Annotated in this window: 44 protein-coding genes; 26 read left to right on the top strand and 18 right to left on the bottom strand. The window is 67.1% G+C overall.

Features of this window, described 5'->3' with window-relative positions; translation table 11 throughout:
• Both queF and ilvA read right to left on the bottom strand, forming a co-directional pair.
• A partial coding sequence (gene queF, locus ACYP33_RS29325; RefSeq protein WP_459624854.1) for an NADPH-dependent 7-cyano-7-deazaguanine reductase QueF occupies positions 1 to 783 on the bottom strand: 783 nt, incomplete at its 3' end.
• 17 nt (positions 784 to 800) lie between these two features.
• Positions 801 to 2,324 carry a threonine ammonia-lyase, biosynthetic gene (ilvA, locus tag ACYP33_RS29330; RefSeq protein ID WP_459624855.1) on the bottom strand — a complete coding sequence of 508 codons (1,524 nt, stop codon included), beginning with the start codon at positions 2,322 to 2,324 and terminating at the stop codon, positions 801 to 803.
• 484 nt (positions 2,325 to 2,808) lie between these two features.
• Between ilvA and ACYP33_RS29335 the strand changes: the two genes are divergently transcribed.
• The 10 genes from ACYP33_RS29335 (at position 2,809) to aspS (ending at position 14,973) form a co-directional block, all read left to right on the top strand.
• Complete coding sequence (locus ACYP33_RS29335; protein WP_459624856.1) at positions 2,809 to 6,843, top strand: DUF3683 domain-containing protein; 4,035 nt, start codon at positions 2,809 to 2,811, stop codon at positions 6,841 to 6,843.
• A gap of 32 nt (positions 6,844 to 6,875) precedes the next feature.
• Positions 6,876 to 7,319, top strand: coding sequence for an HIT family protein (locus ACYP33_RS29340; RefSeq protein ID WP_414443075.1), 444 nt, complete (start codon positions 6,876 to 6,878; stop codon positions 7,317 to 7,319).
• The gene (locus tag ACYP33_RS29345) at positions 7,316 to 7,729 is read left to right on the top strand and encodes a gamma-butyrobetaine hydroxylase family protein (protein ID WP_414450995.1); all 414 of its coding nucleotides are present in this window, start codon (positions 7,316 to 7,318) and stop codon (positions 7,727 to 7,729) included. Before ACYP33_RS29340 ends, ACYP33_RS29345 begins: the two co-directional genes overlap by 4 nt.
• 66 nt (positions 7,730 to 7,795) lie before the next feature.
• The gene (gene ubiE / locus ACYP33_RS29350) at positions 7,796 to 8,527 is read left to right on the top strand and encodes a bifunctional demethylmenaquinone methyltransferase/2-methoxy-6-polyprenyl-1,4-benzoquinol methylase UbiE (protein WP_459624857.1); all 732 of its coding nucleotides are present in this window, start codon (positions 7,796 to 7,798) and stop codon (positions 8,525 to 8,527) included.
• A 42-nt stretch (positions 8,528 to 8,569) separates the two neighbouring features.
• Positions 8,570 to 9,601, top strand: a complete 1,032-nt coding sequence (locus tag ACYP33_RS29355) for a Tim44 domain-containing protein (protein WP_459624858.1) — start codon at positions 8,570 to 8,572, stop codon at positions 9,599 to 9,601.
• Between the two features lie 122 nt (positions 9,602 to 9,723).
• The gene (locus tag ACYP33_RS29360; protein WP_459624859.1) at positions 9,724 to 10,368 is read left to right on the top strand and encodes a ubiquinone biosynthesis accessory factor UbiJ; all 645 of its coding nucleotides are present in this window, start codon (positions 9,724 to 9,726) and stop codon (positions 10,366 to 10,368) included.
• 13 nt (positions 10,369 to 10,381) lie between these two features.
• A complete protein-coding gene (gene ubiB / locus ACYP33_RS29365; protein ID WP_414443070.1) occupies positions 10,382 to 11,959 on the top strand; it encodes a ubiquinone biosynthesis regulatory protein kinase UbiB in 1,578 nt (525 codons plus the stop codon).
• A 99-nt stretch (positions 11,960 to 12,058) separates the two neighbouring features.
• Positions 12,059 to 12,400: an FmdB family zinc ribbon protein gene (locus ACYP33_RS29370; RefSeq protein ID WP_459624860.1), complete on the top strand. Its 342-nt coding sequence runs from the start codon at positions 12,059 to 12,061 to the stop codon at positions 12,398 to 12,400.
• A gap of 67 nt (positions 12,401 to 12,467) precedes the next feature.
• Complete coding sequence (locus tag ACYP33_RS29375) at positions 12,468 to 13,118, top strand: DUF502 domain-containing protein (protein ID WP_414450999.1); 651 nt, start codon at positions 12,468 to 12,470, stop codon at positions 13,116 to 13,118.
• A 52-nt stretch (positions 13,119 to 13,170) separates the two neighbouring features.
• Complete coding sequence (aspS, locus tag ACYP33_RS29380) at positions 13,171 to 14,973, top strand: aspartate--tRNA ligase (protein ID WP_414451000.1); 1,803 nt, start codon at positions 13,171 to 13,173, stop codon at positions 14,971 to 14,973.
• Between the two features lie 124 nt (positions 14,974 to 15,097).
• On the opposite strand, the gene ACYP33_RS29385 is transcribed toward aspS, so the two are convergent.
• Complete coding sequence (locus ACYP33_RS29385) at positions 15,098 to 15,967, bottom strand: LysR family transcriptional regulator (RefSeq protein ID WP_459624861.1); 870 nt, start codon at positions 15,965 to 15,967, stop codon at positions 15,098 to 15,100.
• Positions 15,968 to 16,121: 154 nt separating this feature from the next.
• On the opposite strand from ACYP33_RS29385, the gene ACYP33_RS29390 reads away from it, so the two are divergent.
• From ACYP33_RS29390 to ACYP33_RS29425, 8 genes are all read left to right on the top strand, one after another.
• On the top strand, positions 16,122 to 17,060 hold the full coding sequence (locus ACYP33_RS29390) for an AEC family transporter (RefSeq protein WP_459624862.1): 939 nt from the start codon (positions 16,122 to 16,124) through the stop codon (positions 17,058 to 17,060).
• Positions 17,061 to 17,320: 260 nt separating this feature from the next.
• Complete coding sequence (gene nudB, locus ACYP33_RS29395; RefSeq protein WP_414443064.1) at positions 17,321 to 17,797, top strand: dihydroneopterin triphosphate diphosphatase; 477 nt, start codon at positions 17,321 to 17,323, stop codon at positions 17,795 to 17,797.
• Positions 17,794 to 19,068, top strand: coding sequence for a cardiolipin synthase ClsB (clsB, locus tag ACYP33_RS29400; RefSeq protein WP_414443063.1), 1,275 nt, complete (start codon positions 17,794 to 17,796; stop codon positions 19,066 to 19,068). The genes nudB and clsB overlap by 4 nt, the downstream gene beginning before the upstream one ends.
• Positions 19,069 to 19,319: 251 nt before the next feature.
• On the top strand, positions 19,320 to 19,919 hold the full coding sequence (locus ACYP33_RS29405) for a TetR/AcrR family transcriptional regulator (RefSeq protein ID WP_013699351.1): 600 nt from the start codon (positions 19,320 to 19,322) through the stop codon (positions 19,917 to 19,919).
• 55 nt (positions 19,920 to 19,974) lie between these two features.
• Positions 19,975 to 21,762, top strand: coding sequence for an acyl-CoA dehydrogenase C-terminal domain-containing protein (locus tag ACYP33_RS29410; RefSeq protein WP_414443061.1), 1,788 nt, complete (start codon positions 19,975 to 19,977; stop codon positions 21,760 to 21,762).
• Between the two features lie 127 nt (positions 21,763 to 21,889).
• A complete protein-coding gene (locus ACYP33_RS29415) occupies positions 21,890 to 24,325 on the top strand; it encodes a 3-hydroxyacyl-CoA dehydrogenase/enoyl-CoA hydratase family protein (RefSeq protein ID WP_459624863.1) in 2,436 nt (811 codons plus the stop codon).
• Between the two features lie 19 nt (positions 24,326 to 24,344).
• A complete protein-coding gene (locus tag ACYP33_RS29420; protein WP_414443059.1) occupies positions 24,345 to 25,544 on the top strand; it encodes an acetyl-CoA C-acyltransferase in 1,200 nt (399 codons plus the stop codon).
• Positions 25,545 to 25,644: 100 nt separating this feature from the next.
• Entirely contained in the window at positions 25,645 to 26,412 is a 768-nt protein-coding gene (locus ACYP33_RS29425) for an enoyl-CoA hydratase (RefSeq protein WP_459624864.1), read from the top strand.
• Positions 26,413 to 26,483: 71 nt separating this feature from the next.
• Here the strand turns inward: ACYP33_RS29425 and fdhD are convergent, their stop codons facing one another.
• A complete protein-coding gene (gene fdhD, locus ACYP33_RS29430; RefSeq protein WP_459624865.1) occupies positions 26,484 to 27,311 on the bottom strand; it encodes a formate dehydrogenase accessory sulfurtransferase FdhD in 828 nt (275 codons plus the stop codon).
• A 155-nt stretch (positions 27,312 to 27,466) separates the two neighbouring features.
• Between fdhD and ACYP33_RS29435 the strand changes: the two genes are divergently transcribed.
• Positions 27,467 to 27,979: a nitrate reductase associated protein gene (locus tag ACYP33_RS29435; RefSeq protein WP_459624866.1), complete on the top strand. Its 513-nt coding sequence runs from the start codon at positions 27,467 to 27,469 to the stop codon at positions 27,977 to 27,979.
• Between the two features lie 27 nt (positions 27,980 to 28,006).
• Here ACYP33_RS29435 and ACYP33_RS29440 read toward each other — a convergent pair whose 3' ends face one another.
• Positions 28,007 to 28,405 (bottom strand): acyl-CoA thioesterase, encoded by a 399-nt coding sequence (locus tag ACYP33_RS29440; RefSeq protein ID WP_414443055.1) that lies wholly within the window; start codon positions 28,403 to 28,405, stop codon positions 28,007 to 28,009.
• Positions 28,406 to 28,550: 145 nt separating this feature from the next.
• On the opposite strand from ACYP33_RS29440, the gene ACYP33_RS29445 reads away from it, so the two are divergent.
• Positions 28,551 to 30,419 carry an ABCB family ABC transporter ATP-binding protein/permease gene (locus ACYP33_RS29445; RefSeq protein ID WP_459624867.1) on the top strand — a complete coding sequence of 623 codons (1,869 nt, stop codon included), beginning with the start codon at positions 28,551 to 28,553 and terminating at the stop codon, positions 30,417 to 30,419.
• 4 nt (positions 30,420 to 30,423) lie between these two features.
• Here the strand turns inward: ACYP33_RS29445 and murU are convergent, their stop codons facing one another.
• The gene (gene murU, locus ACYP33_RS29450) at positions 30,424 to 31,170 is read right to left on the bottom strand and encodes an N-acetylmuramate alpha-1-phosphate uridylyltransferase MurU (protein ID WP_459624868.1); all 747 of its coding nucleotides are present in this window, start codon (positions 31,168 to 31,170) and stop codon (positions 30,424 to 30,426) included.
• Between the two features lie 65 nt (positions 31,171 to 31,235).
• Positions 31,236 to 32,303, bottom strand: coding sequence for an aminoglycoside phosphotransferase family protein (locus ACYP33_RS29455; protein WP_459624869.1), 1,068 nt, complete (start codon positions 32,301 to 32,303; stop codon positions 31,236 to 31,238).
• Between the two features lie 237 nt (positions 32,304 to 32,540).
• Here ACYP33_RS29455 and ACYP33_RS29460 point away from each other — a divergent pair, with 237 nt between their 5' ends.
• From ACYP33_RS29460 to gloA, 5 genes are all read left to right on the top strand, one after another.
• Positions 32,541 to 34,901 carry an LPS-assembly protein LptD gene (locus ACYP33_RS29460; protein WP_414451010.1) on the top strand — a complete coding sequence of 787 codons (2,361 nt, stop codon included), beginning with the start codon at positions 32,541 to 32,543 and terminating at the stop codon, positions 34,899 to 34,901.
• Between the two features lie 58 nt (positions 34,902 to 34,959).
• Positions 34,960 to 36,315: a peptidylprolyl isomerase gene (locus ACYP33_RS29465; protein WP_459624870.1), complete on the top strand. Its 1,356-nt coding sequence runs from the start codon at positions 34,960 to 34,962 to the stop codon at positions 36,313 to 36,315.
• A gap of 11 nt (positions 36,316 to 36,326) precedes the next feature.
• A complete protein-coding gene (gene pdxA / locus ACYP33_RS29470) occupies positions 36,327 to 37,316 on the top strand; it encodes a 4-hydroxythreonine-4-phosphate dehydrogenase PdxA (protein ID WP_459624871.1) in 990 nt (329 codons plus the stop codon).
• A gap of 37 nt (positions 37,317 to 37,353) precedes the next feature.
• A complete protein-coding gene (gene rsmA, locus ACYP33_RS29475; RefSeq protein WP_414443048.1) occupies positions 37,354 to 38,175 on the top strand; it encodes a 16S rRNA (adenine(1518)-N(6)/adenine(1519)-N(6))-dimethyltransferase RsmA in 822 nt (273 codons plus the stop codon).
• Between the two features lie 86 nt (positions 38,176 to 38,261).
• Positions 38,262 to 38,663: a lactoylglutathione lyase gene (gloA, locus tag ACYP33_RS29480; RefSeq protein WP_414443047.1), complete on the top strand. Its 402-nt coding sequence runs from the start codon at positions 38,262 to 38,264 to the stop codon at positions 38,661 to 38,663.
• 75 nt (positions 38,664 to 38,738) lie between these two features.
• Here the strand turns inward: gloA and ACYP33_RS29485 are convergent, their stop codons facing one another.
• The 5 genes from ACYP33_RS29485 to glyQ form a co-directional block, all read right to left on the bottom strand.
• Positions 38,739 to 39,581 (bottom strand): M48 family metallopeptidase, encoded by an 843-nt coding sequence (locus tag ACYP33_RS29485; RefSeq protein WP_414451013.1) that lies wholly within the window; start codon positions 39,579 to 39,581, stop codon positions 38,739 to 38,741.
• A 45-nt stretch (positions 39,582 to 39,626) separates the two neighbouring features.
• On the bottom strand, positions 39,627 to 40,406 hold the full coding sequence (locus tag ACYP33_RS29490; RefSeq protein WP_459624872.1) for a lysophospholipid acyltransferase family protein: 780 nt from the start codon (positions 40,404 to 40,406) through the stop codon (positions 39,627 to 39,629).
• Positions 40,407 to 40,476: 70 nt separating this feature from the next.
• Positions 40,477 to 41,031, bottom strand: coding sequence for a D-glycero-beta-D-manno-heptose 1,7-bisphosphate 7-phosphatase (gene gmhB, locus ACYP33_RS29495; RefSeq protein WP_414443044.1), 555 nt, complete (start codon positions 41,029 to 41,031; stop codon positions 40,477 to 40,479).
• A 37-nt stretch (positions 41,032 to 41,068) separates the two neighbouring features.
• The gene (gene glyS / locus ACYP33_RS29500) at positions 41,069 to 43,168 is read right to left on the bottom strand and encodes a glycine--tRNA ligase subunit beta (protein ID WP_459624873.1); all 2,100 of its coding nucleotides are present in this window, start codon (positions 43,166 to 43,168) and stop codon (positions 41,069 to 41,071) included.
• A gap of 16 nt (positions 43,169 to 43,184) precedes the next feature.
• Positions 43,185 to 44,189 carry a glycine--tRNA ligase subunit alpha gene (gene glyQ, locus ACYP33_RS29505; RefSeq protein WP_414443042.1) on the bottom strand — a complete coding sequence of 335 codons (1,005 nt, stop codon included), beginning with the start codon at positions 44,187 to 44,189 and terminating at the stop codon, positions 43,185 to 43,187.
• 363 nt (positions 44,190 to 44,552) lie between these two features.
• On the opposite strand from glyQ, the gene ACYP33_RS29510 reads away from it, so the two are divergent.
• Positions 44,553 to 46,229: a tetratricopeptide repeat protein gene (locus ACYP33_RS29510; RefSeq protein WP_459624874.1), complete on the top strand. Its 1,677-nt coding sequence runs from the start codon at positions 44,553 to 44,555 to the stop codon at positions 46,227 to 46,229.
• A gap of 40 nt (positions 46,230 to 46,269) precedes the next feature.
• Here ACYP33_RS29510 and lnt read toward each other — a convergent pair whose 3' ends face one another.
• The 6 genes from lnt to miaB form a co-directional block, all read right to left on the bottom strand.
• Positions 46,270 to 47,898, bottom strand: coding sequence for an apolipoprotein N-acyltransferase (gene lnt / locus ACYP33_RS29515; protein WP_459624875.1), 1,629 nt, complete (start codon positions 47,896 to 47,898; stop codon positions 46,270 to 46,272).
• Positions 47,899 to 47,935: 37 nt separating this feature from the next.
• Positions 47,936 to 48,820: an HlyC/CorC family transporter gene (locus tag ACYP33_RS29520; protein WP_414451018.1), complete on the bottom strand. Its 885-nt coding sequence runs from the start codon at positions 48,818 to 48,820 to the stop codon at positions 47,936 to 47,938.
• 190 nt (positions 48,821 to 49,010) lie between these two features.
• Positions 49,011 to 49,643, bottom strand: a complete 633-nt coding sequence (locus ACYP33_RS29525; protein WP_414451019.1) for a gamma-glutamylcyclotransferase — start codon at positions 49,641 to 49,643, stop codon at positions 49,011 to 49,013.
• Positions 49,644 to 49,676: 33 nt separating this feature from the next.
• Positions 49,677 to 50,462, bottom strand: coding sequence for an rRNA maturation RNase YbeY (ybeY, locus tag ACYP33_RS29530; RefSeq protein ID WP_459624876.1), 786 nt, complete (start codon positions 50,460 to 50,462; stop codon positions 49,677 to 49,679).
• Positions 50,463 to 50,713: 251 nt separating this feature from the next.
• Positions 50,714 to 51,763 (bottom strand): PhoH family protein, encoded by a 1,050-nt coding sequence (locus ACYP33_RS29535; protein WP_414443037.1) that lies wholly within the window; start codon positions 51,761 to 51,763, stop codon positions 50,714 to 50,716.
• A 34-nt stretch (positions 51,764 to 51,797) separates the two neighbouring features.
• The coding region (miaB, locus tag ACYP33_RS29540) for a tRNA (N6-isopentenyl adenosine(37)-C2)-methylthiotransferase MiaB (protein ID WP_459624877.1) at positions 51,798 to 52,826 on the bottom strand (1,029 nt) is incomplete at its 5' end.

A 52,826-nucleotide genomic window follows, 5' to 3' on the forward strand; every position in this document is an offset into this window, starting at 1 on the left:
GAAGTTGGTGCGGAACGGGTTGATGTCCAGGCCGCCGCGGCGCGTGTAGCGCGCGTACACGGCCAGCTTCACCGGGCGGCATTCGCGCAGGATGTCGACGAAGATCCGCTCGACGCACTGCTCGTGAAAGCCGGTGTGATTGCGGAACGAGATCAGGTAGCGAAGCAGCCCGGCCTGGTCGATCGGCGCGCCCACGTAATGCACCTGCACGCTGCCCCAGTCGGGTTGGCCCGTGACCGGGCAGTTCGACTTGAGCAGGTCCGACACCAGCGTTTCCTCCACTGGCGATTCGTCGTGCGAGGCCGACAGCAGCGACGGGTCGGGATGGTAGATGTCGGTATCGAGATCGAGGCGGTCGAGCGACTGGCCGTCGAGCTCCTCGAGCTTCAGCTTGGCGAACGCCGACGGCGAGGCCAGTTGCACCGACACCGTCGCGCCGCAGGCGGCCGATACGTCGCGCTTGAGCGTGTCGCGCACGGCGTCGACCGAGTCGAACGCCGTTTGCGCGAACGAGCCGAGGTAGAGCTTGAACGATTTCGATTCGACGATGTTCGGCGATTCGGCCGGCACGAAGAACGTGGCCACGGCGATCTGCGGCTTGCCGCGTGGGTTGACCCACGACAGTTCGTAGGCGTTCCAGATGTCGGTGCCGAAGAACGGCAGCGCCGCGCCGATGCCGATCTGCTCGCGCGCGCCGGCGCGCGGGATCGGGAACAGCAGCGAGGCGTCGTAGGCGGTGGTGTAGGCCGAAGCCTTGCCGAGAGGGGAGTGTTCGGGAGTCATCGATCGTCTCGTGGCGGTCAGGCCAGGAACAGCCGGTAGGCCGGGTTCGCGGTTTCTTCGTGGGCGGGGTAGCCGAGCGTGGCCAGGAAGCGGTCGAACGCCTCGTGATCGGCGGCCGGCACCTGCAGGCCGACCAGGATCGAGCTGGTGTCGGCGCCCTGGTTGCGGTAATGGAACAGGCTGATGTTCCAGTTCGGCGCCATCGCCGACAGGAACTTCATCAGCGCGCCCGGCCGCTCGGGGAATTCGAAGCGGAACAGCCGCTCGTCGTGCGACAGCGGTGAGCGGCCGCCGACCATGTAGCGGATGTGGTCCTTCGACAGTTCGTCGCCGGTCAGGTCGGCGGTCACGAAGCCGTGCGCGTCGAAGGTGGCGGCGATCTCGGCCGATTCGCCGCGGCGGCGCGTCTGCACGCCCACGAAAATGTGCGCCGAGCGTGCGTCGGCGATCCGGTAATTGAATTCGGTCACGCTGCGCTCGCCCACCAGTTCGCAGAAGCGCCGGAAGCTGCCGCGTTCCTCGGGAATCGTCACCGCGAACACCGCTTCGCGCGCCTCGCCCACCTCGGCGCGTTCGGCCACGAAGCGCATGCGGTCGAAGTTCATGTTCGCGCCCGAGGTGATCGCCACCAGCGTTTCGCCCTCGATGCCGGCTTGCTCGGCGTAGCGCTTGGCGCCCGCCACGGCCAGTGCGCCGGCCGGCTCCAGCACGCTGCGGGTGTCCTGGAACACGTCCTTGATCGCGGCGCACAGCGCGTCGGTATCCACGGTGATCACGTCGTCGAGCAGTTCGCGGCACAGCCGGAACGTTTCCTCGCCGACCAGCTTGACCGCCGTGCCGTCCGAGAACAGGCCGACTTCGGCCAGCGTCACGCGCTCGCCGGCGCGGATCGACTGCGCCATCGCGCAGGAATCGTCGGTCTGCACGCCGATCACGCGGATTTCGGGCCGGATCGCCTTCACGTAAGCGGCCACGCCGGCAGCCAGGCCGCCGCCGCCGATCGGCACGAAGATCGCGTGGATCGGCCCCTGATGCTGGCGCAGCACTTCCATCGCCACCGTGCCCTGGCCGGCGATCACATAGGGATCGTCGAACGGGTGCACGAAGGTCAGGCCGCGTTCGTTCTGCACCTGCACGGCGTGCGCGTAGGCGTCGCTGTACGATTCGCCGAACTGGATCACCTCGACGGTCGCGCCGCCGTGGGCGCGCACCGCATCGACCTTGACCTGCGGGGTGGTGACCGGCACCACGATCACCGCCTTCACGCCGAGCCGGGCCGCCGAGAACGCCACGCCCTGCGCATGATTGCCGGCCGAGGCCGTGATCACGCCGCGCTCGCGGGCTTCGGTCGACAGGTGTGCCATGCGGTTGTAGGCGCCGCGCAGCTTGAACGAGAACACCGGCTGGTTGTCCTCGCGCTTGAGGAGCACGCGGTTGTGCACGCGGGCGGACAGGTTGCGGGCCGGTTCGAGGGCGGTTTCGACCGCCACGTCGTAGACGCGGGCGGTAAGGATTTTCTTCAGGTAGTCGTGAGCAGCCATGACGGTCGCGCGGGTATCGGCCGGCGCGGCAAAAGCGGGGAAAGCCGGGATTTTAGCCCCAACCCCGCTCGGGCGGGCCTGTGAGCCTCACGACCGACCGGACGGGTGGGCAATTCCCGGCCCGCGCCGCCGGGCCGGGAATTGCGGCCGATTCAGGCGTCCACGCTCGCGCCGATCATGGGTTAGAATTCCGTTTTGAATCAAGGATCGGAAGATGAAAAGGCAGTATCGGACCGCCCATTTGAAGCCGTCTCCGCGGGCAGCCTGTCCCTCGGCGGCTCGGCACGCGCATTGCGCGCGATCGTGCTGATGGCTCCGAGTGCCGCCAGGTATCGGCCGGCCGGGGCCTAGCGTACAGACGCTTGGCACGGGCCCCGCGCATAGTTGCTAGCCTGGTAACAGAAGATTTTCCCCAGATCCGCGCTCCACGCGCATGCCTCAGCCGTGCCCAGACCGCACGGCCGGCCCTCCGACTCGTCCGAACATGAACGCACCACAAGTTTTCGATCCGCATGGCGCGGCAATCGCCGTCGCAGCCGACCTGACGCCGCGCCTGCGCGAAATCCCGTACAACTACACGTCGTTCTCCGACCGTGAGATCGTCATCCGCCTGCTCGGCGAGGACGCCTGGTCGGCGCTTGCCGACCTGCGCGGCGAGCGCCGCACCGGCCGCTCGGCGCGGATGCTGTACGAAGTGCTCGGCGACATCTGGGTGGTGCGCCGCAATCCTTACCTGCAGGACGACCTGCTCGACAACCCGAAGCGCCGCCAGATGCTGATCGACGCGCTCGGCCACCGCCTGGCCGAGATCGACAAGCGCCGTCAGGCCGACCTGTCCGAGCACGGCGACGAAGCGGCCCGCGAGCGTGCCTCGCGCGTCGCGATGCTGACGGTCGCCGCACGTGGCGCGGTCGACGCGTTCGCGCGCGAGTTCGAGCAGATGGCCGACCTGCGCCGCCGCGCCACCAAGGCGCTGGGCCGCTGCACGCAGAAGGACAACATCCGCTTCGACGGCCTCGCGCGCGTTTCGCACGTGACCGACGCCACCGATTGGCGCGTCGAATATCCGTTCGTGATCCTCACGCCCGACACCGAAGCCGAAATCGCCGGGATGGTGAAGGCCTGCTTCGAACTCGGCCTGACCGTGATCCCGCGCGGGGGCGGCACCGGCTACACGGGCGGCGCCGTGCCGCTCACGCCGTTTTCGGCCGTGATCAACACCGAAAAGCTCGAACAACTGGGCGCGGTCGAGCAGACCGAACTGCCGGGCGTCGCGCACAAGGTGGCCACCATCTTCTCGGGCGCCGGTGTCGTCACGCGCCGCGTGACCGAGGCGGCCGAAGCGGCCGGCTACGTGTTCGCGGTCGATCCGACCTCGCTCGATGCATCCTGCGTCGGCGGCAACGTCGCGATGAACGCCGGCGGCAAGAAGGCGGTGCTGTGGGGCACCGCGCTCGACAACCTGGCCTGGTGGCGGATGGTCGACCCGGACGGCAACTGGCTCGAAGTCACGCGCCACGATCACAACCAGGGCAAGATCCACGACATCGCCGTGGCCCGCTTCGAACTGAAGTGGTTCGACGGCGCGTATGCGCCGGGCGAGAAGCTGCTGCGCAGCGAAATGCTCGACATCGAAGGCAAGCGCTTCCGCAAGGAAGGCCTCGGCAAGGACGTCACCGACAAATTCCTGGCCGGCCTGCCGGGCGTGCAGAAGGAAGGGTGCGACGGCCTGATCACGTCGGCGCGCTGGATACTGCACAAGATGCCGGCCCATACGCGCACGGTCTGCCTCGAATTTTTCGGCCAGGCGCGCGAAGCGATCCCGAGCATCGTCGAAATCAAGGATTACCTGTTCGAAACGTCGAAGCAGGGCGGCGCGATCCTGGCCGGCCTGGAGCATCTCGACGAACGCTACCTGCGCGCGGTCGGCTACGCCACCAAGAGCAAGCGCAACGCGTTCCCGAAGATGGTGCTGATCGGCGACATCGTCGGCGACGACGCCGACGCGGTGGCGGCCGCCACCTCGGAAGTGGTCCGCATGGCCAACGGCAAGAGCGGCGAGGGCTTCGTGGCCGTCAGCGCCGAGGCGCGCAAGCGCTTCTGGCTCGACCGCAGCCGTACCGCCGCGATCGCGAAGCACACCAACGCGTTCAAGATCAACGAAGACGTGGTGATCCCGCTCAACCGCATGGGCGAGTACACCGATGCGATCGAGCGCATCAACATCGAGCTGTCGCTGAAGAACAAGCTGCAGATTCTCGACGCGCTCGAAGCGTTCTTCCGTACCGGCGACCTGCCGCTCGGCAAGAGCGACGACGCCAACGAGATCCCCAGCGCCGAACTGCTCGAAGATCGCGTGCAACAGGCGCTCGACCTGTTCAAGCAGGTGCGCTCGCGCTGGGAATTCCTGCGCGACCGGCTCGACATGCCGCTGCGCGAGGCCCAGCACTACCTCGTGCAACTGGGTTATGAAAAGCTTGGCAGCACGTTCGCCGCGCGCGCCGATGCCCAGCCCGACGCCAACGTGTTTCACGTCACGCAGGACCGCACCGTGCGCGTGTCGTGGAAGCAGGAGCTGCGCGCCGAACTGCGCAACATCTTCAACGGCGGCGCGTTCAAGCCGATCCTCGACGAGGCGCAGGCGATCCACAAGCGCGTGCTGCGCGGGCGCGTGTTCGTCGCGCTGCACATGCACGCGGGCGACGGCAACGTCCACACCAACCTGCCGGTCAACTCGGATAATTACGAGATGCTGCAGGACGCCCATGCGGCGGTCGCGCGCATCATGGACATCGCGCGCTCGCTCGACGGCGTGATTTCCGGCGAGCACGGCATCGGCATCACCAAGCTCGAATTCCTGACCGACGACGAGCTGAAGGATTTCCGCGCCTACAAGCAGCGCGTCGATCCGCACGACCGCTTCAACAAGGGCAAGCTGATGCAGGGCGCGGATCTGCGCAACGCGTATACGCCGAGCTTCGGGCTGATGGGCTATGAATCGCTGATCATGCAGCAGTCCGACATCGGCGCGATCGCCGAATCGGTCAAGGATTGCCTGCGCTGCGGCAAGTGCAAGCCGGTGTGCGCAACCCACGTGCCGCGCGCGAACCTGCTCTACAGCCCGCGCAACAAGATCCTCGCCACCTCGCTGCTGGTCGAGGCATTCCTGTACGAAGAGCAGACGCGCCGCGGCGTGTCGATCAAGCACTGGGACGAGTTCAACGACGTGGCCGACCACTGCACGGTCTGCCACAAGTGCGTCACGCCGTGCCCGGTCAAGATCGACTTCGGCGACGTGACGATGAACATGCGCAACCTGCTGCGCAAGATGGGCAAGAAGAAGTTCAATCCGGGCCAGGCCGCCGGCATGTTCTTCCTGAACGCCACCAATCCGCAAACCATCAACGCCGCGCGCGGCGTGATGATGGGCGTCGGCTACAAGGCGCAGCGCTTCGCCAACGACGTGCTCAAGAAGGTCACGAAGAAGCAGACGGCGCGCCCGCCCGCCACCACCGGCAAGCCGCCGATGGTGGAGCAGGTGATCCACTTCGTGAACAAGAAGATGCCGGGCAACCTGCCGAAGAAGACGGCGCGCGCGTTGCTCGACATCGAGGACAACAAGATCGTGCCGATCATCCGCAACCCCAAGACCACCACGGTCGATTCGGAAGCGGTGTTCTACTTCCCGGGCTGCGGTTCCGAGCGGCTGTTCTCGCAGGTCGGCCTGGCCACCCAGGCGATGCTGTGGGAAACCGGCGTGCAGACCGTGTTGCCGCCGGGCTACCTGTGCTGCGGCTATCCGCAGCGCGGTTCGGGCCAGTACGACAAGGCCGAGCAGATCGTCACCGACAACCGCGTGCTGTTCCACCGCATGGCCAACACGCTGAACTACCTCGACATCAAGACGGTGGTGGTGTCGTGCGGCACCTGCTACGACCAGTTGGCCGGCTATGAATTCGAGAAGATCTTCCCGGGCTGCCGGATCATCGACATCCACGAATTCCTGCTCGAAAAGGGCATGAAGCTCGAAGGCGTGGCCGGCACGCGCTACATGTATCACGACCCGTGCCATACGCCGATCAAGACGATGGACCCGGTCAAGCTCGTCAACGAATTGATGGGCGCCGAGAAAGACGGCTACACGATCACCAAGAACGATCGCTGCTGTGGCGAATCGGGCACGCTGGCCGTGACGCGGCCGGACATCTCCACGCAGATCCGCTTCCGCAAGGAAGAAGAGATCCGCAAGGGTGCGGCGCGCCTGCGCAACATCCCGGTGGTGTCGGGCGACGGCGTGAGCGCCGCTGCCGCGGCGCCTGCGCCGGCCGGCGAGACGCAGGTCAAGATCCTGACCAGCTGCCCGTCGTGCCTGCAAGGCCTGTCGCGCTACAACGAGGACGCCAACATCGAATCCGATTACATCGTGGTTGAAATCGCCCGCAACGTGCTCGGCGAGAACTGGATGGCCGACTACGTGAGCCACGCGAACAACGGCGGCATCGAGCGGGTCCTGGTGTAAAGTCGGGGCGTCCGATCAGCAAGGAACTGACGATGGATTGCGTATTCTGCCGGGAAGACGGCGGCGAGCTGTTGTGGAAGGACGATGCGCTGCGCGTCGTGCTGGCGTCCGGCGAAACCGATTACCCCGGTTTTTGCCGCGTGATCTGGCACGCGCATGTCGCCGAGTTCTCCGATCTCACCGCGGCCGAGCGCGCACACCTGATGCTGGTGGTCGCGGCGGTCGAGCGCGCGGTGCGGCGCGTGATGCAGCCCACCAAGGTCAATCTGGCGAGCCTCGGCAATCAGGTGCCGCATCAGCACTGGCACGTGATTCCGCGCTTCTCGAACGATGCGCACTTTCCGCAGCCGGTGTGGGCGCCGCGCCAGCGCTCGGTGTCGGACGCGCTGCTGCGCTTGCGCACGGCACAGGCCACGCTGCTGCACAATGCGGTGCACGAGGAAATCGAACAGGTTTTGAACGCGAGGGATTCATGAGCGGCTTGACGCCGACCACGCCGGTACCGTCCGGCGTCGTCGTGCACGCGGTATCGCGCGTGCTCGAATTGCAGTATCCGAATGGCGACAGCTACCGCATCCCGTTCGAATTGATGCGCGTGTTTTCGCCGTCGGCGGAAGTGCGCGGGCACGGCCCCGGCCAGGAAACGCTGCAAACCGGCAAGCGCACCGTGACGATCACGGCGCTCGAAGGCGTCGGCAACTACGCGTTGCAGCCGACCTTCTCGGACGGCCATTCCACCGGCATCTATTCTTGGGATCTGCTGTACGAGCTGGCCACGCGCCAGGACGCGCTCTGGCGCGAGTATTTCGACAAGTTGCAGGCGGCGGGCGTCGAACGCGATGCCCCGATGCCGCAGGCAGGCGCCTCGCGCGGCCACTGCCACTGACCATCACCGACTGAACCGACGGCGCCGCATCCGGCGCCGTCTTGCCATTTCCAGAGGATTCACGCGATGAGCAAAACCCATTTCGGCTTCGAAACCGTCGACGAGGGCGACAAGGCGAAAAAGGTGGCGGGGGTGTTCCACTCGGTCGCGAGCAACTACGACCTGATGAACGACCTGATGTCGGCCGGCATGCACCGCGTCTGGAAGGCGTTCACGATCGCGCAGGCGAACGTGCGCCCCGGCCACAAGGTGCTCGATATCGCCGCCGGCACGGGTGACCTGACCAAGGCGTTTGCGAAGGCGGCCGGCCCGACCGGCGAAGTCTGGCATACCGACATCAACGAATCGATGCTGCGCGTGGGCCGTGACCGCCTGCTCGACAAGGGCGTGGTGACGCCGTCGCTGTTGTGTGACGCCGAGAAAATTCCGTTTCCTGACAACCACTTCGATCTGGTGACCGTGGCCTTCGGGTTGCGCAACATGACGCACAAGGACGCCGCGCTGGCCGAGATGCGCCGTGTGGCGAAGCCGGGCGGCCGCGTGATGGTGCTGGAATTCTCGAAAGTCTGGGAGCCGTTGAAAAAAGCCTACGACGTGTATTCTTTCAAAGTATTACCGTGGCTTGGCGACAAGTTCGCGAAAGATGCTGAGAGTTACCGGTACCTTGCTGAATCTATCCGGATGCACCCGGATCAAGACACCCTGAAGACGATGATGGAACAGGCCGGCCTCGATGCTGTCAAATATTACAATTTGTCAGGTGGCGTGGTAGCGTTACACCTGGGAACCAAGTATTAAGGGGTTCCATCCATACAATTGTCTTTCAATCTGGAGATGGTGATGTCTGATTCCCGTTCGTTCAACAACCGCAGCAAGCAGCCGGGGCCGTGGGCACGACGGATCGGCACGCTGTTCATGGTCGGCCTGCTGATGGCCGGCACATTCGCGTCGCTCGATGCCGAAGCCCGGCGGATGGGCGGCGGGCGCAGCATGGGTCGCCAATCCCAGATGGTCCAGCAACGTCAGGCCACGCCGCCGGCGCAGCAGCCGATGCAACAGGCCGCGCCGGCCCAGCGCGGCGCGCAGCCGACTCCGGCCGCGCAGCCGAACCGCTCGCGCTGGCTCGGGCCGATCGCCGGCCTGGCCGCCGGCCTCGGCATCGCGGCGCTGCTGTCGCACTTCGGCCTGGGCGGCGCGTTCGCCAGCATGATGGCGAACGTGATTATCATCGCTCTGCTTGCCTTCATCGGTATCTGGATCGTGCGCAAGATCATGAATCGCAACCGCAAGCCGGAACCGGCCTACGCGGGCGCGGGTTCGTCGATGAACCGTGGCGGCTACGGCACCGGTTCCTCGAGCGCGAACGGCGGCCAAGCCAGCCCGAGCTACTCGGCGCAGCCCCAACCGGCCTCGTCGAGCAGCTATGCGAACGAGGCGGCCGGCGTGTTCGGCGGTGCGTCGGCAGGCGCGGCAGCGGGCGCGATGGCGGCACCGTCGGTGCCGGCCGGTTTCGACACCGAAGCGTTCGTGCGCAATGCCAAGGTCTACTTCATTCGCCTGCAGGCGGCCTGGGACGAAGGCAACATGGCCGATATCCGCGAATTCACCACGCCGGAAATGTTCGCCGAGGTGAAGGTCGATCTGTCCTCGCGTGGTGCGGGCAAGAACCAGACGGATGTGGTGCAGCTCGATGCCGAATTGCTCAATGCCGAGCAGAACGGCAGCCAGTCCGAAGCCAGCGTGCGCTTCCACGGCCTGATTCGCGAATCGGCCAACGCCGGTCCGGAGCCGTTCGAGGAAGTGTGGAACCTGACGAAATCGGGCAACGAAGGCTGGCTGTTGGCCGGTATCCAGCAGATCAACCTGCACTGAGCACCGCGGATTTCCGGCTTCGCTCGATCCGGCGCGAAGCTGGAGCGGGGCAGAGCCGATCCGACGTTACAATAGAAACCCGCGTGGGCACCCTGCCTGCGCGGGTTTTTTTACTCAGTCCGATGACCTTTGCCGCCAAGTCTGTCGCTGCTGCTGTCAACCATCTGCTCGCCCGCGAATCCTGGGCGCGCGATCGCCTGATTCCCTACGCAGGGAAAACCGCCAGACTTGAATTTTCCCCCGTTACGCTCGTGCTGCTGGTGCAGCCCGACGGGTATTTCGCGGCCGTCGAGGCGCACGAGGCGCCGCAGGTCGATGTTTCGATCGCGCTCGGTGGCGCGCAGCGCTCGCCGTTCGATGCCGTCACGGCCTTCGTGCAGGGCGGCCAGGCCGCCGTCATGAAGCACGTCAAGCTCGAAGGCGATGCCGAATTCGCCACGCAACTGGCCAAGCTCGCCGAACATCTGCGCTGGGAGCCCGAAGAAGATCTCGCGCGCGTGGTGGGCGACGCGGCCGCCTACCGGATCGCCACGCTGGTGCGCTCGGCCGGCGATCAGGCCCGCCGTACCGGCCGCAATCTGCTCGGCTCGCTGACCGAATATTTCCTCGACGAGGATCCCCAGGTCGTGCGGCGTGCCGCGCTGACCGAATTCGATGCCGAACTGGCGCGGGCCCGCGATGCGCTGGCCCGTGTCGAGAAGCGGGTCGAACGACTCGAACAAGGATTGGGCGCACGGGCGGGCAACAGCTCGCGCGGCGCGCACTGAAGGACCGTCACGCATGCGCATTTTTCGTTTCATCAAAATCGTCTACACGCTGATCCGTTTCGGTCTCGACGAGGTCATGCTGTCGCGTATCGACGATCGCCGCGTCAAGCTGCTGTTGCGCATCACCACCATCGGCCGCCGCTTCTCCGACCCGCCCGCGGTGCGCCTGCGACACGCGCTCGAAAGCCTCGGGCCGATCTTCGTCAAGTTCGGGCAGGTGCTGTCCACGCGGCGCGACCTGCTGCCGCCCGATTTCGCGATCGAGCTGGCGCGGCTGCAGGATCAGGTGCCGCCGTTCGATTCGGCGCTGGCCATGTCGCTGGTCGAGAAATCGCTCGGCGCGCCGATCAGCGCGGTGTTCGACGAATTCGATCCGGTGCCGATCGCGAGCGCGTCGATCGCCCAGGTCCATTTCGCCAAGCTGAAGGAAGGCGAGCACGCCGGCAAGGAAGTGGCCGTCAAGGTGCTGCGGCCGAACATGCTGCCGGTGATCGATTCCGACATGGCGCTGCTGCGCGACATCGCGATCTGGGCCGAACGGCTCTGGCCCGATGGCCGGCGTCTCAAGCCGCGCGAGGTGGTGGCCGAATTCGACAAGTACCTGCACGACGAACTCGACCTGATGCGCGAGGCCGCCAACGGCAGCCAGTTGCGCCGCAATTTCGCCGGGCTCGACCTGTTGCTGGTACCCGAGATGTTCTGGGATTACAGCTCGAACTCGGTGCTCGTGATGGAGCGCATGAACGGCGTGCCGATCAGCCAGGTCGAGGTGCTGCGCGCGGCTGGCGTCGATATTCCGAAGCTGGCGCGCGAAGGCGTGGAGATCTTCTTCACGCAGGTGTTCCGCGACGGCTTTTTCCACGCCGACATGCACCCGGGCAACATCTTCGTGAGCCTCGATCCGAAGCAGCTCGGGCGGTACATCGCGCTCGATTTCGGCATCGTTGGCGCGCTGTCCGATTTCGACAAGAACTACCTCGCGCAGAATTTCCTCGCGTTCTTCAAGCGCGACTATCACCGTGTCGCCACGTTGCATCTCGAATCGGGCTGGGTGCCGCCCAATACGCGCGTCGAGGAGCTGGAAAGCGCGATTCGCGCCGTCTGCGAGCCGTATTTCGATCGCGCGCTGAAGGACATCTCGCTCGGCCAGGTGCTGATGCGCCTGTTCTCCACCTCGCGCCGCTTCAACGTCGAGATCCAGCCGCAATTGGTGCTGCTGCAGAAAACCATGCTGAACGTCGAGGGCCTGGGCCGCTCGCTGGACCCGGAACTCGATCTCTGGAAGACTGCGAAGCCGTATCTGGAGCGCTGGATGACCGAGCAGATCGGGCTGCGCGGCTGGTACGAGCGCTTCAAGGTCGAGGCGCCGCAGTGGAGCAAGACGCTGCCGCAATTGCCGCGCCTGATCCACCACGCGCTGTCCGAGCGGCACGACTCGCCGCGCTCGGCCAATGACGAACTGATGCAGCAGATCCTGCTCGAGCAGAAGCGCACCAACCGGCTGTTGCAGGCGCTGCTCGTGTTCGGCATCGCAGTGGGCGTTGGCGCGATCGCTGCACGCGTGCTGATTCTGCTGGCGGCCGGCGCCTGACGCGCGGCCGGCACGGCGTCCGATGCCACGGAGCGATCCGGGCTTTCGGATATAATTCAAGGTTTTGCAAGACGTTTCTAGTTTCCGCGGGAAAAGATCATGCCGATTTACGCCTACCGTTGCGATGCGTGCGGTTTCGCGAAGGACGTGCTCCAGAAGATGAGCGACGCGCCGTTGTCCGTGTGCCCTGAGTGCGGGAAGGATGCTTTCCGCAAGCAGGTCACGGCCGCCGGCTTCCAATTGAAGGGTTCGGGCTGGTACGTGACCGACTTCCGGGGCGGCTCGGGCGGCGCCAGCGCGCCGGCTGCCGGCGCGGCAAGCGGCGAGGCGGCCAAGCCGGCCGATGGCGCGGCGGCTCCTGCTGCGGCGCCCGCCGCGGCAGCGCCCTCCGCGAGCGCGGCCCCGGCCAGCGCCGCGCCGGCTGCCTCCAGCGACACCTGATCATCCGCCGCCCGGCGCGGGCGGCGGCCAGTTCGTGCCGGCAGCGGCGCGCTTTACCTGACGGCAGATGATGAAGAAGACGACCCTCAAAACCGTATTCCTGACCGGCCTGCTGGTCCTCGTCCCGCTCGCGATCACGCTGTGGGTGCTCGGGTCGGTGATCGGCATCATGGATCAGACGCTGCTGCTGCTGCCGGAATCGTGGCAACCCGAGCGCCTGCTGGGCTTCCATCTGCCGGGCATCGGCGCGGTGCTGACGCTGGCGTTCATCTTCGTCGTCGGTCTGGCCACGCAGAACTTCATCGGCCAGAAGCTCGTCACCTGGTGGAACGCCGTGGTGCGTCACATCCCGGTGGTCGGGCCGATCTACACCAGCGTCAAGCAGGTGTCGGACACGCTGCTGTCGAGCAGCGGCAATGCGTTCCGCAAGGCGCTGCTGATCGAGTACCCGCGGCGCGGCTCCTACACGATCGCGTTTCTGACCGGTGCGCCGGGCGGCGACGTGGTCAATCACCTGAAGGAAGAGTACGTGAGCGTCTACGTGCCAACCACGCCGAACCCCACGTCCGGCTTCTTCCTGATGGTGCCGAAAAGCGAAGTCGTCGAACTCGACATGTCGGTCGACGCCGCGCTGAAGTACATCGTCTCGATGGGTGTCGTCGCGCCGTCGGTGCCCGTGCCCGCACCCGCGCGTCCGCCCGTCGAACCTCCGCTGTAATGCCCGGGCGCGCGTTGCGCCCCGTTGATCAAACCGAACGAAAGCAAACATCATGTCGATGCGAACTGAATACTGCGGTCTCGTGACCGAACACCTGCTGGGTCAAACCGTGTCGCTGTGCGGCTGGGTGCATCGCCGCCGCGATCACGGCGGTGTGATCTTCATCGACCTGCGCGATCGCGAAGGCCTCGTGCAGGTGGTGTGCGATCCGGATCGCGCGGAGATGTTCGCGGCGGCCGAAGGCGTGCGCAACGAGTTCTGTATTCAGATCAAGGGCCTCGTGCGCGGCCGTCCGGACGGCACGATCAACGCCGGCCTCAAGAGCGGCAAGATCGAGGTGCTGTGCCAGGAACTGACGGTGCTGAACCCGTCGATCACGCCGCCGTTCCAGCTCGACGACGACAACCTGTCGGAAACCACGCGCCTGACGCATCGCGTGCTCGACCTGCGCCGCCCGCACATGCAGAACAACCTGCGCTTGCGCTACCGCGTGGCGATCGAAGTGCGCAAGTACCTCGACGCGCAAGGCTTCATCGACATCGAAACGCCGATGCTGACCAAGAGCACGCCGGAAGGCGCGCGCGACTACCTGGTGCCGTCGCGCACCAACGCCGGCCAGTTCTTTGCGCTGCCGCAGTCGCCGCAGTTGTTCAAGCAGTTGCTGATGGTCGCGAACTTCGATCGTTACTACCAGATCACCAAGTGCTTCCGCGACGAAGACCTCCGTGCCGACCGCCAACCCGAGTTCACGCAGATCGACTGCGAAACCTCGTTCCTGGGCGAGCAGGAAATCCGCGATCTGTTCGAGGAAATGATCCGTCACGTCTTCAAGACGACGATCGGCGCCGAACTGGCCGCCACGTTCCCGGTCATGCCGTATTCGGAAGCGATGGCGCGTTTCGGCTCGGACAAGCCGGACCTGCGCGTGAAGCTCGAATTCACCGAGCTGACCGACGCGATGAAGGACGTCGAGTTCAAGGTGTTCAGCGCACCGGCCAACACGAAGGACGGCCGCGTCGCGGCGCTGCGCGTGCCGAAGGGCAGCGAACTGACGCGCGGCGACATCGACGGCTATACCGAATTCGTGCGCATCTACGGCGCGAAGGGCCTGGCCTGGATCAAGGTCAATGAAAAGGCCAAGGGTCGCGACGGCCTGCAAAGCCCGATCGTCAAGAACCTGCACGACGCCTCGATTGCCGCGATCCTCGAGCGCACCGGCGCGCAAGACGGCGACATCATCTTCTTTGCGGCCGACCGCGCGAAGGTCGTCAACGACAGCCTCGGCGCACTGCGCCTGAAGATCGGCCATTCGGAATTCGGCAAGGCCAACGGCCTCGTCGAATCGGGCTGGAAGCCGCTGTGGGTGGTCGATTTCCCGATGTTCGAGTACGACGAGGACGATGCGCGCTACGTGGCCGCTCACCACCCGTTCACGAGCCCGAAGGACGAGCACCTCGAATACCTCGAAACCGACCCGGGCCGCTGCCTGGCGAAGGCCTACGACATGGTGCTGAACGGCTGGGAAATCGGCGGCGGTTCGGTGCGGATCTTCCAGGAAGCCGTGCAGAGCAAGGTGTTCCGCGCACTGAAGATCGGCCCGGAAGAAGCGCAGGCGAAGTTCGGCTTCCTGCTCGACGCGCTGCAATACGGCGCGCCGCCGCATGGCGGTATCGCGTTCGGCCTGGACCGCATCGTCACGATGATGGCCGGCGCCGATTCGATCCGCGACGTGATCGCGTTCCCGAAGACCCAGCGCGCGCAGGATCTGCTGACGCAGGCACCGAGCCCGGTCGACGAGCGTCAACTGAAGGAACTGCATATCCGTCTGCGCCAGCCGGAACAGCCGAAGGCCTGAGTGCCGTGCGCCGCGTGAAGCGTGGCGCCGCAAGACAAAAACCCTGCCGGTGGCAACGCCGGCAGGGTTTTTTATTGCTGCCGCCGATCGTCCTTGTCGATTGCTGCGGGCAGGGTGCGGGCGCTCAGGCGAGCGCGAGAAAGCGTGCGAGGCACGGGTTGCGGTTCGACGGCGACCACATCAGCGCCTGCTCGATGGTCGGCGCGTCGACGAGCGGGCGGAACACCACGCCGGCCCATTGCGCGCGCTGCATCGAGGCTGGCACCAGCGCCACGCCCACGCCTTCGTCCACCAGCCCCAGCACGGTCTGCTGCAACTGCACTTCGAGGCGGATGTTCGGCTCGAAGCCACCCAGTTGCCGGCAATGATCGACGATCGCCGCCCGCAGCGTGGGCGACACGATCTCGACGGCCGCCACGAACGGCTCGTCGGCGAGTTCGGCGATCCGCAGCTTGCGCGCCCGGGCGCGCGGATGGTCACGCGACAGCGCGACGCACAGCGGTTCGGTCACCACCGTGCGCTGTTCGAGGCCCACGAGCGGCGAGCCGGGAAACAGGATGGCGGCATCGATATGACCGTTCAGCACCTGTTCGGCCAGATCGTTCGAGACGGTTTCGCGCAGGTGCAGCGCCACCTCGGGCCAGGCCGCGCCGAATTCGCGCGCGTAGCGCGGCACCACGCTGTAGGCGGCGCACATCGTGAAGCCGATCGTCAGCTTGCCGGCCGCGCCCGAGGCGGCGGCGCGCGCGTGATGCGCGGCGCGCTCGATCGACGCGAGGATTGCCTTCGCGTCGTCGCGGAAGCGCTCGCCGGCCGGCGTCAGCGTGACGCCGCGCGGCCCGCGCTCGACCAGCGTGACGCCCAGCGAGGCTTCGAGCGCCGCGATCTGGCGCGACAGCGGTGGCTGAGACAGGTTCAGCCGTGTCGCGGCGCGGCCGAAATGGCCGGTCTCGGCGAGCACGACGAAGTAACGAAGCGGCTTGATATCGATCACGATGCAAAAAAGGTATGGAATCGACCTAAAAATCGCATTGGATTGTATCAAGTTGGCGAGTTACCCTCGCGGCTTTCCGGCCCGCCGGGTGCCGTCGTGTGCCCGTGTCGCGTTGTGTGCCGGCCAGTTTTCGTTTTTCTCGTCGAGTCTTGCCGTGTTCGCCACGCTGCCCATCCTGCTTCCCATCTTTGCGTTGATTCTCGCCGGTTTCCTGTGCCGTCGGCGCGGCCTGCTCGGCCCGACCGCCGCGTCGGAATTGAACCGCTTCGTCGTCTGGCTCGCGCTGCCGGCGCTGCTGTTCGACGTGATGGCGCATGCGACCTGGGCGCAGCTCGACCAGCCACGCTTCATCGCCGCGTTCTCGATTGCCTGCGCGGCTTTGTTCCTCGTGGTGCTGGCGGTGCGGCTCTGGCGCGGCCGGCCGCTCGCCGACGCCAGCGTCGACGCGATCGCGGCCGCCTATCCGAACACCGGCTACATCGGCTTTCCTCTGTGCCTGCTGGTGTTCGGTCCGGCCAGCCTGATGCCGACCACGATCGCCACGATCATCGTTGCCTGCGTGTTGTTCGGCTTTGCGATCGTGCTGATCGAGGTGGGCCTCCAAAGCGAGCGTGCGCCGCACCGGCTCGCGCTGAAGGTGCTCGGTTCGCTCGGCCGCAACCCGCTGATCGTTTCGCCGATCGTCGGCGCGCTCGTGTCGGCCGCGCATGTCGTGCCGCCGGCCAGCGTCGAGACATTCCTCAAGCTGCTCGGCGGCGCGGCCAGCCCGTGCGCGCTGGTGAGCCTCGGGCTGTTCCTCGCCGAGAAGCGTCCCGCGCACGGTGTGCTGCCCGACGCCTTGCTGCTGACCGTGATCAAGCTGGTGGGGCAGCCGGCGCTGACCTGGTGGCTCGCCGCGCGCGTGTTCGATCTGTCGCCGGTGATGGTGTCGATGTCGGTGGTGCTGGCGGCGCTGCCGACCGGCACGGGGCCGTTCATGTTGGCCGAGTTCTACCGTCGCGAGCCGCAGGTGACTTCGCGCACGATCCTGTTCTCGACGATCGCATCGATCGTCACGCTGACGGTGCTGCTGACGGTCGTGCCGCGCGCCTGATCGAGTGCATCGGTGAGTGCGTGACCGGCTGAAGAGACGGACGCCCGAACGGCCTCGCAATGGGGCAGGGTGCTTCAGATCCGCGGCTTGCCGATGCCTACGCGCCCGCACCGCCGCCTTGCGATGCGGCAAGCGCCTGCCCGCCGCGCCGCTGGTTCGACACGCGGCGGCCACCGTTTTGCGGTACAGTCTGCCGGTTCCGAAGCCCCCGCCTGGCCGCCGCCCGTACTCGACGCGCGTTGGCCGAAGCCCCGCAAGTCATGACGAAGCCGCCAAAAATCCCCGAATCCGTTCTGGTCGTGATCCACACCGCCGCGCTCGACGTGCTGATCATCAAGCGCGCCGATCAACCCGGTTTCTGGCAGTCGGTGACGGGCGCGAAAGACTGGCTCGACGAACCGCTCGGCGCCACCGCCGCGCGCGAGGTAGGCGAGGAGACGGGCATCGTGGTCGGCAGCGCCGCCGTGCCGGCCGAGGCGCTTTACGACTGGCGCCACCAGATCGACTACGCGATCTATCCGCACTATCTCCACCGCTACGCGCCGGGCGTCACGCGCAACACCGAGCACTGGTTCAGCCTCGAAGTGCCAGCCGGGATTGCCGTCACGCTGTCGCCGCGCGAGCACACCGATTACGTCTGGCTGCCGTATCGCGAGGCGGCCGAGCGCTGCTACTCGCCGTCCAACGCCGAAGCGATCCTGCAGTTGCCCGAGCGTCTCGCGGCGCGCGAGGCATGAGCGGCAGCCAGCGGCTGCGTCTGGCCCAGTTGCGGGACCTGTTCCTGCAGGAGCGCGGCTCGTCGTCGCGGCTCGCGTTCTCGTCCGGCAACACCGTCACGCTCTGCACGGGCGGCGCGGAGTTTTTCCCGCTGCTGGTGCGCCGTATCGATGCCGCCTCGCAGTCGGTACTGCTCGAAACCTATATCTTTTGCGACGATCCTGCCGGCCGCCTGGTGTCCGACGCGCTGTTGCGCGCCGCCGCGCGCGGCGTGCACGTGCGCGTGATTACCGACGGCATCGGCACGGCGCGTCTGCCGCTGTTCGAGCAATGGGCCGAGGCCGGCATCGAGCACCGGATCTACAACCGTTACCTGTTCGGCCGCTTCGGTTTCTCGCGGACGCACCGCAAGCTGGCCTGCGTCGACGATGCCTACGTGTTCTGCGGCGGCATCAACATCGTCGACGATTTCGACCAGAACGGCGAGACGCTGCCGTTCGCGCGCTGGGATTTCGCCGTGGAGCTGGCCGGGCCGGCCGTGGCCGACATTCGCGCCGCGTTCGAGGTGCAGTGGTATCGCGTGCGGATGGGCCACAAGCGCTACGCGCAATACGCGCCGCCGGTGGTGACCAGCGAGGCGTTCGCGGCGCGCTTCCGGCGCTGGATGCGCAGCCACCGCTGGATCAAGGCGGGGGCGCTGCGCCATATCACCGAGCCGAGCGTCGCGTTCGTGGCGCGCGACAACGTGCTGAACCGGCGCGCGATCGAGAAGGCCTACCTCGCCGCGATCGGCCGTGCGCGGCAATCGGTGGTGCTGGCGAACCCGTATTTCATGCCCGGTCGCAAGCTGCGGCGGGCGCTGACCAACGCGGCGCGGCGCGGCATCGAGGTGCGCGTGCTGATCGGGCGCAAGGAATTTGCCGCGCTCGATACCGCGGTGCCGTTCCTTTATCATGCGTTGTTGCGCGCCGGCGTGCGGGTGGCCGAGTACGACAAGACCATGCTGCACGGCAAGGTGGCGGTGGTCGACGACAACTGGGCCACGGTCGGTTCGTCGAATCTCGATGCATTGAGCCTGATGCTCAACAACGAAGCGAACGTGGTGCTGGTGAAGCACGACGACGAGATTCGCGCGCTGCGCGAGGCGATCGACGCGGCCTTTGCCGACGGTCGCGAAATCGATCCGGCCCGATTTGCGGCGCGCCCGGTGGGCGAGCGGATGTTGAACTGGCTGGCGTACAACGCGTACCGCTGGTCGATGAAGCTGCTGACGGTGGGCAGCTACGACTAGCCGCCAGCCGGCCATCGCGCCGCCGCCAGGCCCGTTCGTTGCGTGACGGGCGGCTTGTAATGCGGCTGTCGGCAAGCCCCCGGCAGGGGCGGACAAGCCCTGCTTCCGGTTGCGCCCGAACCTGACAACAATAGCCGGGCGGTTAGACACCGGTTTCTAATTAATTCCTTGTTTGAACGACGGCCGCACTCAATAATAGTACGGCCGTTCGATTTTCTGGATCACCCGTGAACGGTTTAGACATCAAGCTTATGCGAAAAGGCGAACAGACGCGTGCCGCGATACTCGAAGCAGCTTTGGACCTCGCCAGCCGTGACGGGCTGGAAGGTCTGACGATCGGCCTGTTGGCCGAGCGCATGCAGATGAGCAAGAGCGGCGTGTTCGCGCATTTCGGATCGCGCGAGGACCTGCAGGTGGAGGTCGTGCGCGAGTATCACCGCCGCTTCGAGAGCGAGGTGTTCTTTCCGAGCCTGCGCGAGCCGCGTGGCCTGCCGCGTCTGCGTGCGATGCTGGCCCGCTGGATCGAGAAGCGCATCCAGGAAGTGACGACCGGATGCATCTACATCAGCGGCGCGGTGGAGTACGACGACCGGCCGGACAGCCCGGTGCGCGAGCAGTTGATCGCGAGCGTGACGGCCTGGCGTGCGGCGCTGCTGCGCGCGATTTCGCAGGCGAAGGACGAAGGCCATCTGCGCCCGGATACCGATCCGGACGTGATGCTCTTCGAGTTGTACAGCTTCACGCTCGGCCTGCATCACGACGCCCGTTTCCTGCATCTGCCGGACGGCGTTCGCCTGACCTGGGCCGCGCTGGAAAAGACGATCGTTTCGTATCAGAGCGAGAGCCGGTAGCGGCGCAGTGACGCCGCGCGAGGCTCGAGCCATTGCCCTATCTTTGGAGAGAGTCATGGGACAGTACGTTGCCCCGCTGCGCGACATGCAATTCGTGCTCCACGAGTTGCTGAACGTCGAAGCCGAACTGAAGCAGATGCCGAAACACGCGGATCTCGACGCGGACACCATCAATCAGGTGCTCGAAGAGGCCGGCAAGTTCTGCGCCGAGGTGCTGTTCCCGCTCAACCAGGTGGGCGACCGCGAAGGCTGCAAATATGAAGGCGACGGCGTGGTCAAGACGCCGACCGGCTTCAAGGAAGCGTACGCGCAGTACATCGAGGCGGGCTGGCCCGCGCTCGGCTGCGATCCGGACTACGGCGGCCAGGGCCTGCCGGCGTTCGTGAACAACGCGCTCTACGAAATGATGAATTCCGCGAACCAGGCCTGGACCATGTACCCCGGCCTGTCGCACGGCGCCTACGAATGCCTGCATGCGCACGGCGCCCCCGAACTCCAGCAGCAATACCTGCCGAAACTCGTCTCGGGCGAATGGACCGGCACGATGTGCCTGACCGAGCCGCATTGCGGCACCGATCTCGGCATCCTGCGCTCGAAGGCCGAACCCACCAGCGACGGCGCCTACGTGATCTCCGGCACGAAGATCTTCATCTCGAGCGGCGAGCACGACATGTCGAAGAACATCGTCCACCTCGTGCTGGCGCGCCTGCCGGACGCCCCGCAGGGCACCAAGGGCATCTCGTTGTTCATCGTGCCGAAGTTCATCCCCGATGCGTCGGGCGAACCGGGCGAGCGCAACGGCATCAAGTGCGGCTCGATCGAGCACAAGATGGGCATCCACGGCAACGCCACCTGCGTGATGAACCTCGACAACGCGAAGGGCTGGCTCGTCGGCGAGCCGAACAAGGGCCTCAACGCGATGTTCGTGATGATGAACGCGGCGCGCCTCGGCGTGGGCATGCAGGGCCTGGGCCTGACCGAAATCGCCTATCAGAACTCGCTGACCTACGCGAAGGAACGCCTGCAGATGCGTTCGCTGACCGGCCCGAAGGCGCCCGAGAAGGCGGCCGACCCGATCATCGTCCACCCGGACGTGCGCCGCATGCTGCTCACGCAGAAGGCCTACGCCGAAGGCGCGCGCGCCTTCACGTACTGGTCGGCGCTGCAGATCGACAAGGAGCTGTCGCACGGCGACGAAGCGGCCCGCAAGGAAGCCGCCGATCTGGTCGCGCTGCTCACGCCGATCATCAAGGCGTTCCTGACCGACAACGCGTTCGAGTGCACCAACCACGGCATGCAGATCTACGGCGGCCACGGCTTCATCGCCGAGTGGGGCATGGAGCAGTACGTGCGCGACGCCCGCATCAACATGATCTACGAAGGCACCAACTCGATTCAGGCGCTCGACCTGCTGGGCCGCAAGGTGCTCGGCGACATGGGCGCGAAGCTGAAGAAGTTTGGCGCGATCGTCGCCGAGTTCGTTGAAGCCGAAGGCGTCAAGCCGGAAATGGCCGAGTTCGTCAATCCGCTCGCCGACATCGGTGAAAAGCTGCAGAAGCTCACCATGGAAATCGGCATGAAGGCGATGCAGAACCCCGACGAAGTCGGCGCCGCCGCGGTGCCCTACCTGCGTACGGCCGGCCATCTGGTGTTCTCGTACTTCTGGGCGCGCATGGCGCGTCTCGCGCTCGACAAGGAAGCGTCGGGCGATCCGTTCTACAAGTCGAAGCTGGCCACGGCGCGCTTCTACTTCGCGCGTCTGCTGCCCGAAACGGCGGCCACGATCCGCGCCGCGCGCGCCGGCTCGAAGACGCTGATGGAAGTCGACGAAGCGCTGTTCTGATGCCCGGCCCATGGCGGCGGCGCAAGTCATGCGCTGCCGCCATGGGTACACCTCGCACTCTCATACGCCGCGTCGTCCGACTCCAAGCCCGCCGGGCACGACGCGCGTTTCCATCCGGAGGAATCCCGTGAGCAATTTCATCATTCGCAAGGTCGCCGTGCTCGGCGCCGGCGTGATGGGCGCGCAGATCGCCGCGCATCTCGTCAACGCGCGCGTCCCGGTGCTGCTGTTCGATCTGCCGGCCAAGGAAGGCCCGAAGAACGGCATCGCGCTGAAGGCGATCGAGAATCTCAAGAAGCTGTCGCCCGCGCCGTTCGGCGTGAAGGAAGACGCGAAATACCTCGAACCGGCCAACTACGAAGACGACATCGCCAAGCTCGCCGAGTGCGACCTCGTGATCGAGGCCATCGCCGAGCGCATGGACTGGAAGCATGACCTCTACAAGAAGGTTGCGCCGCACCTCGGGCCGAACGCGATCTTCGCGTCGAACACCTCGGGCCTGTCGATCACCGCGCTGTCGGATGGCTTTGCCGACGAGCTGAAGGCCCGCTTCTGCGGCGTGCACTTCTTCAATCCGCCGCGCTACATGCACCTCGTCGAACTGATCCCGACCGCCCACACGCGGCCCGAGATCCTCGACCAGCTCGAAACCTTCCTGACCAGCGTGGTCGGCAAGGGCGTGGTGCACGCCAAGGACACGCCGAACTTCATCGCGAACCGCGTCGGCATCTTCTCGATCCTGGCGGTGATCACCGAGGCTGCCAAGTTCGGCCTGCGCTTCGACGAAGTGGACGACCTGACCGGCGCGCGCCTGGGCCGCGCCAAGTCGGCCACGTTCCGCACCGCCGACGTGGTGGGCCTCGACACGATGGCGCACGTCATCAAGACGATGCAGGACAACCTCGCCGACGATCCGTTCTTCCCCGTGTATGAAACGCCGCCGGTGCTCGCCGAGCTGGTCAAGCAGGGCGCGCTCGGCCAGAAGACGGGCGCGGGCTTCTACAAGAAGGAAGGCAAGGCGATCAAGGTGCTCGATCCGAAATCGGGCAGCTATGTAGATGGCGGCGCGAAGGCCGACGAAACCGTGGGCCGCATCCTCAAGCGCCCGCCGGCCGAGCGCCTGAAGCTGCTGCGCGAGTCCACGCATCCGCAGGCGCAGTTCCTGTGGTCGGTGTTCCGCGACGTGTTCCATTACATCGGTTACCACCTCGAATCGATCGCCGACAACGCGCGTGACGTCGACCTCGCGATCCGCTGGGGCTTCGGCTGGAGCGAGGGCCCGTTCGAAGGCTGGCAGGCGGCGGGCTGGAAGCAGATCGCCGAATGGGTGCAGGAAGACATCGCAGCCGGCAAGGCGCTCGCCAACGTGCCGCTGCCGTCGTGGGTGCTCGAAGGCGCGGTGGCTGAGAAGGGCGGCGTGCATACCGACGAAGGCTCGTGGTCGCCGGCCGCCGGCAAATTTGTGCCGCGCTCGACGCTGCCCGTGTATGAGCGCCAGGTGTTCCGCGCACCGCTGATCGGCGAGGCCGGACGCGATCCTAAAACGTGGGGCAAGACGCTGATCGAATCCGATTCGGTGCGTGCCTGGGTGGACGAGCGCGCCGGCCAGGACGACGTGGTGATCGTCTCGTTCAAGTCGAAGATGAACACCATCGGCCCGGGCGTGATCGACGGGCTGGTGCAGGCGATCGAGCTGGCCGAGAAGGACTACAAGGCCGTGGTGATCTGGCAGCCGACCTCGCTGAAGCTCGGCACGCCGGGCGGCCCGTTCTCCGCCGGTGCGAACCTCGAGGAGGCGATGCCCGCGTTCATGATGGGCGGCGCGAAGGGCATCGAGCCGTTCGTCAAGAAGTTCCAGGAAGGCATGCTGCGCGTGAAGTACGCGAACGTGCCGGTGGTGGCGGCCGTGTCGGGCATCGCGCTCGGCGGCGGTTGCGAGCTGATGCTGCACAGCGCCAAGCGCGTGGTGCACGTCGAGAGCTACGTCGGCCTGGTGGAAGTGGGCGTGGGCCTGGTGCCGGCGGGCGGCGGCCTCAAGGAAGCGGCGCTGCGCGCGGCCGAAGCCGCCACGGCGGCCGGTGCGACCACCGACATCCTGAAGTTCGTCACCAAGTCGTTCGAGAATGCGGCGATGGCGAAGGTGTCGGCCTCGGCGCACGATGCGCGTGCGATGGGCTACGTGAAGCCGTCGGACACCATCGTGTTCAACGTGTTCGAACTGCTCGACGTGGCGCGCAAGGAAGCGCGCGCGCTGGCCGATGCCGGCTACCGCGCGCCGCTGAAGGCCCGTGAAATTCCGGTGGCGGGCCGCTCGGCGATCTCGACCATCAAGGCGCAGCTCGTCAACATGCGCGACGGCCGCTTCATCAGCGAGCACGACTACCGCATCGCCAGCCGGATCGCGGAAGCGGTGTGCGGCGGCGACGTCGAAGCCGGCAGCACGGTGGACGAGGAATGGCTGCTCGCGCTGGAGCGCCGCGCCTTCGTCGAACTGCTCGGCACGCAGAAGACGCAGGAACGGATCATGGGCATGTTGCAGACCGGCAAGCCGGTGCGTAACTGAGCGACCTAAGGAGCTTCAAATGAGCAAACAACTGCAAGACGCCTATATTGTCGCCGCGAGCCGCACGCCGATCGGCAAGGCCCCGCGCGGCGCGTTCAAGAACACGCGCCCCGACGAGTTGCTGGTGCATGCGATCAAGGCGGCCGTCGCCCAGGTGCCCGGCCTCGATACCAAGCTGATCGAGGATGCCATCATCGGCTGCGCGATCCCCGAAGCCGAGCAGGGCCTGAACGTGGCGCGCATGGGTGCGCTGCTGGCCGGCCTGCCGAACACGGTCGGGGGCGTGACCGTCAACCGCTTCTGCGCATCGGGCATCACCGCGCTGGCGATGGCGGCAGACCGGATTCGCGTGGGCGAATCCGACGCGCTGATCGCGGGCGGCTGCGAATCGATGAGCATGGTGCCGATGATGGGCAACAAGCCGTCGCTGTCGCCGCACATCTTCGATCGCAACGAGGATGTCGGCATCGCCTACGGCATGGGCCTGACGGCCGAGCGCGTGGCCGAGCAGTGGAAGGTGAGCCGCGAGGATCAGGACGCGTTCTCGGTCGAATCGCACCGCAAGGCGTTCGCCGCGCAGCAGGCCGGCGAGTTCGGCGACGAGATCGCGCCGTACCTCATCACCGAGCGTTTCCCGAACCTCTCCACCGGTGAAATCGACGTGCTGACGCGCGAGCTCAAGCTCGACGAAGGCCCGCGCGCCGACACCTCGCCGGAAGGCCTGGCCAAGCTGCGCACCGTGTTCGCCAACAAGGGTTCGGTCACGGCCGGCAACAGCTCGCAGACGTCGGACGGCGCCGGTGCGCTGATCGTCGTGTCGGAGAAGGTGCTCAAGGAATTCAACCTGACGCCGCTGGCGCGCTTCGTCAGCTTCGCGGTGCGCGGCGTGCCGCCGGAAATCATGGGCATTGGCCCGAAGGAAGCGATTCCGGCCGCGCTGAAGGCTGCCGGCCTCAAGCAGGACGATCTCGACTGGATCGAACTGAACGAGGCGTTCGCGGCGCAATCGCTGGCCGTGATCCGCGACCTGGGCCTCGATCCGTCGAAGGTCAACCCGATGGGCGGCGCGATCGCACTGGGCCACCCGCTCGGCGCGACCGGCGCGATCCGCGCGGCCACCGTGGTGCACGCGCTGCGCCGCCGCAACCTGAAGTACGGGATGGTCACGATGTGCGTCGGCACCGGCATGGGCGCCGCCGGCATCATCGAACGGCTGTAAGCGGGCTTCGCAGCCGATCACGGCGGTGCGCGGGCAAACGCTCGCGCACCGCTTTTTTACGCACGAGATTTTTACGCACGAGATACGAGGAGACGGTGAGATGGATATCCAGACCGACGTCGCGGACGGCGTCCTGACGATCACGATCGCGCGCCCCGCGAAGAAGAACGCGATCACGGCGGCGATGTATCAGGCGATGGCCGATGCGCTGGCCGGCGCGCAGGACGACAGCGCGGTGCGCGTGATCCTGATTCGTGGCAGCGACGGCAATTTCAGCGCCGGCAACGACCTCGAGGATTTCATGAAGTCGCCGCCGAACACACCCGACGCGCCGGTGTTCCAGTTCCTGGACCGGATCAGCACCGCGGCCAAGCCGATCGTCGCGGCGGTGCCGGGCATCGCGGTGGGCGTGGGCGTGACGATGCTGCTGCATTGCGATCTGGTGTACGCGGCCGATACGGCCAAGCTGTCGCTGCCGTTCACGCAGTTGGGGCTGTGCCCGGAAGCGGCGTCGAGCCTGCTGCTGACGCGCCTGACGGGCCATCAGATCGCCGCCGAGAAGCTGATGCTCGGCGAGCCGTTCGATGCGCTCGAAGCGCACCGCATCGGCATCGTCAATCGCGTGCTGCCGGCCGCCGAACTCGACGCGTTCGCGGCGCGGCAGGCCGCGAAGCTGGCGGCGTTGCCGGCTTCGTCGTTGCGCGTGACCAAGGCGCTGATCAAGCGCACCGGCAGCACGATCGAGGTGGCGCAGCGCATGGACGAGGAAGCGCGCCATTTCGGCGAGATGCTGCGCGGGCCGGAAGCGCGCGAGGCGATCAGCGCGTTCTTCGAGAAGCGCAAGCCCGATTTCCGTCAGTTCGACTGAGCGCGTCGCAGGCGATCGACGATAACGGCCCGGCCATGATGATTGGCCGGCTCGTACCCGCGCGCGCGACGTCAGGCCGTGCCGTAATCCACGTAGCCCGATTCACGGCAGAAGCTGACGAGCCGCAGGCCCGCTTCGCGCGCGATCGCGATCGCCAGCGACGACGGCGCCGAAATCGTCGCCACCAGCGGAATGCCGACGCGCGCGGCCTTGCGCACCAGCTCGTAGCTGGCGCGGCTCGACAGGAACACGAAGCCGTCGGTCAGATCGGCGCGCGCGAGCACCAGATGGCCGATCAGCTTGTCGAGCGCGTTGTGGCGGCCGACGTCCTCGAACGCGCAGCGGATCGCGCCCGTGGCGTCGCACCAGGCGGCGGCGTGCAGGCCGCCCGTCAGTTTGGTCAGCGCCTGATGCTCGGGCAGCGCGCGTGCCGCCTGCGCCAGCGCGTCGGGCGCCAGGCGATCGAGAAAGCCGGTCACGGGCACGCGTTCGGGGGCCAGGTCGAGCAGGTCGATGCTCTCGACGCCGCATACGCCGCAACCGGTGCGCCCGGCCAGCGCCCGGCGCCGGTCCTTCAGCGCGAGAAACGCCTGCTGAATCACGTCGAGCTGGATTTCCGCGTGGGGAATGGCCGCGTCGGTGCGCAGCGTCACTTCGATATCCTTGATGTCGGCGCCGCGCGAGACGATCCCTTCCGAGATCGAGAAGCCCACCGCGAACGCTTCCAGGTCGCGCGGCGTGCACATCATCACCGCGTGCGAGATGCCGTTGTACACCAGCGCGACGGGCCATTCCTGGCCGACGTGATCGGCGGTGCCGGCGATCTCGCCGCCGCGATGACGCGAGATCGCGACTTCGACGGCGCCGTTCGGTTCGAGGGATTCGGGGGATGGGTTCAACGGAGGCTCCAGCGGGGGGCAGCGGGTTCTGCAGATTCATGGTGTGCCGGCACGACGCATGCACGGGCAAGCGCGGCCGCGCGGCCGGGTTCTACAATACCGGATCGCGGCGAATCCCGTCGCCCGCCACTCGGCCTTTCACTACCGGAATACGCATGGAACTGAGCGACGCGCCGTTGCTGTTCGGCTTCGAAATCGATTCGTCGGAGGATTTCACCTACATCCCGATGATCGTGCGCTTTCACCTGGACCGTTGCGGGCTGCGGATCTCGCTCGATCAGTGGCAGCGGCTGCCGCTCGACGCGCGCAAGCGGCTGGCGCGGTTTCCGGTGGCGGCCGGCGCCGGCCCGGACATCGCTCCCGACAGGGAAAATCCCGAGCCCGATGTGCGCTTTGGCGAGGCACTCGCGGGGCTGTTGCAAGCGCAGGGCGTCGAGGCCGCCGAAACGTTCGAGCCGGAGCCCGCACCCGGCTGGGCGAATCGGGCGGCAGTGCCTTCGGCGCTGGTTTCACAGTGCGCGCTGGCCGGGCTGACGGCGCCGTCGCCGGCGCAATGGGCCGCGCTTGGGGCCTTCGAGCGCTACGTGCTGGCCAAGCTGTCGCGCAAGCCGAAGCTCAACCACGATTTCATCCCGGCCATGCGCGAGTTCGCGCTGGCGCCGGCCTGAGCCGGCAGCCGGCGATCGGCAGCCAGCTCAGGCGACCGGCGGCAACGCGCGCGGGCGGCGCTCCGAATCGGTCGCCACGTAGGTCAGCGTGGCCTCGGTCACCTTCACCACCTCGCCGGCCAGCCCCATGCGCTGCGCATACACTTCCACGCCGATCGTGATCGAGGTGTTGCCGGTCTTGACGATCTGCGCGTAGAAGCTGACCAGATCGCCGACGAACACCGGCTGCTTGAACACGAAGGAGTTGACCGCCACCGTCGCCACGCGGCCGTTGGCGCGGCGGCTGGCCGGGATCGAGCCGGCGATGTCGACCTGCGACATGATCCAGCCGCCGAACACGTCGCCGTGGACGTTCGCCTCGGACGGTTGCGGGACGACGCGCAGCGCGGGCTGCTGTTGCGGGAGTTGCGGCGACGATTCGGTCATGACGGGGGTTCCACTCGGTGATGGCCGGCGCGGCGCGACCGGAGGGCAGCGACGCGAATCGGCTTCTGCGACAATGCAGGCTTCCGAAATTGTACGAGAAAGCGCGTGTCCGGCCTTGCGCCGACGGCATGCGCACCGTCCCCCCATGCGTCGCTTCCCCGCTTCCTCCGAACCTGCGCCGGCCGCCACCGGGCCGCGCAACGACTGGCAGACGATTCGTTCGCTGCTGCCCTACCTGACCACCTACAAGGGGCGGGTGCTGCTCGCGCTGTCGTGCCTGATCGGCGCGAAGCTGGCCAACCTCGGCGTGCCGATCGTCATGAAGCGGATCGTCGACGGCCTCGCGCCGGTCCAGCATCTGCAGGCGCTCGGCCGCGCCGAACACTCGGCGCCGATCGTGCTGGCGGGCGGCATCGGCCTGCTGGTGGTGGCGTATGCGCTGGTGCGGCTGTCCACCTCGCTGTTTACCGAGCTGCGCGAGATGCTGTTCGCCAAGGTGACCGAGAGCGCGGTGCGCCAGCTTGCGTTGCAGGTGTTCCGGCATCTGCACGGGCTGTCGCTGCGCTTTCATCTCGACCGGCAGACGGGCGGCATGTCGCGCGACATCGAACGCGGCACGCGCGGCATCCAGCAACTGATTTCCTATTCGCTCTACAGCATCCTGCCGACGCTGATCGAGGTCGGGCTGGTGCTCGGCTTCTTCGTCGTGAAATACGACGCGTGGTACGCGATCATCACGCTCGGCGCGCTGGCCGGCTACGTGGTGTTCACGATCAAGGTCACGGAATGGCGCACGCACTATCGCCGCACCATGAACGAGCTCGATTCGCGAGCCAGTTCGCGCGCGATCGATTCGTTGATCAACTACGAAACGGTCAAGTATTTCAGCAACGAGGAATGGGAAGCGCGGCGCTACGACGAGAACCTGCAACGCTACCGGCAGGCCGCGATCCGTTCGCAGCGCTCGCTGTCGCTGCTCAATTTCGGGCAGCAGGCGATCATCGGCGTGGGCCTCGTGCTGATTCTCTGGCGCGCCACGCAGGGCGTGCTGGCCGGGCACCTGACGCTCGGCGATCTGGTGCTGATCAACACGTTCATGTTGCAGCTCTACATCCCGCTGAATTTCCTCGGCATCGTCTATCGCGAACTGAAGCAGAGCCTGACCGACATGGATCGCATGTTCGGGCTGTTGTCCGCGCCGCAGGAGGTGGCCGATGCGCCGGATGCGCCGGCGCTGGCGGTGAGTGGCGCGGCGGTGCGCTTCGAGCATGTCAACTTCTCGTACGAGCCGGCGCGGCAGATCCTCCACGATGTCAGCTTCACGATCGCGGCCGGCACGACCACGGCCGTGGTCGGTCACAGCGGCTCGGGCAAGTCGACGCTGTCGCGCCTGCTGTTCCGCTTCTACGATCTGCCGCGCGGCCCCGGCGGCGCGATCACGATCGACGGGCAGGACCTGCGCGACGTCACGCAGGCGTCGCTGCGCGCCTCGATCGGCATCGTGCCGCAGGACACCGTGCTGTTCAACGACACGATCCACTACAACATCGCCTACGGGCGGCCCGAAGCGACGCGCGAGGAAGTGATCGCGGCCGCGCGCGCCGCGCACATCCATGCGTTCGTGGAGGGGCTGCCGAAGGGCTATGACACGACCGTCGGCGAGCGCGGCCTGAAGCTGTCGGGCGGCGAGAAGCAGCGCGTGGCGATCGCGCGCACGATCCTCAAGAACCCGCCGGTGCTGGTGTTCGACGAGGCCACCTCGGCGCTCGATTCGCGCTCGGAGCGCGCGATCCAGCAGGAGCTGGAGCAGATCGCGCGGCATCGCACGACGCTCGTGATCGCGCACCGGCTGTCGACCGTGGTGCACGCCGCACAGATCATCGTGATGGATCGCGGGCGGATCGTGGAGCGCGGCACGCACGACGAGCTGGTGCGCGCGGGCGGCCACTATGCCCAGATGTGGGCGCTGCAACAGCAGCAGCGCGAGGTGGTGCCCGAGGTGCCCGGGGCTTGAGGGCTCAGGCGGTAGGCTTGCCGCGACCGCGCAGCCGCGCGTCGAGCTCGGCGAGCTGCGCCGGCGTGCCGACGTTCTCCCACAGGCCGTCGTAGCGCTCGCCGGTCGCGCGGCCGGCGGCGATGGTGTCGCGGTAATAGGGCGTCAGCGCGCGGCGCGTACCGGGCGGCAGGTCGGCGAACATGCGCAGATCGTAGAGCCCGATGTTGCCGAACGTGAAGCGCGTTGCGGCGGCATCGGCGGCGTCGGCGGCGTCGAGCGACAGCCGGCCGTGGCCGTCGAGCGCGAAATCGCCATCCGGATGGAAGGCCGGATTCGGCACCATCACCAGGTGCAGGCCCGGCGCATCGAGCGCGGCCATCGCGGCGGCGCGCTCGCGCAGCGAGGCGTAATCGAATTCACAGAACACGTCGCCGCTGACGGCCACGAAGATCGGCGATGGCCCGTCGAGCAGCGGCCGAGCCTGGGCGATGCCGCCGGCCGTCTCCAGCGCCTCGCCTTCGGGCGAATAGCGCAGTTGTACGCCCCAGCGCGAGCCGTCGCCGAGCGCGGCCTCGATCTGTTCGCCGAGCCAGGCGTGGTTGATCACGATGGTGGTGAAGCCGGCCGCGGCGAGCCGCTCGATCTGCCAGACGATCAGCGGTTTGCCGCCGGCTTCGAGCAGCGGTTTCGGGCAGTGGTCGGTGAGCGGGCGCATCCGTTCGCCGCGTCCGGCGGCGAAGATCATCGCGGTATCGAGCTTGACGGTCATCGGGGCAAGGGCTGGAAGGCTGGGGCGGGAAGCGGAAATCGGAAGCGGGGTGCGCGTCGGAACGGTCAGAACGTATAGCCGACCTCGACGGACGCCTGCCCCTCGAGTTCGTCGAGCAGCTTCGCGAACGGCGCGAGCGGCCGGTAGCGCTGCGCAACCTTGCGCGCATAGCCGAGGAAGCGCGGCAGATCGTCGAGGTAGTGCGGCTTGCCGTCGCGATAGTGGATGCGCGGGAACAGCCCGAGCACCTTGATGTGGCGTTGCAGGCCCGTCCATTCGAGCTGGCGGTAGAACTCGCCGAAATCGGCATCGACCGGCAGGCCGGCCTTGCGGGCGCGTTCCCAGTAGTAGACGAAGCAGTCGAGCTCGAATTCCTCGTCCCAGCTGATGAACGCGTCGCGCAGCAGCGAGACGACGTCGTACGACAGCGGCCCCCACACGGCATCCTGGAAATCGAGCACGCTGGGATTCGGCTCGGCGATCATCAGGTTGCGCGGCATGAAGTCGCGCAGCATAAAGCCTTGCGGCTGCGACAAGCCGTTCGCCACCAGCAGCGCGAAGGTGCGATCGAGCACGCCGCGCTGGCGCTCGTCGAGCGCCCGGCCCAGATGGCGGCCGACGAACCATTCCGGCATCAGTTCCATCTCGCGGCGCAGGAACGCCTCGTCGAAGGCCGGCAGCACGCCCTCGCGCGAGGCGAGTTGCCAGCGGATCAGCGCGTCGAGCGCGTCGCGCAGCAGCGGCTTCGCGGCGGCGGTGTCGGCCGGGTCGAGCGCGCCGATGTAGGTGGCCGTGCCGAGATCGGTGACCAGCATGAAGCCCGCCTCGAAATCGTGCTCGAGCACCTGGGGTGCATGCAGGCCGGCCGCCTCGAGCAGGCCGGCGATCTGCACGAACTCGCGGCATTTCTCGGGCGGCGGCGCGTCGACCGCGATGACCGTGCCGCCGGCCGCCGTGCCGCTCGCGAGCCGGAAATAGCGCCGGAAGCTCGCATCGGCCGAGGCTGGCGCGAGCGTGGCGAGATCCAGCGCGTAACGGCTGCCGAAGCCGGCCAGCCAGGCGAGCAGTTGGTCGCGGCGCGGGTCGGTGCTGTCGGGAGTGGGCGAGGCGGGGGCGGTGGAAGGGAGCGTCATCGAACGAAACGGAAACTCGGGGGAGGGGGGAACGTCTTGCCATATAATACCCCACGACTTTTTTGACGCGTCCCGTGTCAATCCCCCGCCGGTTGCGGGGCCGCAGCCCGCCTGCGGCCCGTCGAGCTGCCCGCCGATCGCCCCCTTCGTGTGCGTCCGACGCAGTCACGGTTCGATTGCGCGGGGGGCTCGACGTGCGAACGCAGGGGTCCCCCGGGGCCGACTCGCCCGATATCGATGCCGCCTAAACCGATTTTCCCGTTTGTCACCCGCAGCGAGCCCGCGACGCGCAAACGGCGCCTCGCGGTTGCCCTGATCGCCGTACCCGGCTTCGTGCCCGTGGTCGCGCAGGCGCAGCTCGTGGGTTCGGCCGCGGTGCCGCAGCCGCTCGGCGCGTCGCCGTGGGATTTGCGCCTCGTGCCGCAGCTCGAGGAGCATCCGCTGCGCACCGGCAGCAAGCCGGCCGGCTTCGTGCTGGCCGACCACACGAACGGCACCACCGATCAGGATCTCGCCGCCAAGGGTTCGGCCGAGTTGCGGCGCGGCACGACCATCGTGAAGGCCGACGCGCTGCACTACGACCAGGACACCGACATGGCCGATGCCTACGGCAAGGTCACGGTGTCGGGCAACGGATCGACGTTCTACGGCCCGGAAGCGCACCTGAAGGTCGAGGCGAACCAGGGCACCATGAGCACGCCGAAGTACCGCTTCACGAGCTCCGGCGGCTCGGGCAGCGCGGCCAAGGGCGAGTTGCTCGACAGCGAGCGCTCGGTGCTGACCGACGCCACCTATTCGGCCTGCAACTGCGACAATCCGGCCTGGTACATCAAGGGCAGTCGTTTCGAATTCGACACCGGCGCCGACGAAGGCGTGGCGCGCGACGGCGTGCTGTTCTTCCAGGGCGTGCCGATCTTCGCCAGCCCGTGGCTGACGTTCCCGCTGTCGGGCGAGCGTCGCAGCGGCTTCCTGCCGCCCACGGTTTCGGTGAGCTCGACCAACGGCTTCGAGCTGGCCACGCCGTATTACTTCAACATCGCGCCGAACCGCGACCTGACGCTGACGCCGGAACTCATTTCCAAGCGCGGCTTCTTCACGCGCGCCGAGTTCCGCTATCTGTCGCCGAACTACGCCGGCTCGCTGACGGGCGAATATCTGCCCGACGACCACCTGACGCACCGCAACCGCTACGCGATCTACTGGCAGCACCAGCAGAACTTCGGCGGCGGTTTCGGCGGCTACATCTACTACAACAAGGTCTCGGACAGCACCTATCCGGAAGACCTCGGTTCGACGAACCAGTTCGCCAACGGCACGCAAACCCTGTATCAACAGGAAGCGGGCCTGACGTACAACAACGGCCCGTGGGCCGTGCTGGCGCGCTACCAGCACTGGCAGACGCTGCCGCCGTCGATCGCGCCGTACGGCCGCGAGCCGCAGTTGAACGTCAAGTACACGAAGTACGACGTCGGCGGCTTCGATTTCGGCGCGGAAGCCGATTACTCGCGGTTCCGCATCACCACCGCGGATCAGCCGGAAGGCGACCGCGTGATGTTCAACCCGTACGTGTCGTACGGCGTCTACGGCCCCGGCTACTTCTTCGTGCCGAAGGCGCAGATGCACATCGCATCCTACGACCTGACCACCACGACGGGCGGCATTCCGGGCCAGCCGAAGCGCTTCACCTACTCGATTCCGACGCTCTCGCTCGACAGCGGGCTGGTGTTCGACCGTTCGGTGCGGCTGTTCGGGCAGGACTTCATCCAGACGCTCGAACCGCGCCTGTTCTACGTCTACACGCCGTACCGCAACCAGCTCAACGCGCCGCTGTTCGACACGGCCGAATCGGATTTCGGGCTGGCCGAGATCTTCACGACGAACACGTTCGTCGGCAACGACCGGATCGCCGACGAAAACCGCCTGACGGCCGCGATCACCACGCGTTTCCTGAACCCGGCCACGGGCGACGAGCGCGCGCGCTTCGTGATCGCCCAGCAGTACTACTTCACCGATCAGCGCGTCACGCTCGGCCAGACCCAGGCCGCCACCCAGGCCCGCCATTCGGACCTGATCGTCGGCGCGTCGATCAAGCTGGGCGCGAATTTCGCGTCGGAAACGGCGTTCCAGTACAACGCGGACAACAACCAGCTCGTGAAATCGAGCGTGGGCTTCGGCTGGAGCCCGGCCGAGCGCCGCGTGATCAACGTTGCCTACCGCTACACGCGCGCCAACACCACGCTGGACAACGAACCGATCAACCAGGTGCTGATCTCGGGCCAATGGCCGCTCACGCGCCGCCTCTACGCGGTCGGCCGGTTCAACTACGATCTGGCCAGCAAGCGCGTGGTCGACGGTCTACTTGGCTTCCAGTACGATGCCGACTGCTGGGCGCTCGGCGTCGGCATCCAGCGCATCGCGAACGGCGTGAACACGTCGGGGCAGCAGAATTCCGCGACGCGCTTCATGGCCCAACTGACGCTCAAGGGGCTCACGAGCGTCGACAACGGCCTCGTCGCCGCCTTCAAGGAAGGCGTCCCGGGCTACACGCCGCTGCCGCCGCAGGCGCCGCCGCTGGCCCGATTCAGCAACTATGACTAAAGCGTCCGCATCCGCTGCGGCGCGAGCCCAGCCTGCTTTCAATGGAGTTTCCGTGGCAATGAAGAAATCCCTTCGCTTCGCAGCAATCGTGTCCGGTCTGGTTGCCGTCATGTCGCTGCTGTCCGTCACCCCGGCGCTCGCGCAGGCGCTCGGCGCGCAAGGCGCGACGCTGGCCGACGAAGTCGTGGCGGTCGTCAACGACGGCGTGATCACGGGCCGCGAGCTCGATCAGCGCGTCAGCCTGATCTCGCGCCGCCTGCAACAGCAGAACTCCCCGGTGCCCCCGATGGACGAACTGCGCTCGCAGGTGCTGAACCAGATGGTGGTGGAGCGCATCCAGTTGCAGAAGGCGAAGGAAGACGGCATCACCGTGACCGATGCAACCGTGCAAAGCACGCTGCAACGGCTCGCTGCGGCCAACAACATGACGCTCGACCAGTACCAGGCCCAGCTCGAGAAGCTCGGCGTGCCCTGGAGCACGTTCGTCGGCGATGCGCGCAACGAACTGCTGCTGTCGCGCCTGCGCGAGAAGGAAGTCGACAGCAAGATCACCGTGACCGATTCCGAAGTGGCGGCCTACATCGCCAGCCAGCGCGGCCCGAACGCCGGTTCGCAGCAGGACGTGCGGCTCGAGCATATCTTCGTCGCCGCGCCGCAGAACGCGCCGGAAGCGCAGATCGACACCGCCCAGAAGAAGGCCGACGCGCTGCTCAAGCAGGCGCTCGCCTCGGGCACGAACTTCGAGAAGCTCGCCAAGAGCGATTCGGAAGCGAAGGACGCGAAGACGGGCGGCGATCTCGGCTTCAAGTCGCAAAGCGCGCTGCCGGCCGACGTCGTGCAGGCCGTCGCGCAACTGCGTCCCGGCCAGGTCAATCCGGCCCTGATCCGTGTGCCGGACGGCTTCGAAATCGTGCGTCTGGTCGACCGTCGCCCGGCGGCGGGCACCGCGGGCGCCTCGCCGAAGATCGTGCAAACCCACGTGCGCCACATCCTGCTGCGCGTCGGCGACGGCAAGTCCGAAGCCCAGGCACGCCAGCAACTGATCGACATCCGTAACCAGGTCGCGGCCGGCGGCGATTTCGCCAACTTCGCGCGTACCTATTCGCAAGACGGTTCGGCCTCGCAAGGCGGCGATCTCGGCTGGATCAGCCCGGGCGAGACGGTGCCGGAATTCGAACGCGCCATGAACCAGCTTCAGGACGGCCAGGTCAGCCAGCCGGTGCGCAGCGAATACGGTTACCACTTGATCCAGGTGCTGGGCCGCCGCGATGCGGAAGGTTCGGTGCAGAAGCAGATGGATATCGCCCGTCAGGCGATCGGCCAGCGCAAGGCCGAGCAGGCATATGCCGACTGGCTGCGCGAGCTGCGCGATTCGTCCTACGTGCAGATCAAGAACGCGCCGCTGGCGAACTGAGCCGTACCGCCATGTCCGACGCCCCGCTGCGCATCGCGATCACCACCGGCGAGCCGGCCGGCGTCGGTCCCGAGCTGTGCGCGCGGGCGCTGACGGAAGCGGCCACCCGCTGGCCCGACGCGCATTTCGCGGTGTTGTGCGACGCGGCCCTGTTCGCCGAGCGCGCGCAGGCCGCCGGCGTCGATCCCGCAGTGCTCGGCATCGGCGGCGGCGTCGACATCGTGCACCGGCCGCTGGCCGTGCCGTCGCAGGCAGGCCGGCTCGATGCGGCCAACGGCCTGTATGTGCTCGGCCTGCTCGACGCCGCGATCGATGGCGCCACGGCTAGCGAGTACGACGCGATCGTCACCGCGCCGCTGCAGAAAAGCACCATCAACGATGCCGGCGTGCCGTTCACCGGCCATACCGAATACCTGGCCGAGCGTACCGGCACCGCGCGCGTCGTCATGATGCTGGCGGGCACCGGCGAACGGCCGCTGCGCGTCGCGCTGGCCACCACGCACCTGCCGCTCAAGGACGTATCCGCCGCGCTGACCATCGACGGGCTGGTCGACACGCTGGCCATCATCGATCGCGACCTGCGCCGTCATTTCGGCCTCGCCGCGCCACGCATCCTCGTGACCGGCCTGAACCCGCACGCGGGCGAGAACGGTTATCTGGGCCGCGAGGAAATCGACGTGATCTCGCCGGCGCTCGCGCAGGCCCAGGCGCGCGGCATCGATGCGCGCGGCCCGTATCCGGCCGACACCTTGTTCCAGCCACGCCATCTCGAACACGCCGATTGCGTGCTCGCGATGTTTCATGACCAGGGCCTGCCGGTCCTGAAGTACGCGACGTTCGGCGAAGGCATCAACGTCACGCTCGGCCTGCCGATCGTGCGGACCTCGGTCGATCACGGCACCGCGCTCGACCTGGCCGGCACCGGCCGCGCCGATTGCGGCAGCCTGATCGCCGCGCTCGACACCGCCGTGGCGATGGCACGTCACCGTCGCGCCGGCTGAAGCAGCCGTCACACCTTTTTCGTTTTTTTCGTTTTCGATGTCGAACAGCAGACAGCACCAGGGACACTTCGCGCGCAAGCGCTTCGGGCAGAACTTTCTCGTCGATCACGGCGTGATCGATTCGATCGTCAGGACGATTCGTCCCGTGCGAGGCGAGCGCATGGTCGAAATCGGGCCGGGCCTCGGCGCACTCACCGGCCCCGTGATCGAATGTCTCGCCACCGCCGAATCGCCGCTGCATGCGGTCGAACTCGATCGCGACCTGATCGGCCGCCTCAAGCAGCGCTTCGGCGAGCTGCTCGAACTGCACGCCGGCGATGCGCTGGCGTTCGACTTCGGCGCGCTGGCGCTGCCCGGCGACAAGCCCACGCTGCGCATCATCGGCAACCTGCCGTACAACATCTCCAGCCCGCTGCTGTTCCATCTGATGACGTTTGCCGAACGCGTCGTCGATCAGCACTTCATGTTGCAGAACGAGGTGGTCGAGCGGATGGTGGCCGAGCCGGGCTCGAAGGCGTTCAGCCGCTTGTCCGTGATGCTGCAATACCGCTACGTGATGGACAAGATGCTCGACGTGCCGCCCGAGTCGTTCCAGCCGCCGCCGAAGGTCGATTCGGCGATCGTGCGGATGATTCCGTACGCGCCGCACGAAATCGCGCCGGTCGATGTCGAGGTGCTCGGCGAGGTGGTCACGGCTGCATTCTCGCAGCGCCGCAAGATGTTGCGCAACACGCTGCATGGGTATCGCGACACCGTGGATTTCGATGCGCTCGGTTTCGATCTGGCGCGTCGCGCCGAGGATGTCGGCGTGGCCGAATACGTCGATCTGGCGCAACGCGTGGCGGCCGCGCGCGCATAAGGTGTTCGCGGCGCGCCCGGCGAACATCGGCCGGGTCTGGTAAATTCGGCCGTTCCCAAAAAACAGTCCCCACGGAGTCCCTCATCATGCGAATGCTGCACACCATGCTGCGCGTCGGCGATCTCGACCGCTCGATCAAGTTCTACACGGAACTGCTCGGAATGAAGCTGCTGCGCCGCCACGACTACCCGGAAGGCAAATTCACGCTGGCCTTCGTCGGTTACGAGGACGAAACCACGGGCACGGTGCTCGAGCTGACCCATAACTGGGATACCTCGTCGTACGAGCTCGGCACCGGCTACGGCCACATCGCCCTCGAAGTCGACGATGCCTACGCGGCCTGCGACGCCATCAAGGCGCAGGGCGGCAAGGTCACGCGCGAGGCCGGCCCGATGAAGCACGGCAAGACCGTGATCGCCTTCGTCGAAGATCCGGACGGCTACAAGATCGAGTTCATCCAGGCCGGCACGCGCGGCTCGCGCGACTGAACGGTTGGCCGGCAGTTGCCCATGAAAAAGCGCCCCGCGGGGCGCTTTTTCGTTGTGGGGTGCGTGAGCGGGCGCCTACAGCGCCGGCAGCAACTCGGGCGGATGGTTCTTGAGCGTGTGCCGCGCCTCGCGGAATTCCGGGAAGATCGATTCGACCGTTTGCCAGAACGCCGGGCTGTGGTTCATCTCGCGCAGATGCGAAAGCTCGTGCGCCACCACGTAATCGATGATCGAGATCGGGAAGTGCACGAGCCGCCAGTTCAGGCGGATCTTGCCGTCGCTCGAACAACTGCCCCAGCGCGTGGAGGCCGACGACAGCGCGTAGGCGCTGTAGCTGACGCCGAGCTTTTCGGCGTACACCACGAGCCGCTCGCCGAACACGCGCTTTGCCTCGCCCTGCAGCCAGCCCTGCACGCGATCCTTGATCTGCTGCGCGTCGGCATGCGCGGGCAGCCCCAGCGCGAGCACCGCGCGTTCGGCGTGGTAGGTGAGCGTGCCGTCGGCCGAGGCCAGGGCGATTTCCACCGGCTTGCCGAGGTACGGAAGGCGCGCGCCGTCCTTCCAGTCGATCTGCGGCAGCGCGCGTTGCTCGATGCGGGTTTGCCATTCGGCCAGCTTGGCGAAGATCCAGCGGCGCTTCTCGGCGATCGCCGCCTCGACGTCGGCCAGCGTGACCCAGCGCGGCGCCGTGATGGTGAGGCCGCTGCCGTCGATCGCGAAGCCGATCGTGCGGCGTGCGGAACGCCGCAACCGGTATTCGAGCACGCGCCCGTCGAGCGTCAGCTTGCGCAGCGAGCGGTCGCGCTCTGGCGACGGCGATGCGGACGGCGAGGGCGGCGGGCCGTCGAACAGCGGCAGATCGAGTTGGTGATGATCGAGTGCGACCACGGCGGGCCGCGGCCTGGGACGCTTGGGCATCAGATCGATTCGTTTGGCAGTACGCAATATGAATGAAACCTTGAATCAGGATCGTGCGGCGTGTGCCGGAGGTGTACCGCCGTCCGCGCCACCGCCTTCGTGGCGGTAGGCTTCGGGATCGATGCGGCGCATTTCCGCTTCGATCCATTGCTCGACGCGCGTGTTCAACTCGTCGGGGCTCAGGCCGCGCGAATCGATCGGCTTGCCGATCGACACCGTGACTATACCCGGATACTTCGTGAACGAATTACGTGGCCAGACGCGTCCCGCGTTGTGGGCGATCGGCACGACCGGGGCGCCTGCGCCCACCGCGAAGCGGGCGCCGCCCGTCTTGTATTTGCCCTGGCGGCCGGTGGGCGTGCGCGTGCCTTCGGGGAACATGATCACCCACGCGCCTTCCGAGAGCCGCTTCTTGCCCTGGCGGATCACCGAATCGAAGGCGTACTTGCCTTCCTTGCGGTTGATGTTGACCATGTGCAGCAGGCCGAGCGCCCAGCCGAAGAACGGCACGTAGAGCAGCTCGCGCTTGAACACGTAACAGAGCGGGCGCGGCATCAGCGCCGGGAAGGCCAGCGTTTCCCAGGCCGATTGATGCTTCGAGAGCAGCACGGCGGGGCCGTCCGGCAGGTTTTCCATGCCCTCGATGCGGTAGCGGATGCCGTTCAGCACGCGCACCACGAAGAGCGTCGAACGGCACCAGCCGGCCGCCATCCAGTAGCGTGCGTCAGGGCGCAGGAACGGGAACGCGATGAAGCACGCGGTCGCATACGGCACCGTGTACAGCACGAGATAGAGAAGCAGCAACAGCGAACGGATGATGAGCATCGGCTTGGTTCGGACGTAGGCGAAACAGCGGAAACGACGGGAACGGTGGAACGGGTGGCGCGCCGTCGGATCAGCCCGGCTCCCGTGACAGGAAATCGAGCGCGAACGCGCGCAGGTCGTCGTGCACGCGCGTGCCTTCGGGCAGGTTGCCGGCCGCGAGCGTCTTGCGGCCCTTGCCCGTGAGCACCAGATGCGGCCGGAAGCCGACCGCGACGCCGGCTTGCAGGTCGCGCAGCGAATCGCCGACGATCGGCGTTTCGTCCGCGTCGATCTCGAAGCGCTCCGAGATCATCGTCATCATGCCCGGCTTCGGCTTGCGGCAATCGCAGTTGTCGTTGGCCGTGTGCGGGCAGTAGAACACCGCGTCGATGCGCGCGCCGACCGTGGCGGCAGCCTTGTGCATCTTCAGATGCATGGCGTTGAGCGCCGCCATGTCGAACAGCCCGCGGCCGATGCCCGACTGGTTGGTCGCGACCACCACGCGGTAGCCCGCGTGGTTGAGCCGTGCGATCGCTTCGAGGCTGCCGGGCAGCGCGATCCACTCGTCGGGCGTCTTGATGAACGCATCCGAATCGACGTTGATGACGCCGTCCCGGTCGAGGACGACGAGCTTGCGGTGGGGCATGACGTTCTCCTGGCGCGCGTGACGTGGGGCGTGCCGCTTACGCGGCGAGCTTCGAGATGTCGGCGACGCAGTTCATCTGCTGATGCAGCGCCGACAGCAGCGCGAGGCGGTTCGCGCGCAGCGCGGGATCCTCGGCGTTGACCATCACGTCGTTGAAGAAGGTATCGACCGGCGCGCGCAACGCGGCGAGCGCCGACAGCGCGCCCGTGTAGTCGCGTGCGGCCAGTTGCGACTGCACGCGCGGCGTGACTTCCGCCAGTTGCGCGGCGAGCGCCTGTTCGGCCGGCTCGACCAGCAGGGCCGATTGAACTTCGCCCGGCGCGCCGCCTTCCGACTTCTTCAGGATGTTCGAGATCCGCTTGTTGGCCGCGGCGAGCGCTTCCGCTTCGGCCAGACGCGTGAACTCGCGCACCGCATCGAGGCGGGCGATCAGGTCGTCGACGCGCGTCGGTTCGAGGCCGAGCACGGCTTCGATCTCGCCCGTCGAGTAGCCGCGCTCGCGCAGGATGCCGCGCAGGCGGTCGAGGAAGAACGCGTAGATCGCGGCGGTCGAATCGGCCACGCCGTCGATGCCGGCGAAGCTCGCATAGGCCGTGCGCAGCAGTTCGACGAGGTCGAGCGGCAACTGCTTTTCGAGCAGCAGGCGCAGCACGCCGAGCGCGTGACGGCGCAGCGCGAACGGGTCCTTCTCGCCCGTGGGCGCGAGGCCGATGCCCCAGATGCCGACGATCGTTTCGAGCTTGTCGGCCAGCGCAACCGCCGTGCTGACCGGCGCGGCCGGCAGCGTGTCGCCGGAGAAGCGAGGCTGGTAATGCTCGGTGCAGGCGACGGCGACTTCGTCCGGCTCGCCGTCGTGGCGCGCGTAGTAGGTGCCCATCGTGCCTTGCAGCTCGGGGAACTCGCCCACCATGTCGGTCAGCAGGTCGGCCTTGGCGAGGCGCGCGGCGCGTTGCGCGAGCGCGGCATCGGCGCCGACGGCCGGTGCGATCTGCGCGGCGATCGATTCGATCCGCTCGACGCGCGCGAGCTGCGAGCCGAGCTTGTTGTGATAGACGACGTTGGCCAGGCGCGGCACGCGATCGGCGAGGCGGGTCTTTTTATCGGTCTCGAAGAAGAACTTCGCATCGGCCAGGCGCGGGCGCACCACGCGCTCGTTGCCTTCGACGATGTCGCCCGGCGTGGGCGTCTCGATGTTCGAGACGATCAGGAAGCGCGAGCGCAGCTTGCCGGCGGCATCGGTCAGCGCGAAATACTTCTGGTTGGTCTGCATCGTCAGGATCAGGCATTCCTGAGGCACGTCCAGGAATTCGTCCTCGAAGTTGCAGGCATACACCACCGGCCATTCGACCAGCGCGTTGACCTCGTCGAGCAGCGCTTCGGGCATCACCACGGTGTCGCTTTCGGCATGGGCGGCGAGCGCCGTGCGGATCGATTCGCGGCGGTCGACGAAGTGCGCGATCACGCGGCCTTTCTCGCGCAGCGTATCGGCATAGGTTTCAGCCGAGCGGATCGCCACGGCGCCCGTCGACAGGAAGCGGTGGCCGAGCGTGGTGTCGCCGGCGTCGATGCCGAACGCGGTGACCGGCACGACCTGCGTGTCGTGCAGCACGGTCAGGCGCAGCACCGGGCGCACGAAGCGCACGTCGGTGCCGTCCGGGCGTTGATACGTCATCACCTTCGGGATCGGCAGCTTGGCGAGCGTGTCGTCGAGCGCGGCCTGCAGGCCGTCGGCCAGTTGCGCGCCGGGCGCCGAGTAGTTGATGAAGAACGCTTCGGCCTTGCCGTCCTGGGCGCGTTCGAGCGAATCGATGGCGAGGTCGGGGTGGCCGAGCGCCGCGAGCTTCTTCGCGAGCGGCGGGGTGGGCTTGCCTTCGGCGTCGAGCGCGACCGACACGGGCAGCACTTTCTCGCGAACCTGGCGATCCGGCGCGACGGCGCGCACGTTGCGGATCACCACGGCCAGGCGGCGCGGCGTGGCGTAGCGTTCGAACACGGGTTCGCCGTCGGTCAGGTCGCGCGCGGCGAGGCGCTGCGCGAGGCCTTCGGCAAAGGCGTCGCCGAGGCGGGCGAGCGCCTTCGGCGGCAGTTCCTCGGTCAGCAGTTCGACGAGGAGGGGAGCGGTATGGGTGTGCGTCATGGTGGGAGGAATCTCGTCAGTCCTTGTCGATCTTGCGTTCGGCCTTCAGGGGCGGAACCCAGCCCGGCTGGGCCGCGTCGGCGGCCGTGGCGAGGCCCGGCACGCCACGCACCGGATTGCCGATCATCGGGAAGCCGAGCGCCTCGCGCGATTCGTAGTAGGACTGCGCCACGAGCCGCGACAGCGCGCGAATCCGGCCGATGTAGGCCGCGCGCTCGGTGACCGAGATCGCGCCGCGTGCGTCGAGCAGGTTGAACGTGTGGCCGGCCTTCAACACGAGTTCGTAGGCGGGCAGCGCGAGCTTCGCCTCGATCATCCGTTTCGCTTCGGCTTCGTAGCTGTTGAAGAACGTGAACAGCAGATCGACGTTGGCGTGCTCGAAGTTGTAGGTCGATTGCTCGACTTCGTTCTGGTGATACACGTCGCCGTAGGTCAGGCGGCGCAGTTCCGGGCCGTTCGGGCCGAGTTCTTCCCACTCCGTCCAGATCAGGTCGTAGACGTTTTCCACCTTCTGCAGATACATCGCGAGGCGTTCGAGCCCGTACGTGATCTCGCCGAGCACCGGCTTGCAATCGAGGCCGCCGGCCTGCTGGAAATACGTGAACTGCGTGACTTCCATGCCGTTCAGCCAGACTTCCCAGCCGAGGCCCCAGGCGCCGAGCGTGGGGTTCTCCCAGTCGTCCTCGACGAAGCGCACGTCGTTCTGCTTCAGGTCGAAGCCGAGCGCTTCGAGCGAGCCGAGGTAGAGATCGAGGATGTTCTCCGGGGCCGGCTTCATCACCACCTGATACTGGTAGTAGTGCTGCAGGCGGTTCGGGTTCGCGCCGTAGCGGCCGTCCTTCGGGCGGCGCGACGGTTGCACGTAGGCGGCGCGCCACGGCTCGGGGCCGATCGCGCGCAGAAACGTGTGAACGTGCGAGGTGCCTGCGCCGACTTCCATGTCGATGGGCTGGAGCAGGGCACAACCCTGTTTGTCCCAGTAGGACTGGAGCGTCAGGATGATTTGTTGAAACGTGAGCATGAGGGGCCTTCGTAGGCGCTGGGCGTTCCGACGGGGGCTGGCGCGAGGCGACTCGGACCGGCGCTCCAGTCCGGTGCGCGGCTTGGATGGGCGTAAAACGCGTAATTTTACCGGATCGGCGCGACCGTGACGCCGGAACGGCCGGCACGCGTGTCGAGGCGCGAATCTTGCGCGGTATGGCGGCGCGCCGCACGGATGCGCGACGCGTTCGCGCGAGGCGGCGAGCGTGCCTCGTGAGCGTGTCGCGAGCGCATGCGCGATACAGCGGGCAGGCGTCGCGCACGTCGCTGTCGATGCGGCATAACAGCGCGGTAAGATGCATTCCATTGCCCTGTCCGCCGATGCCCGGCCCCCATGCCCGCCATGTTCAGACCGCCCGTCGATCCGCAGTTCCCGCTCTATCCGTCCTTGCTCGAATTCCTCCGCGAAGCCGTGGCGGCGACCGAATCCGGCCGCACCGAGGCGCGCGCCTTCTGGCTCGACGCGGCCTCGCGGCTGCATGCGCTCGATTACGAATCGCTCGCGCGGCTCACCGTCACGCTGCTCGAACAGCAGCGCTACGGCGATGCGGCCGAGTTCGCGGCCTGCGTGTGGCGCATCGAGCCGGAGGTGGCCGCACTGGCGTTCAATTGCGGCTATGCGCTGCAGATGGGCGGCCGTCACGCCGAGGCGATCGTGCCGTACCGGCGCGTGCTCGAACTGATGCCCGACTGGCCGTCGCTGCGCAACAACCTGGCGATCGCGGTGCGGATCACGGGCGGCGATCCGGCCGAGGAGCTGGCCTTGCTGGAGCAGGCCGTCGCGGCCAACCCGCGCGACGAGCAGGCCTGGATCAACCTGGTGGTGTCCTACCGCGCGCGTTACGACCTCGAACGTTCGGTGGCCGCGGCCGAACGCGCGCTAGAACTGGCGCCGGACAGCGCGCTGGCCCAGAACAACGCGTCGTGCGCCTACAAGGAAGCGCAGCGCTGGGACGACGCCGAGCGCTGCGCGCAGCGCGCGCTGGCGCTGTCGCCCGACGATGAAACATTCCGCTTCAATCTCGGCATCATCCAGCTCGTGCGCGGCAATTTCGCCGACGGCTGGTTTGGCCACGAATCGCGCTGGCACGGTTCGAGCGAGTTGCGCGGCACGCGCCCGACCATGGCCGCGCCGCGCTGGCATGGCGAATCGCTGGCCGGCAAGACCTTGCTGGTGTGGGGCGAACAGGGCATGGGCGACCTGCTGCAACTGGCGCGCACGATTCCGCTGCTGTCCGCGCGCGTGCATCGCGAGGGCGGGCGGCTGGTGTGGAATTCGTTCGCGCAGATGGGCGCGCTGCTCTCGCGCAGCCTCGGCCAGCATGTCGAGCTGTACAGCAACGACGGCGCGATCGAGCATCTGCCCGCCGCCGACTACCAGGTGCCGATCGGCAGCGTGCCCTGGCAGCTCGGCCTGCCCGATGCGGCGGCCGGCGCCAACGTGCCGTATCTGATGGCCGACCCGAGCGCCGTCGACGCATGGCGCACCCGCTTCGACGCCGAGGCGGCGCCCGGCGAACGGCTGCGCGTCGGCCTCGCGTGGACGGGCAGCCCGTCGCATCAGCGCAATCCGTTCCGGCGCGTCGGCATCGAGCGTTACGCGGCCGCGTTCGCGGGCGTCGAGGGCGTGACGTTTCATTCGCTGCAGCCGGGCCTCGGCGCGGAGGTGGAGGCGGCGCGCGCGGCGGGTTTGCCGATCGTCGATCACAGCGCCGAATGGCGGAATTTCGACGACACGGCCGCCTACGTCGGCGCGCTCGATCTGGTGATCACATGCTGCACGTCGATGGCGCACCTGAGCGGCGCGGTGGGGCAGGCAACCTGGGTGCTGCTCGACGTGAATCCGCATTGGGTGTGGCAACTGGAGCGGCGCGACAGCCCGCTCTATCCGTCGGCCACGCTGTATCGACAGCCGGCGTTCCTGCAATGGGCGCCGGTGCTCGACGCGGTCGCGCAGGACCTGCGCGCGCTGGCCGGGGCCGGCAGCGCGTGGTCGGATGCGGCCGATGCAGGCCGCTGACGCGTGAGCAGGTGGGTGGCGGGAGCGGCTACGCGTGCGTTCAGCCGCGCGCGCCGCGGCGCAGGCGCGGCCCGATCGCGAAGGCGAGCACCAGCAGCACGAGCGCCACGCCTAGCACGATGGCATTGCCGTTCGCGACGAACGGCGTGATGCCCTGTGTGCCTTCCACGGTGACGTCGATCGCGCCGATCGTGAACGGCTTGAGCTGGTCGAGCACGCGGCCGTGCGCGTCGATCGCGGCCGTCATGCCGGTGTTGGTCGCGCGCAGCATCGGCCGGCCCGTTTCGAGCGAGCGCATCCGCGCGATCTGCAGATGCTGGTCGAGCGCGATGGTGTCGCCGAACCAGGCGAGGTTGGTCACGTTCACGAGGATGCCCGGCGACGGCGCGTTTTCGCGCACGGTTGCGGCAATGCCCTCACCGAACAGATCCTCGTAGCAGATGTCGGCCATCACCGGCTGGTTGTGGACCAGGAACGGCTTCTGCACCAGCGCGCCGCGCGCGAAATCGCCGAGCGGCATCTTCATCAGGTTGACGAACCAGTGGAAGCCCCACGGGATGAACTCGCCGAACGGCACCAGGTGGTGCTTGTCGTAGTGGTAGATGTCCATCGAGCCGGGCGTCACGCCATACAGGCTGTTGGTGTAGTCGACGACGCTGCCGTCGGGCAGGATCGTGTCGCCTACCGCGCCGAACAGCACCGAGGTGCCGGTCTTGTCGACGAAGCTGCGCACCGCCTTGGCGAACGGCAGCGGCAGATCCTGGATCATCACCGCGATCGCCGTTTCGGGCGTGACCACCAGGTCGGCCGGCCGCTCGGTGATCATCTTCGTGTACATCTTGATGGCGGCGTCGATGCCGGCCTGCTCGAACTTGACGTCCTGCTTGACGTTGCCTTGCAGCAGCCGCACGTGCAGCGGCTGATTCTCGGGCTTGGTCCACGGCACCATCGGCAGCAGCAGGCCGATCGCGACCAGCGCCACGGCCAGCGTGGCCGGCGCGAGCGGGCCGCTCAAGGCCGTGCCGCGCCCGCGGCGCGCGCTGACGACCGCGTTGACCACCAGCGCCGCGAACAGCGCGAGCACCCAGCCCACGCCATACACGCCGGCCACCGGCGCATAGCCGGCGAACGGGCCATCGACCTGCGCATAGCCGCTCGCGAGCCACGGAAAGCCGGTGAACACGGTGCCGCGCGCCCATTCGCCGAGCGCCCAGGCGCTGGCGAACGCCAACGCGCCGTGCCAGCTCGGGGCGAACGTGCGGCCCGCGCCCCGGCCCGAGGCAAGCGCCCAGATCAGCGCGGACAGCGCCGGATACACGCACAGGTACAAGCAGAACAGCGCGAGCGCGCCGCCCGCGATCCAGGCCGCCATCTCGCCATACACGTGCATGCTGATATAGAGCCACCAGATGCCGGTCAGGAAGTTGCCGAAGCCGAACGCCGCGCCGGTCAGCGTGGCCTGCCAGCGCGTGCCGGTGCGCGCGAGCTGCGCAAAGAACCACACGAACACCAGCAGTTGCAGCCAGCCGCCGTGCGGCGTGGGCGCGAAGCTCAGCGTGTTGGCCGCGCCGGCCAGCAGGGCCGCCGGGAAATGCCAACGGGGCAGCGCGCGGCGGTCCGCCGCGAAGGTGGCGGCGCGCGGCGCGCGGGGCGTGAACGATTCGGCCATGGGGTCGAGCAGGGGTGTTGACGGGGCGGCCGGACGATCAGTCGTCAGCCAATTCGTTGCGGCGGCCGGCGAGCGGATCGCGGCGCACCAGCAGCACGTGGATTTGGCGCGCATCGCCGCGCTGGATCTCGAAGATCAGCTTGTCGAGCCGCAGCTTTTCGCCGCGATGCGGCACGCGGCCGAAGTGATGGGTGATCAGCCCGCCGATGGTGTCGACTTCCTCGTCGGAGAAATCGGTGCCGAAGTGTTCGTTGAACTGGGCGATCTCGGTGAGCGCGCGCACGCGGAAGCGGCCGTCGGGCGCCGAGATGATGTTGCCGGCTTCCTCGTCGAAGTCGTATTCGTCCTCGATGTCGCCGACGATCTGCTCCAGCACATCCTCGATGGTGATCAGGCCGGCCACGCCGCCGTATTCGTCGACCACGATCGCGAGGTGGTTGCGGTTCACGCGGAAATCGTGGAGCAGCACGTTCAGGCGCTTCGATTCCGGGATGAACACGGCCGGGCGCAGCATGCCGCGCACGTCGAATTCGTCTTCCGCGTAAAAGCGCAGCAGGTCTTTCGCGAGCAGCACGCCGATCACGTTGTCGCGGTTTTCTTCGTAGACCGGGTAGCGCGAGTGGGCCTTTTCAAGCACGAACGGGATGAAATCCTCGGGCTTGTCGGCGATGTTGAGGGCGTCCATCTGGGCGCGGGGCACCATGATGTCGCGCGCGCAGAGGTCGGAGACCTGGAACACGCCTTCGATCATCGACAGCGAATCGGCGTCGATCAGGTTGCGCTCGTGCGCGTCCTGCAGGATTTCGAGCAGCTCGCCGCGGGATTCGGGCTCGGGCGAGATGAAATCGGTCAGGCGCTCCAGCAGCGAGCGCTTTTCGGGAGGTTTGTCGGTGGACTTTCGACTGGGATACGAATCGTTCATGGTGGTGCGCCCGGGCGGACCGCAGGCGCGTTGTCACGGAGTTGGCAAGGATACACCAAGGCCACGGCGCTTCCGTGTCGGCCAAATGGCCGACGCGACGGCCTGCCTGGCGGCGTGGACCCATCCTAACCCGGAATCGGTGCAGCGCCCATCCCGGGAAAAAATGCCGTGAGAGCGCGCGCGACCCGGCTCAGGCGCAGCGGGCCAGCAGCGATTCGAGCGAGCGGTCGGGGATGCCGCTTTCGCGCAGCGCGGCCACGGTGCGGGTGACGTAGTCGAGCGTGGTGCCGTAGCGGCCTTCGGCGCAAGCGAACACGGCGCGCACCACCTCGTCGGTCAGCTTGCCGGTGTAGGTGGGCGCGTCGCGGCGCATCACGAACGCCAGCGCGCGCACGCGTTCGCCGCTGGCGAGCGTGCACGGCAGCCAGGCGGGCCGGTACGAGCCCATCGGCATTTCGCGTTTCCAGAGCGTTTCGAGATGCGGCATGGCGGTGGGGCCGGCGATGCGGAACGCCACGCCGCTGCACGAGCCGCCGCGATCGAGCGCCAGCACGAGCCCGGGCCGTTCGGCCGAGCCGCGATTGACGCGCGACCACAGATACAGCCCGCGATGGTAGCCGTGCACGCGGCCGTGCAACTGCTCGGCCACCGGCAGGCCCGGATTCCAGATCAGCGAGCCATAGCCGAACAGCCAGAGATCGGAGCGGCGGTCCCAGTCGCTCAACGACGCGTCGAGCGAAACGGCCAGCTCGTCGTCGGTCAGCAGCCTGCCGTTGCCGATTGGCGGCGGATACGCAGAGGGAACGGGGATCGGTGTGCTCACGGCCGGGCGCGGAGAAGGTGAAGGGTGGGGCGCTTATTCGTAGGGATTCGCGAAACCGAGCTTGGCCAACATGTCGATTTCGAGCGCTTCCATCTCGGTCGCGTCTTCCTCGCTGCGCTCATGATCGTAGCCCTGCGCATGCAGCGCGCCGTGCACCAGCAGATGCGCGTAATGCGATTGCAGCGGCTTGTTCTGCTCGGCCGCTTCCTTCTCGACCACCGGGCAGCACAGCACCAGATCGCCGATGGTCGTGCCGTCGGGCGCCTGCTCGTAGGCGAAGGTCAGCACGTTGGTGGGGTAATCCTTCTTGCGGTAGCCGCCGTTCAGCTCGCGGCCTTCCTTTTCACCGACGAAGCGCACCGTGAGCTGGGCGTCCGAGGACAGCGTGGTGGCGAGCCATTCGGCGATCAGCTTGCGCTTGGGCAAGGTCTTGCGCACTTGCGCCGTGATTTCGTCGCCGTACTGCACCACCAGTTCTAGCTCCGGCTCGCCCGCCGGCTCGGATTCGTCGTCCGAGTCGCCGTCATCGTCATCGCCTTCCGGTGCGGCTTCGGCGCCGACCGACAGCGTCAGGCTGTCGTAGTGCTCGGGGCGCAGCGTCAGGATGGCGCGCTGCGAGATGTCCGCGTGCTGCGCGACGATCGCGACCGAGGCTTCGCCGGAACTGCCGGACAGATCGAACATCAGCGAACGGCCGTCGGGGAAATCGATGCGCAGGGCTTGCGCGTCGACCGTCTTGACCTTGCCGCGCTCGTCGAACAGCGATACGCGCGGCGCGCTCGGGTGGGAGGCTGGATTGGCTTTGCGGGAGGATTTCATGTGGACGGCGTCGAGGGCAACCGCACGAGGATACACCAAACGGCCAGGCGTTTTGGCCGGCGCGGCGCGTGCCGGAGCGTGCGTTTTTGCGGTTCCGCAGCGCTCGCGCGGGCCGTGGCGGTGCGTGCCGACCGGTGCTGGAGCGGCCGCACCGGCAGGCCCGCGGCGGACCGACGCGCGGCTGCCTGCCTCATGCGCATCGCACGGCTCGCCCGCGGCCGGGGCGCCGGCGGCAGGCGTGCGCAGGTCGCTCAGGCGTCCTTGTGCTGGGCGTGGAACTCGTCGTAGGCCTCGACGATTCGCGCGACCAGCGGGTGACGCACCACGTCGACGCTGGTGAAGCGCGTGAGCGCGATCCCGCGCACCTGCGTCAGCACCTGCTGCGCTTCGACCAGGCCGCTCTTGTGGCCGCGCGGCAGGTCGATCTGGGTGGTGTCGCCGGTGACGACGGCCTTCGAGCCGAAGCCGATCCGCGTCAGGAACATCTTCATCTGCTCGGGCGTGGTGTTCTGCGCCTCGTCGAGGATGATGAACGCGTGGTTCAGCGTCCGGCCGCGCATGTAGGCCAGCGGCGCGATTTCGATCATCTGGCGCTCGAACATCTTGGCCGTCTTGTCGAAACCGAGCAGATCGTAGAGCGCGTCGTAGAGCGGGCGCAGATACGGATCGATTTTCTGCGACAGATCGCCGGGCAGGAAGCCCAGCCGTTCGCCGGCCTCGACGGCGGGACGCGTCAGCACGATGCGCTTGACCTGATCGCGCTCCAGCGCGTCGACGGCGCAGGCCACGGCCAGGTAGGTCTTGCCGGTGCCGGCCGGCCCGACGCCGAACGTCACGTCGTGCGCGAGGATCTGCTTCAGGTACTCGCGTTGCGCCGGGGTGCGGCCGCGCAGGTCGGCGCGGCGCGTGTAGAGCTTGGGCGTCGGCTCCTCGCCGGGGGCGTCGGCATCGGCGGCGAGCGCGGGCGCGTCGTCGAACGGACGGTCGGGATCGCCGCGAAAGCGCACGTCCGGCGCGCTGTCCGCCGCGCCGTTGCCGAGGTGGCGCGTCTCGACCAGCGCGAGCTGGATGTCGTCGAGCGACAGCGGATCGCGCGCGCGGTTGTAGAAGTTCTCGAGCGCGGCGAGCGCGAGCTTCGCACCACGGCCGCGGATCGAGATCCGGTGGCCGCGCCGCTGCAGCGTCACGTCGAGCGCCTGCTCGATCTGGCGCAGGTTTTCGTCCAGCGGGCCGCAAAGGTTGGCGAGGCGCGCGTTGTCATCGCGCGGGGCGGTGAATTCCAGGGCTTGGGTCGGCTTCAAGGTAGCGTGGGCTTCCTTCGGTTGGGCGCTCGGTTCAGTGGGTGGCGCGGCTGGCTTCGTCGTGGGCGAGCACGAGCTCGCCGCGCAGCGAATGCGGGTACGCGTGGTTGATCCGCACGTCGATCATCTGGCCGATCAGGCGCGGATGCGAGGCGACCGGCGCGGGGAAATTCACCACGCGGTTGTTCTCGGTACGGCCGGCCAGCTCGTTCGGATCCTTGCGCGACGGCCCTTCGACGAGAATCCGCTCGACCCGCCCGACCATCGATGCGCTGATCCGCGCGACGTTTTCCTCGATGGTGGCCTGCAGATGTTGCAGGCGTTTGAGCTTGACCTCGCGCGGCGTGTCGTCGTGCAGATTGGCGGCCGGCGTGCCGGGGCGCGGGCTGTAGATGAACGAGAAGCTGGTGTCGTAGCTCATGTCGTGCACGAGCTGCATGGTCTTCTCGAAATCGTCCTCGGTTTCGCCGGGGAAGCCGATGATGATGTCGGTCGACAGCGACAGATCGGGCCGGATCGCGCGCAGCTTGCGGATCAGCGATTTGTATTCGAGCACCGTGTAGCCGCGCTTCATCCCCATCAGGATGCGGTCGGAGCCGTGCTGCACGGGCAGGTGCAGGTGATTGACGAGCTTCGGCACGCGCGCGTACACGTCGAGCAGGCGCTGCGTGAATTCCTTCGGATGCGAGGTGGTGTAGCGGATTCGCTCGATGCCGGGCAGGTCGGCCACGTATTCGATCAGCGTGGCGAAATCGGCGATGTCGGGCGAGCCCTGGGTGAGCGCGCCGCGGTAGGCGTTGACGTTCTGGCCGAGCAGCGTGACTTCGCGCACGCCCTGGTCGGCCAGGCCGGCGATTTCGGTCAGCACGTCGTCGAGCGGGCGCGAGACTTCGTCGCCGCGCGTGTAGGGCACCACGCAGTAGCTGCAGTACTTGCTGCAGCCTTCCATGATCGATACGAACGCGCTCGGGCCATCGACGCGCGCCGGCGGCAGGTGGTCGAATTTCTCGATTTCGGGGAACGTGATGTCGACCTGCGAGCGGCCGCTCGCGCGGCGCGCGTC

The sequence above is a fragment of the Burkholderia sp. 3C genome, assembly GCF_054589155.1.

Coding starts and splice junctions, on each gene's coding strand:
- glyS (WP_459624873.1), bottom strand. CDS start 43,168: ATGACGCACACCCATACCGCTCCCCTCCTCGTCGAACTGCTGACCGAG.
- ACYP33_RS29370 (WP_459624860.1), top strand. CDS start 12,059: ATGCCGATTTACGCCTACCGTTGCGATGCGTGCGGTTTCGCGAAGGAC.
- ACYP33_RS29425 (WP_459624864.1), top strand. CDS start 25,645: ATGGATATCCAGACCGACGTCGCGGACGGCGTCCTGACGATCACGATC.
- ACYP33_RS29340 (WP_414443075.1), top strand. CDS start 6,876: ATGGATTGCGTATTCTGCCGGGAAGACGGCGGCGAGCTGTTGTGGAAG.
- ACYP33_RS29345 (WP_414450995.1), top strand. CDS start 7,316: ATGAGCGGCTTGACGCCGACCACGCCGGTACCGTCCGGCGTCGTCGTG.
- ACYP33_RS29375 (WP_414450999.1), top strand. CDS start 12,468: ATGATGAAGAAGACGACCCTCAAAACCGTATTCCTGACCGGCCTGCTG.
- ubiB (WP_414443070.1), top strand. CDS start 10,382: ATGCGCATTTTTCGTTTCATCAAAATCGTCTACACGCTGATCCGTTTC.
- ACYP33_RS29445 (WP_459624867.1), top strand. CDS start 28,551: ATGCGTCGCTTCCCCGCTTCCTCCGAACCTGCGCCGGCCGCCACCGGG.
- ACYP33_RS29485 (WP_414451013.1), bottom strand. CDS start 39,581: ATGCCCAAGCGTCCCAGGCCGCGGCCCGCCGTGGTCGCACTCGATCAT.
- ACYP33_RS29410 (WP_414443061.1), top strand. CDS start 19,975: ATGGGACAGTACGTTGCCCCGCTGCGCGACATGCAATTCGTGCTCCAC.
- gmhB (WP_414443044.1), bottom strand. CDS start 41,031: ATGCCCCACCGCAAGCTCGTCGTCCTCGACCGGGACGGCGTCATCAAC.
- ACYP33_RS29460 (WP_414451010.1), top strand. CDS start 32,541: ATGCCGCCTAAACCGATTTTCCCGTTTGTCACCCGCAGCGAGCCCGCG.
- ACYP33_RS29440 (WP_414443055.1), bottom strand. CDS start 28,405: ATGACCGAATCGTCGCCGCAACTCCCGCAACAGCAGCCCGCGCTGCGC.
- ACYP33_RS29435 (WP_459624866.1), top strand. CDS start 27,467: ATGGAACTGAGCGACGCGCCGTTGCTGTTCGGCTTCGAAATCGATTCG.
- ybeY (WP_459624876.1), bottom strand. CDS start 50,462: ATGAAATCCTCCCGCAAAGCCAATCCAGCCTCCCACCCGAGCGCGCCG.
- ACYP33_RS29335 (WP_459624856.1), top strand. CDS start 2,809: ATGAACGCACCACAAGTTTTCGATCCGCATGGCGCGGCAATCGCCGTC.
- ACYP33_RS29420 (WP_414443059.1), top strand. CDS start 24,345: ATGAGCAAACAACTGCAAGACGCCTATATTGTCGCCGCGAGCCGCACG.
- ACYP33_RS29520 (WP_414451018.1), bottom strand. CDS start 48,820: ATGAACGATTCGTATCCCAGTCGAAAGTCCACCGACAAACCTCCCGAA.
- ACYP33_RS29405 (WP_013699351.1), top strand. CDS start 19,320: ATGCGAAAAGGCGAACAGACGCGTGCCGCGATACTCGAAGCAGCTTTG.
- ACYP33_RS29355 (WP_459624858.1), top strand. CDS start 8,570: ATGTCTGATTCCCGTTCGTTCAACAACCGCAGCAAGCAGCCGGGGCCG.
- ACYP33_RS29465 (WP_459624870.1), top strand. CDS start 34,960: ATGAAGAAATCCCTTCGCTTCGCAGCAATCGTGTCCGGTCTGGTTGCC.
- gloA (WP_414443047.1), top strand. CDS start 38,262: ATGCGAATGCTGCACACCATGCTGCGCGTCGGCGATCTCGACCGCTCG.
- ACYP33_RS29455 (WP_459624869.1), bottom strand. CDS start 32,303: ATGACGCTCCCTTCCACCGCCCCCGCCTCGCCCACTCCCGACAGCACC.
- glyQ (WP_414443042.1), bottom strand. CDS start 44,189: ATGCTCACGTTTCAACAAATCATCCTGACGCTCCAGTCCTACTGGGAC.
- murU (WP_459624868.1), bottom strand. CDS start 31,170: ATGACCGTCAAGCTCGATACCGCGATGATCTTCGCCGCCGGACGCGGC.
- nudB (WP_414443064.1), top strand. CDS start 17,321: ATGACGAAGCCGCCAAAAATCCCCGAATCCGTTCTGGTCGTGATCCAC.
- pdxA (WP_459624871.1), top strand. CDS start 36,327: ATGTCCGACGCCCCGCTGCGCATCGCGATCACCACCGGCGAGCCGGCC.
- ubiE (WP_459624857.1), top strand. CDS start 7,796: ATGAGCAAAACCCATTTCGGCTTCGAAACCGTCGACGAGGGCGACAAG.
- rsmA (WP_414443048.1), top strand. CDS start 37,354: ATGTCGAACAGCAGACAGCACCAGGGACACTTCGCGCGCAAGCGCTTC.
- ACYP33_RS29490 (WP_459624872.1), bottom strand. CDS start 40,406: ATGCTCATCATCCGTTCGCTGTTGCTGCTTCTCTATCTCGTGCTGTAC.
- clsB (WP_414443063.1), top strand. CDS start 17,794: ATGAGCGGCAGCCAGCGGCTGCGTCTGGCCCAGTTGCGGGACCTGTTC.
- ACYP33_RS29360 (WP_459624859.1), top strand. CDS start 9,724: ATGACCTTTGCCGCCAAGTCTGTCGCTGCTGCTGTCAACCATCTGCTC.
- lnt (WP_459624875.1), bottom strand. CDS start 47,898: ATGGCCGAATCGTTCACGCCCCGCGCGCCGCGCGCCGCCACCTTCGCG.
- ilvA (WP_459624855.1), bottom strand. CDS start 2,324: ATGGCTGCTCACGACTACCTGAAGAAAATCCTTACCGCCCGCGTCTAC.
- ACYP33_RS29510 (WP_459624874.1), top strand. CDS start 44,553: ATGTTCAGACCGCCCGTCGATCCGCAGTTCCCGCTCTATCCGTCCTTG.
- aspS (WP_414451000.1), top strand. CDS start 13,171: ATGTCGATGCGAACTGAATACTGCGGTCTCGTGACCGAACACCTGCTG.